The sequence below is a fragment of the Shivajiella indica genome (assembly GCF_042683085.1).
Taxonomy (GTDB): Bacteria; Bacteroidota; Bacteroidia; order Cytophagales; family Cyclobacteriaceae; genus Shivajiella; species Shivajiella indica.
In genome coordinates this window covers 1-57,671 of the sequence record NZ_JBHUIV010000012.1, presented here as the reverse complement: position 1 = coordinate 57,671, position 57,671 = coordinate 1, and the positions used below count along the sequence as shown (strand labels likewise).

The following is a 57,671-nucleotide window of genomic DNA, read 5'->3' as shown; positions in this document are numbered from 1 at the left end:
AGCATCATTATGGGCTTAATTTTCTGATTTTATCCGATGTCGAAGTCAAAAGAGCAATTCCATATATAGAAGGTAGAAAAGACCTGGTAATCATCCTGTATAGTGAAAATTCCCATAATATGGCTGCTCTTAGAAGGGCTTTTTTCACACTGATGGAAAATCACAGTTTGATACCTGTCGTTGTAAAAGTTGCATATCCCAAGCAAGATAACGACAAAACCATGCTTTATTCTGCCACTGATGTGGGAGGGCTATTAGTGGATGGATTGGGAGAAGGTATGATGATCAGTCTTGATGCCTATAAAAATGAGAGCAGAGAAATTATTTTGAACCAAATCAAGTTACATAATTCAGTAAGCTTTGGGGTGCTACAAGCTGCTAGAACCAGAATGTCCAAAACTGAATATATTTCCTGCCCTTCCTGTGGAAGAACCCTCTTTGATCTTCAGGAGACAACAGCGATGATAAGGAAAAGAACAGACCACCTTAAAGGTGTTAAAATCGGAATCATGGGCTGTATTGTTAACGGTCCAGGAGAAATGGCAGACGCTGATTTCGGGTATGTGGGTTCAGGAAAAGGTAAAATCACCTTATATAAAGGAAAAGAAGTGGTCAAAAAATCAGTTCCCTCTTCAAAAGCAGTTGACGAATTAATTGAGATCATTAAAAAAGATGGTATGTGGATTGATCCTGAGTGATTGAAAATTACCAATTAACAATTACCAATCATTAATTTCAAAAAAGAGAAAGAATCATAAAAAAACAAACCCATGGGAAACAGTAAAATCAAAGAATTTTTTCAACTGGGTGAAGTAGCAAATTATTTTATCAGAGTTTTTCAAAAACCTGATCCGACTAGGCCTTCCAATTTCAATCTCAGGATGATGCATGGCATCAACAAAATTTCAATCCTGATGTTTTTGGCAGCCATTGTCATTTGGTTCGCCAAGAGACTTCTATGATTTCTTTGAGGGGAGGTTTGTAGTCAGTGAATTGATTGTATATCTTAGGCTATGAACATTTCTTTCTTTCGTGATTATTGTCTGAACAAACCCGGTGCATCCGAAGACACCCCTTTTGATGAAGATACCCTATGTTTTAAGGTTGGAGGTAAGATTTTCGCTATCATAGATATAGTGGATTTTAAAAGTGTCAACCTGAAATGCGATCCAGAGTGGGCAATGGAATTGAGAGAGGAATTTGTAGGAATTATGCCGGGATATCATATGAATAAAAAACACTGGAATACTGTTCTTTTTGATGGATCCGTTTCGGATAAACTGATTTTGAATTTGGTAGATCATTCCTATGATCTGGTTTTAAATAGTATTCCAAAATCTAAAAGAGATAACCTATCCAATTCATGAGCTATCTTCAAATCAATGGCGTTCATAAGACCTACCAAGAGGATCTACCTGTTCTCAAGAATTTTTCCTTAGGTATAGAAAAGGGCCAGATTATTTCCTTGATTGGAGAAAGTGGATCAGGGAAAAGTACTTTGTTAAGAATAATTGCGGGTTTGGAAAACAGGACCCAAGGAGAAGTATTTTTAGACGGTATCCGTATCCAAAATCCCAAAGAAAAATTGGTTCCTGGCATTGATGAGATTCAGTTGGTTTACCAAGAATACCATTTGTATCCCAATTCCACAGTTGAAGAAAATATTTCGAGGCCACTATTACAATACGACAAAATTTATAAGGAGAAAAGAGTAGCAGATTTACTTAAATTGCTTGGGCTTGAACCTTTCAAGGATAAATTACCAAGACAACTTTCAGGAGGGCAACAACAAAAGGTCGCTATAGGTAGGGCATTAAGTTTAGAACCTCAGGTATTACTTTTGGATGAACCATTTTCCAGTTTAGATACGATCCAAAGAAGAGAAATAATTGAGGAGTTGAAGACAATGTTTGAAACCTTAGGGATCACAGTCCTTTTTGTTACCCATGATTTGGATGATGCTTTACAGATGACAGAAAACCTGGTTATTATCCAGAAGGGAAAATTAATTCAAAAAGGTCATCCAGAGCATATTTTTTCGAAACCCAAAAATCTTTATGCTGCAAAGCTCTTCAGTCATTTAAATCCTGTGCAAGGTAAAAACAAAGTTTTTATTCGTCCTTCGGATATTCAATTATATAAAAGTACAGGAATTTTGGGTAAGGTGATTCAGAGACAATATTTGGTTCATTATAATCTTCTAACCGTTCGCTTATCAAATGGGAGCATTTGGAAAGCAGAAGATAAAAAGAGAATATTTGAAGTGGCGGATAAAATTTTTCTGAAATGGGAGGAGGAGAAGGAAATTACCATTTCAAATCCCTATTAACTTTATTTTTCCCAATAAAAAATTAAACCCTTGAGGATTTTTCTTCCTCAAGGGTGATTTTTTTAATGTTGATGACCATGTTCGCCATGAACATGCCCATGATCCAATTCCTCAGGAGTTGCTTCCCTGACTTCAAATATTTCCCCTTCAAAATGAAGGTCAAACCCAACCAAGGGATGATTGAAATCCAAAAGAACCTCCTCACCCAAATCTTTTAGTACTTTAGCTTGCATTGGATACCCATTTTCATCAATCAATGGCAAGAAATTTCCTTCGTCCAACATACCGGGTTCAAATCCATTTTCTTTGGTAAATTGATTTTTTGGTAAAGCCATGATCAGCTCGTCATCTGCTTCACCATAGGCTTCTTCCGCTTTAATAATAAAGCCAAATGTGTCTTTTTCCTTTTTTCCAATCAACATTTCTTCAAATTTTTCAGGAAGGCCACTTTGACCGAATATAAAATAGAACGGGTCTTCTTCATCTCTGATTTCAACACTAAAAGGAACGGATTCGATTTCTCCTTCTTCTTTGCTTACTTTCAATTCATAGGTCAGGCCTACTACTGTGTTATTTGATATTTCCATGAGGTCAAAGGTAGAAAGATTATTTAATTGCCCCATTGATCATTACAGCCAAAATGCAAAGCATACTCATAACAAAGCAAAAAAACACTGCTTTCCACATTTTTTTGAGTGTAAAGAAAATGGATAGAGAAAATATCAATGAAAATGCGATGGCAAATACGAGTAGAACCCTCAGGTAAAGTTCTTCGGTGGAGTGAAAATAAGGAGCTTCCGGTTTTTCAGGTAAGAGTACCGCTGAACTATTCAGCCATTTGATTTGAATCCATTCCTTCCAATAGGAGTAAGAGAATATCCCTGAGGAGAAAATGGCGGCCAAGGAGAAGTAAAGGCGATTCATAGGAAACTTAAAAAAATCCGGGGGAAGACTCTAATCCTAAACCCCGGATTCTCTATTAGATGACTATATTTACAATTTTACCTGGTACCACAATTACTTTCTTTGGTGGTTTTCCTTCTGTCCATTTTTGTACTGTTGGATCTGAAAGGGCTGCCTTTTCCACATCTTCTTTACTAAGTGAAAGTGGAAGGGGTAATTTAGCTCTCAATTTCCCATTGATAGATACCGGATATTCATGGCTGTTTTCCACCAAAAATTCTTCCTTGAATTCTGGGAATTCGGCAAATATGATAGATTGAGGATGACCTAATTTAGCCCACAATTCCTCAGCGATGTGTGGGGCGTATGGCGAAACAATTATGGCCAAGCTTTCAAGAATCTCTCTCTTATTGCACTTTAATGCAGTCAATTCATTGACACAGATCATGAAAGAGGCCACAGAGGTATTGAAGGAATAGTTCTCCAGATCTTCCTGTGTCTTTTTGATGGTTTTGTGAAGAATCTTCAATTCTTCCTGACTTGGTTTTTCATCTGAAATGCTGAAATTTCCTTGATTGTCATGATAAAGTTTCCATAATTTTTTAAGGAATTTGGACACTCCGTCGATACCGTTGGTGTTCCATGGTTTAAACTGTTCCAAAGGTCCAAGGAACATTTCATATAACCTCAGGGTATCTGCACCATATCTTTCGATAATGTCATCCGGGTTGACCACATTGTATTTTGACTTGGACATTTTTTCCACTTCGGCTCCACAGATATACTTGCCATCTTCCAGAATAAATTCTGCATCTTCCAAGTCAGGTCTCCAAGCCTTGAATTTCTCAAGGTTTAACTGGTCGTTATGGACAATGTTGACGTCAACATGCATTTCCGACGTATCATATTGGTTTTTTAACCCATAGCTTACGAAGGTATTGGTTCCTTTTAATCTATACACAAAATTTGACCTTCCCTGTATCATCCCCTGATTGATCATTTTTTGGAAAGGTTCTTCAATACTCACCACTCCGATGTCATAAAGAAATTTTGTCCAAAACCGGGAGTATAGTAGGTGTCCGGTAGCATGTTCTGCGCCTCCGATATATAAATCTACTGCACCCCAGTATTTTTCAATTTCTGGTTCAACCAATCTTTCTTCATTTTTGGGATCCATATACCGGAAAAAATACCAGCTTGAACCTGCCCAACCGGGCATGGTACTTTTTTCAAGCGGAAACTCACCTTCTTCTGTTTTATAAATCCAGTTGGAAGCCCTTCCCAAAGGAGGTTCCCCATCTTCTGTGGGTAAGTATTTATCCACCTCAGGCAATACCAAAGGCAAGTCCTTTTCTTTGATCAAATAGGGCAGACCTTCCTTGAAGTAAACCGGTAGAGGTTCTCCCCAGTATCTTTGTCGCGTGAAAATAGCGTCCCGCATACGGTATTGGATTTTTCCTTTACCGATTTTCTTTTCTTCCAGGAATGAAATGGCTTTTTCCATGGCATCTTTCATCTCTAATTCTGAAATGAATCCCGAATTGATGATGGTTCCTCCTTTTCCGGGGAAGGATCCATTTTCCATACTTCCTTCTATGACCTGTCTTATTTCCAGTCCAAAATGTCTGGCAAAATTATAGTCCCTTTCATCATGGGCAGGAACTGCCATGACTGCACCTGTTCCATATCCTGCAAGGACATAATCTGCAATCCAAATCTGGATTTCTTCCCCATTAAAAGGGTTGATGGCATAGGACCCTGTGAAGGCTCCCGAAATAGTTTTAACATCTGACATTCGATCTCTCTCAGACCTGTTTTTGGCGACTTCAACATAGGCCAGAGCAGTTTCTTTTTGGTCTTCAGTAATCAGATCATGAACATAATCATGTTCCGGAGCCAATGCCAAATAAGTAACCCCGTAAATTGTATCTATCCGTGTAGTGAATACCTTAATCTGTTTGTCCTGTCCCTTAACCTGAAAAACCATTTCTGCACCAATGGACTTTCCGATCCAGTTACGCTGCATTTCTTTTATGGGCTCAGACCATTCCACTTGCTCAAGGCCGTTGAGCAGACGCTCTGCATAAGCGGTGATCCTCATGCTCCACTGCATCATTTTTTTCCTTTCAACAGGATGGCCACCTCTTTCTGAGAAACCGTCTTTGACCTCATCATTGGATAAAACGGTCCCTAATGCAGGGCACCAATTGACGGTAGTTTCAGCTAAAAATGTCAACCTATATTTTAAAAGAATTTCCTGTTGCTCTTTTTCGGAATAATTTTTCCAGTCTAAGGAAGTGAAAAATGGGACGTCTTCATCACAAACGGCATTAACACCAATATTTCCATTGCTTTCGAATTTCCCGATCAAAGAGGCAATGCTTTTTGCTTTATTTTCATCTTTATCATAGTAGCTGTTAAAAAGTTGCATGAAAATCCATTGGGTCCAACGATAGTAAGCAGGATCAGAAGTCCTCACCTCTTTATCCCAATCGAAAGCAAAACCAATGTTTTTTAACTGTTCTGTATATCTCTTTATATTTTGTTCAGTTGTAATGGCGGGATGTTGACCGGTTTGGATGGCATATTGCTCAGCGGGAAGTCCAAAAGAGTCATATCCCATTGGATGTAATACATTAAAACCTTTTAACCTTTTAAATCTGGTGATAATATCAGAGGCTATATATCCCAAGGGATGACCTACATGAAGACCTGATCCAGAAGGGTAAGGAAACATGTCCAATGAGTAGAATTTAGATTTTTTAGTATCAGCTTTAGCATTGAAAACCTGGTTTTTTTCCCAGTATGCCTGCCACTTTTTTTCTATTTCCTGAAAATTATAATCAGCCATTATTGAATAATTGCGTTGTATTTAGAGAATTGCTTGCAAAAATAGAAAAATTAACGGGAATCGGCTGATAAAAAAGTACTAAGCTTAATCCAGGTAGTTAAAGCTTAAGTTTTCGGAATGGAATGTAGGAGTGAATGGATCCGACGTTTGGGTTGAATTTCTTTTAATTACCAGAATCTATATCTTTTTTCTTTTAATCGGTTTCTCAAAATCCAGTTGTCCCAGATATCCTGAGACAAATAAAGTTCGACACCTATGTTTAAAGTGAGGTAACCGTCAAATCTTTCATCCAAACCGGATCCTCTTCTTACCCTTCCTCCGTTTCTTAAGATTTTATCAACATCCGGTTCTCCGTTTTCTCTATAAAAATCAAGATTTCTTATGGCTAATCTCAGCCTGTCCGGATTTGGTCCTTCTCCATTTGTGCCATAATCTTTAACAAGATCCTGGTAAAACTCACTCACATTATAAGCACTGATATCATCCATATAATCAGTTAATGTCCATCGGTAATTGAGTTCCAGGATAAAGTCCATCCACACATTTGCCTTGTACTTCATACCTATACCGGTTGGAAAGACGATAATATATTTTTCGTAGGGATTATTTTCCAATTGTAAGGGACGAAGGGCTACCCACTCACCTCTCAACTCTGCTTTTGGTTCGTTGGAAGAAACGCCAACTCCTGCAAAACCATAAAAATTTAAAAAATGTCTGGTGATATTGTATTGTCTTACCGGTTTGAGATAGAATTCCCCTATGGCGGATACTTCCCAGTTTCTCGCCATAAAATGAAGATTTCTTGGTTCCCTGTTACTTCTTGGATCTGCTGGGGGATCTTGTCCTGAAATCTGATAATAAGTGCCCTCAACTCTAGCTTTTATGTATGTTCCCAAAACCCTTCTTACTGCAAAATTTACGTTCCAATCAGGTTGAATTCCTTCATCATACTTCCATAAAGAATAAAGCTCGCCAAAATACTGTGTAGGGCCAATAGACGCTGAGAGGGACCAAGGCGCCTCAAACCTGTACCTGTAGAAGCTTTGTGAAGCCAAAAGGTGGGTTATCATTAAAAAAAACATTGACAAAATTAACCGCTTCATTTCCCTCTATACAAAAAGCATTTTTATAAATACGTCGAATTTTTTGTAAACTAGCTCGGTAAATAAATAAAAAAAACCTTAAATATTCAATTTTTCTTCACTGCTTTTTAGGTGAATATCTCTTTGAGGAAAAGGAATTTCTATGCTTTCTTCTTTAAATTTCCTAAAGATCTCATAATACAGTTGACTTTTTAAAACCTTAGGCTTGTTGACATATTCAGAAGTCCAAACCCTTACATTGAAATTTAAACTGCTATCTCCGAAGTCTTCAAATAATATATCAGGCTCTGGATTTTTCAATACGTTTGGATTATTTAGTGCCACTTCCATTAATACTGATTTCACTTTTTCCGGATTCTCTTTGTAAGATACGCCTACTGGGAAATTGAATCTTACTTTGTGTTCATTATGTGACCAATTAATTACCTGTCCATCAATGAATTGGGAGTTGGGAATAATAACTGAAATATTATCATTGGTGACCACAGTTGTTGATCTTGCTGAAATTTTGATAACATCACCCGTGATTTCCCCAACTTCAATTCTGTCCCCGATTTTTATGGGTTGTTCAAATAGAATAATCAAACCGCTGATAAAATTATTGGTGATATTCTGTAATCCGAAACCTATACCTACCCCTAAAGCACCTGCAAGAATTCCAAATGCGCTTAAATCAATCCCATTGGTCTGGAGAATGGAAAATAGACCTGCGATGATTAAGACATATTTTACTATAGCCCCTACAGATTGTCTGGTTCCCTTTTCCAGGTGGTACCTTTTTAAGAGTTTGTTTACCAGTAATTTATTTATCCATTCAGAAATAAAAAACAATAAAAATACAGAAATGATCAAGGTTATCAGAAGCCCTATGGTTAGGCTTGATTCCCCTATTGAAAATAACCTGATATTTAATAGATCATTGATAAACTCAAATAAATCCCCAATTTTATTCTTTTTGAATTCCATAATTTTATCAACCATAGCGAATAGAATTTACTCTTTGAGCATTAATTTACAGTATTAGTATTATTAAAATGGCTTTGGACGAAAAATTGTTTGGTTTAGAGTATTTAGATTTGTTTTTTCTGTCAGATCTATGGTATCTAAAATAAATGATTGAATTTTAGTTAATTTTGTCTTATGAGTAAGCATAAGGAAGAATTAGAACATCGGTTAAAATTAAGGAATATCAAATTGTCCGACTATGATGACATTAGAGAAATCATGGTCAGTATTTATAGGGATCAAGGAGGGGCTTGGACCAAACAGGAGCTTAAAAACCAGTTGAAGGCATTTCCAGAAGGGCAGATTTGTATCGAGGATAATGGAAAGGTAGTAGCAGCAGCTTTAAGTCTGATTGTTGATTATAGTAAATTTGGAGATAACCATACCTATGATCAGATCACAGGATACGGAAAGTTTGACACCCATGATGATGAAGGGGATACACTATATGGGACGGATGTATTTGTCCATAAGGACTACAGAGGAATGCGTCTTGGCAGAAGGCTTTATGATGCCAGGAAAGAGCTATGCGAAAATCTCAATTTGAGGTCTATTATTGCCGGGGGGAGGATACCTGGGTATTCGAAGTTTTATGATCAAATGACACCCAGAAAATATATTGACCTGGTAAAAAGCAAAGAAATTTTTGATCCTGTCCTTTCTTTTCAATTGGCGAATGAATTTCACGTCCGAAAAGTAATCACCAAATATTTGCCGGAAGATACAGATTCCAGGGCTTATGCTACCTTGCTGGAATGGATCAATATCTATTATGAAAAAGATGAAAAGCTCATTGGCAATAAAAAGTCCATTGTCCGTTTGGGCTTGGTACAGTGGAAGATGCGCCGATTCAACTCTGTGGATGATTTGATGCAACAGGTAGAATTTTTTGTCGATACGGTATCAGGATACAAGTCGGATTTTTGTTTACTTCCAGAGTTTTTCAATGCCCCACTTTTGGCTGAATTTAATGATATGGATGCATCAGAAGCCATTAGAAATCTTGCGGATTATACAGATGAGATCATTACAAGAATGAGTGATTTGGCACTTTCCTACAATGTAAATATCATTGCCGGGAGTATGCCTGAATATGATGGGAAAAAATTGAGGAATGTGAGCTATCTATGTAGGAGAGATGGAACTACAGATAAACAATATAAATTGCATATTACTCCCGATGAGGCTTCTTACTGGGGCTTACAGGGAGGGAATGGTATTAGGGTTTTTGATACAGATGCTGGAAAAATAGGTATTTTGATCTGTTATGATGTAGAATTTCCGGAATTGGGCAGAATTTTGGCGGAACAGGAAATGGACATTTTGTTTGTGCCTTTTTGGACAGACACTAAAAATGCCTTTCTGAGGGTAAATATTTGTGCCAAAGCCAGAGCCATAGAAAATGAATGTTATGTGGCCATCACGGGTTCTGTTGGCAATTTGCCCAGGGTGGAGAATATGGATATACAATTTTCACAATCTGCCATATATTCTCCGTCTGATTTTTCATTCCCACATGATGCGACAGTGGCCCAGGCATCTGAAAATGCCGAAACTACCATTGTAGCCGATGTGGATCTGGATTTATTGACAAAGCAAAGAAAAGCTGGGAGTGTTCGTAACCTTGAACAAAGAAGGCTAGACCTCTACTCAATTCATTGGAAGAAAAAGAAATAAACATGCCCAAATATTTTCCTGAACTAAGTGAAGCATTAGTAAAAAAAGCGGAACAAATTAAATTAATTATTACCGATGTTGATGGTGTGTTAACAGATGGAGGGATTATTTATGATGACAATGGACTTGAATATAAAAGATTCAATGTTAAAGATGGATTTATCATTGGCCATTTGAAGAAAAGTGGGATTTTGGTAGGAGCGCTTACTGCCAGAAATTCCAAAGTTGTGGAGTATAGGTGTGAGGAACTGAATTTTGATTTCCATTATCATGGAGTGAAGGATAAATTGAAAAAACTGGATGAAATTCTGGATGTTTTGGAAATTGATGCCTCTGAGGTTGCCTATATAGGAGATGATTTAATTGACATACCCTTGATGAAAAAAGTTGGTTTTTCCGCCAGTCCATCTGATGCCATACCCTATGTAAGCAACCAGGTAGATTTTGTTTCGAGGTATAGTGGAGGTCAGGGAGCCTTCAGGGAAATTTCGGATTTGATTCTTGACTCCAAAGGTTTATTGACTTCCATAATTGAAAAATATGTGCAGTAATTAGGTATATCAATAAAGAAAAGCAATCTTTTAGTTTTTGATTTCTGTTTTTATTGACTGGATCTATCTTTGACCTTAATTTTTCGTATAAATAATATAAATGAATAAAAACCATGAAAAATCTTTTTTTGGGTTTATTAATAGTCCTGGTAAGTTTTACCGTTTTAGGGCAGAACCTTCAGGATGAAAATGGTATGGATTTCCTCATTAGAAATCAACTTGAAGATGATGATCCAAATGAGAGAAAAACGGTGGGAGGAACACTACTTTTCAGCTCAATTATAATTCAAAAATTTTATCAGGAAAGGAATTTTCATCCAGCTTGGGTTATAGAAAAAAAAATAACTGAACGGGCTTATGAAATGAGGTATGAGATACAGCAAGCCAAGTTTGATGGACTAAATCCTGATGATTATCACCTAAATATTATCAATCAATATTTTGAAAAAGTAGAGGAAGATGCCAATGCTTTGACAAATTTTGATTTGGCTACCCTGGATTTATTGTTGACGGATGCTTATATCATGCTTTCTTCCCATTTGTATTTGGGCAAAGTAAATCCTGAAAATTTAAAGACTGCCTGGAATATTCAAAGATCGGCGCCGGAATTAAAGATTGATGAAAGGTTGGAAGATGCATTACAGGAAGAAAGCATAAGAAAGAGTTTGGAGGGCCTTTATCCGTCTTTTACAATTTATAAGAAAATGAGGGATGGCTTGAGAGAATTGTTCACTTTCTATGAAAAGGATCTCAACAATTCGGGATTAAGTTGGAAAGCGTTAAAATTAGATAAATCCATTAAACAGCAGGAAGTTCATAACCTAATACCCGAAATCAGAAAAAGACTGATTTTCTGGGATTTTCTGGAGCCTTATAATTTTGAAAATGAGAAGCTGTATGACTCCATCATGGAAGTAGGAGTTAAAAAAATCCAATTTAGACATGGTATGGTTCCTGACGGGGTAATTGGTCAAGGAACAGTCTTTGCATTAAACCAAAGTCCGGAAAACCTCATCAAGACAGCCTCTGTTAACCTTGAAAGATTACGATGGTTGCCGGATAAAATCAAAGATCTTGAATTGATATTGGTAAATACCGCAAATTTTCAATTGGATTATATTCAAAGAAGGGATACCCTTCTGAGTTCAAAAGTAATTGTTGGAAAGAGCTATCACTCCACCCCTCAATTTAATGCGGAAATGTCTTACATTGTTTTTAGTCCGACTTGGACTGTCCCCAATTCTATCACAAGAAACGAGATTATTCCATCCGTCAAAAAGAATTCCAATTATCTTGCAAGGAATAACATGAAAGTTTTGACAGCAAGTGGTTCAGAGGTTCCAGCCTCTTCAATAGATTGGGCTAAAGTGAATCCCAGAACATTTCCCTATATTATCCGTCAGGAACCAGGGGAAAACAATTCTTTGGGACTGGTTAAATTCATGTTTCCTAATAAACACAGTGTTTATATCCATGATACTCCAGCCAGAAGTCTTTTTGATAGAGAAGATAGGGCTTTGAGTCATGGTTGTATCCGTATTCAAAAACCATTTGAATTGGCTAAATTGCTTCTTTCTTTTGATCCTAGCTGGACAGATGATAAAATCAGAGAGGCCATGCATCTCCCAAAAGAAAAGATTGTCATGCTAGATAGAAAAATCCCTGTTGTTGTCTTTTATCTAACCTATTGGGCAAACAGCAAAGGGGATTATTTTTTCAGGAGGGATTTATATTCACGTGATAATGAAATCTACTCCTCTTTGAGAGAAAGTAGATTCCAAAGGTCAGGCGTTTAATAAGGCTGATTTGGTGAGATAATCTTCGTCTTGACCATAGATAAACAATAATGAATTTTCTTTGATCAGGTTGATGATATCACCGGCAATTTCCTCAGGAAGAGCTGGGCAACCTAAACTTCTTCCTAAACGGCCTGTTTGTTTAATGAAGCTTTCATTGGCATAATTTGCGCCATGAATGACTATCGCTCTTTCTCTGGCTTTATCATTGAAGCCTTTTTCCAAACCATCCAACCTTAAAGAATAGCCATGTTTCCCTTGGTAAGTTTCTCCTGTTAAGTAAAATCCCAAACTGCTCATATAGGACGAACTTACATTTGAAAACTTCTTAGCCATAAGATCACCAGAGTTTCTTCCATGGGAAACATACCCGAAATGAAGGATTTCCCCATTATTCATATCGATGATCCACATGCGTTTTTCAGAAGAGGGGAGTGTGAAATCAATGACCGTCAAAGGTTTGCCTTCAGGAAATTTTCCCTCAGATTTAAGTTTTAAATATCCTTTGATACCGTAAGTCAATACATCGCTTTGGGGAAGCGCTACTGCAGCATTGGAGCTATGGGTACTAACCATTTCCACGAAATGGTCTTCAAGTTTTAATTCCTCCATATCATAATAAGGAGAACTGTTTACGCTATAATTACTTGAAAAGGTACCGCTAAGAATGAGAGTGATAATCAGGGTGATTCTTCGCATTTACAAATAAGGGTGATTATAATTTTACACTAATATGTCAAATGGTTTTTAAACAAAAAAAGTTCCAAGTGTAATTTTTTGTTGATCAACAGTTTTAATAAATAAATATTTGTAAACGTCTTAATAAATTAATGGATTTTTATAGAATTGAAAGATTGGGAACTGTTTAGTTGATAAAATATGTTTAACCTCGGTAATCTTTTCTTTATTTGAAGTATTTTGCATAAATAAAAGACTGATTATCAAATAAATAATTTTTTTGTTTAAAGAAAAAATAAAAAAATTAAACAAAAATAATTAAATTCCTGTTTGTCTAGTAATGAAAGTAGCGGTATACAGAAAAGAACATTTTAATGCTGCCCATAGGTTACATAATCCTGAGTGGTCTGACGAAAAAAACAGAGAGGTATTTGGCAAGTGTAACAACTATCATTACCATGGACACAATTACGAGTTAATTGTTAAACTAGTGGGGGAAATTGATCCCCATACTGGTTATGTATATGACATGAAGCTATTAAGCGATCTCATAAAATCACACGTAACGGATAAATTTGACCATAAAAATTTAAATTTAGATACAGATGAATTTAAAAACCTTAACCCAACTGCGGAAAATATTGCTGTGGTTATTTGGCATATTTTAAGGAAAAAAATAGAAAACAAATACGATTTAACGATTCGATTATATGAAACAGAAAGAAACTTTGTTGAATACGATGGGAATTGATTTCTCAAACAGTATCGACGAGATCGGAGACGAGCATTTAGGCACCTCCGCAGAAACTCCTTTGAGAGAAGATGCCTTTGAAATGGATGATGAACTTAAAATGGAACTTATTGAAAAGCATTTTAGAGAAATCATGCATATCCTAGGTTTGGATTTAACAGACGACAGTCTAAAAGGAACTCCCAGGAGGGTTGCCAAAATGTATGTCAAGGAGATTTTCAGTGGGCTTAATCCTAAAAATATGCCTGACGCCAAACTCTTTGAAAATAAATATAAATACAACGAAATGTTGGTGGAAAAGGACATCACTTTTTACTCGAATTGTGAACACCATTTCGTTCCGATCCATGGCAAAGCCCATGTTGCCTATATATCTAATGGTCATGTAATCGGTCTGTCAAAGATCAATAGGATTGTTCAATATTTCGCCAAGAGGCCTCAAGTACAGGAGCGTTTGACAATGCAGATTGGAAATGCTTTTAAAGAAATCTTAGGAACAGAAGATGTGGCAGTGATCCTTGATGCCCATCATATGTGTGTTTCTTCAAGAGGAATTCAGGATGTCAACAGTTCTACGGTAACCTCTTTTTACAGTGGAAAATTCGAAAAAGACGAAAACACCCGAAAAGAGTTTATGAGTTATATCAATTTATAATTTGAATTTCTAAAACTAAACCAACTTAAAACCGGGCATGGTCCCGGTTTTTTTATTTACAGAAAATTCAAAACATTTTCTTTCCTATTGGATTAAATAAAAAAAGTAAAAATTTATGAAGAATAAGAATGTGGTGATCATTGGAGGCAACTCAGGTATTGGAAAATCTGTCGTTGAACAATTGAATAGCTTGGGGGCAAATATATTTTCTTATTCAAAAAGTGGAAGACTTGGAAAACAGTTGGATGTGACAAGGGATTTTGAAGCCATGGAGGGTCTGCCGGAGATTATAGATGGTGTGGTTTATTGCCCGGGAAGCATCAATCTTAAACCATTCCATCGCTTTTCGCTGGAAGATTTTCGTCAAGATTATGAAGTGAATGTTATGGGGGCTATAAAGGTATTGCAGGCTTGTTTGAAAGGTTTGAAAAAATCCAATTCTGCATCTGTAATCCTATACAGTACTGTTGCAGTAAGTGTTGGGTTAGGTTTTCATTCCTCGATCTCGAGTGCCAAAGGAGCTCTGGAAGGATTAGCTAAATCTTTGGCAGCAGAGTGGGCTCCTTTAAAAATCAGGGTGAATGTTATTGCACCATCATTGACAGATACTCCCTTAGCTTCCGGTTTATTAGGAAATGATGAAAAAAAGGAAGCGTCGAACAAAAGACATCCCCTGGGAAGATATGGTCAACCTGAAGACATTGCATCTTCTACAGTTTTTTTACTTTCTGATCAATCCAGTTGGATGACTGGGCAAGTTTTGCATCTGGATGGAGGACTTTCCTCCATAAAATCAATGTAATCTAAAAATCATTCAAACAATTCGGTTAGAAAAAGTGTAGTATTAACAGGGTATTATCCCTGGGATTAAAGTATAAGATTATGAAAACTCCACCGGAATCGTTTTTGATTTTCAAGGAAGAATTAGAAAAGGCCAGACTGGAGAAAGAAAGGCTCAAAAAAGAATATGAAGCCAAGTTGGCCAATATGAATATAGAATTATCAAGATTGAAAGAACAAATACAGTCTCAACAGGAGTTGATAAAATCTACCTTGGAATATGCCATCAGGCTGGAAGAAAATTTAGGGAACTTTAAAGCTGAAGTTACCAATGGTAATAATTTAAAAAACCGGTCATTTCATTAAACTCACTCGTACAGCATCATGAATACCACCATCAATATTATTGAAGATTACAATTTCAAACTGGAGTTTGAAATTCGGTATGCAAAGGTTTATGCTAATTCTGATAAAGGGATTTTAATTTGTGAACTATTGACAGATTACATACCGATTGATGATTTTATAAGCACTTTTAATCAAATCAGTGAAATTGTTGAAGCAGGTAAATTTGAGAAATTCATTTTTGATAAAAGGTCATTAAGAGCATTTCATCAACCGAGTATGGAGTGGTATTTCCTCAATTGGAAAAATAAAATGTTGGATCTAGGGCTGAGGAAGCACAGAAAAATCCTTCCTGAGGAGAAATGGTTTGAGAAAATGGTCATGATCGCAAAAGAACAGATCGTTAAAAACAATCCGGATAATATTATCCATTTGCTTGATATTAAATATTGTGACTCTATCGAAGAAGCTATATTGACATGATGAAGTTTTTTGATAAGTCTTCCATCTTGAAAGCAGAATCATTTTTTCGAAGAGACTTGGTCAATTCCATTTCTGGATATAAAAGTCTCAATCTTATAGGAACTCAGGACAGGGATGGTAGGACCAACCTTTCCCCCTTTTCCCAGGTATTCCATATCGGAGCCACTCCTCCTTTGGTTGGGGTTTTATTCCGACCGAATACCGTTGCGAGACATACACTTGAAAATATCCTGAACACTGGATATTTCACATTGAATCATGTGACAGAAGAATTTTTTAAACAAGCGCATCAAACTGCAGCCAGATATGAGGAGTCTGAATTTGAAGCCACTGGGATTGAAAAAGTGTATAATGAAGGGTTTTTTGCCCCATTTGTAGCAAAAAGCCCAGTACAGGTTGGGTGTAAATTAGTAGAATACCAAACCCTTCAAGTCAATGGAACCGTTTTGGTGATTGCCTCTATAGAATTACTTTGTGTAGATGAAAAAGGCTTGAGAGCTGATGGTTCTTTAGATCTCAATAAATTAGGTACAGTAACTGTTTCTGGTCTGGATGAGTATCATTTGGGGAAAAAATTAGCTAGATTGAGTTATCCTAAACCAGGAAAAGAATTAGAGGAAATCTGAAGGCTTATTTTCCATACAAAATCATAAAAAAGAGATTTGCCTAGCTCCAATATTTTAGAACTCACCGATTTTGGGCTTTACTGTCCTTTAGCCGACTTATTTATTGATCCCTGGAGACCGGTGGATAAGGCAATCATCACCCATGCCCATTCAGACCATGCACGGTGGGGAATGAAAAAGTATCTTGCCCACCATGATTCAGAGGAAATAATGAAGTTGAGACTAGGAAGTGATATTTCATTGCAGACTATTGGATACAATCAATGGATAGAAATTAACGGAGTAAGAATTTCTTTGCACCCTGCAGGTCATATTCCTGGTTCATCGCAAATCAGATTGGAACATAAAGGTAAAATTGTGGTAGTAAGCGGAGACTATAAAGTGGAGGATGATGGCTTATCCCAACCTTTTGAACCTGTCAAATGCCATGAATTTATCTCAGAATGTACTTTTGGATTACCCATCTATAAATGGAGGCCCCAAAAGGAAATATTTGCAGAGATTAATAACTGGTGGCAAAAAAATGCTTCCCAAGGAAGGAATTCTTTACTTTTTGCTTATTCCTTAGGAAAGGCCCAAAGAATCATCATGCATCTGGACCATTCCATTGGGCCGGTTTATGCCCATGGAGCCATCTGGAATACAAACCAAGCATTGATTTCAAACAAAGTTCCAGTAATAGATATCCCTAAAGTTCCCCAAAACTTTTCTAAAAATAAAGATTCAGGCAGTTTGATCATTGCTCCTCCATCAGCTATGGGTTCAGCTTGGGTTAAGAAATTCTCACCTTACCGAACGGGTATTTGTTCAGGGTGGATGAATGTAAGAGGGACCCGAAGGAGAAGAGCAGCTGACATAGGTTTTGTTTTGTCCGATCACGCTGATTGGGAAGGCTTGATTTCAGCGATCAAAGCTACAGGGGCTGAAAAAGTATTTTTGACACATGGAAATAAAGCGGTGTTTGGAAGATATCTGGAAGAAGTGGAGAAAATACATGCAGTGGAACTTGAGACCCTTTTTGAAGGGGAGAACGGTGACCTCGGTGATAACTGAAAATGATTCGCTTCGGTTGATTAATTTTTTTTAATTTTAAAGGAAAAGAATTTGGGTTATGTTCAATTATCTCTATTTAACACTTATATTCTTAGTATCCATTTCTTCATGTACCAGCAAAAATGAAGATACAGCCTATTCCATGACAGTTCAGGGGAAGGTCAATCCTGAACAATTGGGTTTAACCTTAATCCATGAACATATTTTGGTGGATTTCATTGGAGCTGATTCAACTGGATACCACCGATGGGATAAAGACTCGGTAATCCAAAGAGTATTGCCTTTTTTGGAGGATGTCAAATCCAAAGGAGTCAATACAATAGTGGAATGCACTCCTTCTTACTTGGGGAAAGATCCAATTTTATTGAAAAAGCTTAGTGAGTTAACAGGGATTCAGTTTATTACAAATACCGGTTATTATGGTGCGGTTGGTGGCAAATACCTGCCCGAGCATGCATATACTGAATCCCCGAGGGAGTTGGCAGAAAGATGGATTGATGAATTTCGCCATGGAATTGAAGGAACTGGAGTTTACCCGGGCTTTATTAAGATTTCTGTAAATGAAGGTTCAGAGCTTTTACCTATAGATAAAAAATTGGTTCAAGCTGCAGCAATCACCCATAAAGAAACAGGATTGCTTATTGTTTCCCATACCGGCCCATGGGCAACAGCCAAGGCTGAGATAGATGTATTGTTGCAAGAAGGAGTTGACCCTTCAAACTTTGTCTGGGTACATGCCCAAAATGAGAAAGACTTCAACAATTATATCAAAGCAGCGGAATATGGGACATGGATTAGTTTGGATGGAGTTGTTTGGGATGTGGAAGGGCATTTGAAAAGGGTGGTCTTTGCAAAGGAAAATAATCTTTTAGGAAATGTTCTATTGTCCCATGATGCAGGATGGTATAGTCCCGGTGAGCCTAAGGGTGGGGATTTCAAAGGTTTCAATGCACTTTTTGACGAGCTGATCCCTGCTATGATCAAAGAAGGTTTTACACAAAAGGAATTGGATTTGATCTTGGTGGATAACCCAAAAAAAGCATTCTCGATCAAAGCAAAATAATCTTCTGAATTTTTCTTCAAATCTTTTCTCCTTTTCTTTTGGCTACGTACCTTTGCGCATGGCTGAACAAATATTGATTCTTGATTTTGGTTCCCAGTACACGCAGCTCATCGCCAGAAGAGTGAGGGAACTCAATGTATATTGCGAAATCCACCCATTTAACAAAATCCCTGATATAACCTCTGATATTAAAGGGATTATTTTATCAGGAAGTCCATGCTCGGTTAGGGATGAGGGCTCACCGGATATAGACCTTGATAGCTTACGCGGGAAATTGCCGATTCTGGCAGTTTGCTATGGAGCACAGCTATTGGCTCATAAATATGGGGGGGAAGTATTACCCTCGGAAATCAGAGAATATGGAAGGGCCAATTTAGACCATATTGACTTACATTTTGATTTATTGAAGGAGATGACCCATGGTTCCCAGGTATGGATGTCCCATGGGGACACTATAAAGGAACTTCCTTCTGGTTTTGAAGTAATTGCAAGTACTTCTTCAGTCCGTGTTGCTGCATTCAAGGTGCAAGAAGAAGAAACATATGGCATCCAGTTTCATCCTGAGGTAACCCATTCATTAGAGGGGAAAAACCTTTTAAGGAATTTTGTAGTGGGAATTTGTGGGTGTTCCCAGGACTGGACTTCAGATATGTTTGTGGACACTACTGTTGCAGAATTAAAAGAAAGATTGGGCAATGATAAAGTAGTGATGGGTTTGTCAGGGGGAGTTGATTCTTCTGTGGCAGCTACGTTGATCCATAGAGCAATAGGAGATAACCTGACTTGCGTTTTTGTTGATAATGGTCTTCTCCGGAAAAATGAATTTGAAGAGGTATTGGAATCCTACAAAACCTTAGGATTGAACGTCATTGGAGTGGATGCAAAAGCCAGGTTTTATGATGCTTTGGCAGGTGTAAGCGACCCAGAGGCCAAAAGGAAGATCATTGGAAGGGTATTTATTGAAGTTTTTGATGATGAAGCCCATAAAATTGAAGGGGTAAAATGGCTTGGACAAGGTACGATTTATCCTGACGTTATAGAATCTGTATCTGTAAAAGGACCTTCAGCAACCATCAAATCCCACCATAATGTGGGAGGTTTGCCCGATTTTATGAAATTATCAGTTGTTGAACCCTTGAATACGCTTTTTAAGGATGAGGTGAGGGAAGTTGGCCGGACCCTAGAGATTCCAGAGGCAATTATTGGAAGGCATCCTTTCCCAGGTCCAGGATTAGCGATCAGGATTTTGGGTGATATTACAGCTGAAAAAGTCAAAACATTACAGGAGGTGGACAGAATCTTTATCCAGGGATTAAAAAACCATGGCTTATATGACCAGGTCTGGCAGGCAGGAGCTATTTTATTGCCTATACAATCAGTAGGAGTCATGGGAGACGAGAGAACTTACGAAAGGGTAGTAGCCTTAAGGGCAGTGGGTTCTGTGGATGGAATGACAGCTGATTGGATCCACTTGCCATATGAATTTCTTGGAAAAATGTCTAATGAAATCATCAATAGGGTAAAAGGTGTTAACCGTGTGGTCTATGATATTTCTTCCAAGCCGCCTGCAACAATAGAATGGGAGTAATAATACAATCCCTACCATTTCCCCTATACCTTGTGGGGATTTATAATTGTAAAGCCCTTAAGCAAATTTCAACTTAAGGGCTTTGTTTATTTTATTAATACTTTTTCTAATCTAAGTAGTTTGACTTAAGGTTTACTCACCTTGCGCCAGGGAATATCCTCTGACACCATCAAAAGCATAAAGGTGTTCAGTTTTGATAAAGTCAAAGCCCAACCCTTTAATCTGTTTGAGCAACTCTAATACATCATCATGACTAATAACTGATTCCTCAGCGGTTTTGAACCGGCATCTCCAGTGGTCAGTACAGAAGGTTTCCGGCATACCATCAGGGAAAACTTTCACCCCTCTGTTGGTAATCAGTTGAAGTTTTAAACCTTTGACATCGGCTTTTCTCAATTTTTCACCGATTACATTTGGGTTTCTGTTTTCCTCATCCCAATCTATGAATACATCCACACCGATCAATTCTTTTTTGGCTTTTGTTACAGGCTTTAACCTGATATTCAGAGGAGCTGTGGAAGATTTGTCAAATACAGCAGGAGTCATATTGGAAGGTTTTTGACCCAATCTTTCAATGACAGCTTGGGCAAATTCCTGGGTTCCTGATTTTTTGGATGAGATTCCCTCCTGGTAAATGTCTCCCGTATGAATCCCATCTTCCAAAGTTTTCATCCAGGCATTGGCTATTTTTTCTGCAATTTCTGGTTGTCCTATATGAACCAACATCATTATAGCTCCATTCAGTAAACCGGATGGGTTGGCAATATCCATTCCCGCAATATCAGGAGCAGAACCGTGAATAGCCTCAAACATGGCCACTTCCTGCCCTACATTTGCAGAACCGCCAAGTCCTACTGACCCGGTAACCTGTGCAGCAATATCTGAAATGATGTCACCATACAAGTTTAATGTAACAATAACATCAAAAATTTCAGGTCTTTCAGCGATCAAGGCAGACCCAATATCGATGATTTTATGGTCGGTTTGAATATCCGGGTATTCTTTGGCAATCTCATTAAAAGTTTTGTGGAATAGACCATCAGCAAGTTTCATGATGTTGTCTTTTGTCATGCATGTGACCTTTTTACGGCCATATTTTCTAGCATATTCAAAAGCATAACGGATGATTTTTTCGGAACCTGGTTGGGATATCAATTTCAAGGTTTGATAAACCTCTTGGGTCTGTCTGTGTTCGATTCCCGCATAAAGATCCTCTTCATTTTCCCGAATGATCACCATGTCGGTCTTGGGAAAATGGGTTTTGATAAAGGGAGAATAAGCCTTACAGGGCCTAACATTGGCAAAAAGACCAAAGGATTTTCTGGTTGTGACATTTAAACTTTTAAATCCTCCGCCTTGTGGAGTAGTAATAGGCGATTTCAAAAAAACTTTTGTTTCCCTTAAAGAATCAAAAGATTTCGGCTCCATTCCTGAACTTATTCCCTTCAAATACACCTGTTCGCCGATTTCTATGACATCATATTCCAACTGGGCACCCGAGGCTTCAAGGATTTTAAGAGTCGCGTCCATGATTTCAGGCCCTATTCCATCGCCATAGGCCACGGTAATTTTTCTTTTTGCCGACATATAAAATTGATTTAAATGATTATTCAATATGAGGCAAAAGTATAAAAAAATGGCTGATTAGACCGGGAAACCTATCTTAATTTAGCACTTTAATAGGTGAATATTAAAATAATTCAAATAGGCAAAGGATCAGTGATAAGTCCTGGATCTATTGTATTTTTCTAAGAAATCCTTTGGGAATGTGCTTCCTGCTTGTATATTTGATCTCTAACCTTCACCTATTTCTATGGCTGATAGCAAAAATATACTTTCTGAAGAAAAGGAAGGCATTCTCTATTTGACGGTGAACAGAGAGTCCAAATTGAATGCGCTTAATTTTGCAACCCTTGAAGAAATCAGAGATATTTTTAATGAAGTTGCTGATAACAAACATATCAAAGCGGTCATTATTACAGGATCCGGGGAAAAGGCATTTATTGCCGGGGCGGATATCAGTGAAATTGCGGAACTGAATGAATTGAATGCAAGGAAATTTGCAGAAAATGGTCAGGAAATTTTCAGTTTGATTGAAAATTGCCACAAACCGGTAATTGCAGTCATCAATGGCTTTGCTCTTGGAGGAGGCTGTGAACTGGCAATGGCATGCCACATGAGGGTAGCCACAGCAAATGCTAAATTTGGGCAACCTGAGGTAAATCTGGGCATCATCCCAGGATATGGAGGCACCCAAAGACTGACTTATTTGATCGGAAGAGGGAAAGCCAATGAACTCATGATGACAGGAGATATGATAGGAGCCCATGAAGCACTTTCTTTGGGCCTTGTCAATTATGTCTTGCCTTCAAAAGGAGAAGCCATGACCAAAGCAGAGGAAATCCTTCTTAAAATAATGAGCAAAGCGCCTTTGGCTATCGGAATGATTGTCGATTGTGTCAATGCAGTATTTATTTCCGATGAAAATGGATACCAAACAGAAGCTAACAGTTTTGCACGGTGCGTGAAATCTGGAGATTATAAGGAAGGTACTTCAGCCTTTTTGGAAAAAAGAAAACCAGTATTCAAAGGGGAGTAATTCCCCTTTTCATTTTTAAAATGAGCCAAATCAAAAAGCTTGCAGGCCAGACAGCCATATATGGCATCAGCAGTATACTTGGGAAAACCATTAATTTTTTGCTTTTACCTATTTATACGGCATATTTGGATAAGGAAGCATTGGGTTCATTTACTGCTATTTATGCTTTTATAGCTTTTTTGAATATCATTTTCACTTATGGCATGGAAACAACCTATTTCCGGTATGCTACCGGAAAAGGGCTGGATCCTCAGAAAGTATTTGACCAAATACAATCCCTTTTGATTACCTCCTCTCTCATTTTGGGAGCTTTGATTTATTTCAGTGCCGTTCCATTATCAGATTGGTTGGGTTATCCTGGTCAAGAGCATCTATTTAAATGGGCAGCATGGATTTTGGCGATAGATGCTGTGCTGGCATTGCCTTATGCCAAATTACGGAAGGAAAATAAAGCTTTACAGTTTGCAATGACCAAACTTTTAAATATCCTTTTGAATGTTGGCTTGAATGTATTTTTCATTGTTTTCTGTTTTCATGTTTGGACAGGGGATATTTTCCCATCTTTAAGGCCTTTGGTTGAAAGCTTTTATGTATCAGGTTGGGGAGTGGATTATATATTATTATCCAACTTGATAGCCAATGCTCTCATGCTTCCCGTATTATTCAAATTGTCTGGAAAATTTATCTTCCACATTGATAAAAACTTCCTAAAACCTATGTGGCATTATGCAGTCCCATTATTGTTTATGGGTTTGGCTGGAGTGACCAACGAAGTTTTTTCAAGGGGATTATTTGAATATGTATTACCTGAAAACTTCTATGAAGGCTTAAGCCAAAGAGAGGCAGGTGGTATTTTTGGTGCCAATTTCAAATTGGCTATATTCATGAATTTGGTTATTCAGGCCTTTAAATATGCAGCTGAACCATTCTTTTTCAATCAATCTTCTGACAAAAACAGTCCTGAACTTTTCGCCAGAGTAATGCATGCCTTTGTCATTTTCTGTACCACCCTAATGGTTGCCATTTCAGTAAATCTGGATTTGTTGGGGAAACTTTTCCTTCGGGGAGAAGGCTATGGTGAAGGGCTTTATATCGTTCCGGTTTTGCTATTTGGTTATCTCTTTTTGGGAATTTATTTCAATCTAAGTATTTGGTTCAAATTAACAGATCAAACTAAATATTCCTTTTATCTAACCCTGATGGGTGCCTTGATTACAGTTTTGGTTATTTTTCTTTTCGTTCCAATGTTGGGTTACCTTGGAGCGGCTTTGAGTACACTGGTCTGTTATTTTGTAATGTCAGTGGTCTGCTTTTTTTATGGGCAAAAATTTTTCCCTATTCCGTATAAGACCGGTAGAGATTTGTTTTATCTCTTTTTTGGCTTTGGATTAAGCTATTTGGGCTTTTATTTTAAATTTGACATTCCTATGCTTCAATTTATCTTGAAGAATGGTCTTGTGATTATTTTTGTTATTGTAGTTTTGTTTTTTGAAAAACAGGAGATAAACGAAACCTTACGCAAGATAAAAAGTATAAAATCATGAAAATTAAGGTAATCAACCAGTCCAAACATCCCTTACCTGAGTATCAGACGCCATTGGCCGCAGGATTGGATCTAAGGGCAAATCTTGAGGAGCCTGTTCTTCTCAATCCCTTGGAGAGAAAGCTGATCGGGACTGGCCTGTATATTGAGCTGCCGGCGGGATATGAGGCCCAGATCAGACCAAGAAGTGGCTTGGCCTATAAATACGGATTGTCAGTGCTGAATACCCCGGGGACCATTGATGCGGACTACAGAGGAGAAGTAAAAGTGTTATTGGTAAACCTTTCCAATGAGCCATTTAAGGTAGAAGATGGCGAGAGGATAGCCCAGATGGTTGTGACAAAACATGAGCAGATTCAATGGGAACTTTCCAATGAATTGTCAGAAACTGAAAGGGGGGCTGGGGGATATGGAAGTACCGGTAAATCCTAATCAGAAAATTAAATATTGTTAAAAGGCCTTATTGTTTGAGAAGGACATTTTGTCAAAGAGAACAAAAAGGCATTAAGTTTGTGTTTAGTTAAAAAACGGTCAACCTTTATCAGCTAAGTTTCAAAAAACCACAAAGTTTATCTAGATTTAGTCTGGCCAAAATAGTTTTGAATTAACGTACACTTCGTGAAGATCCATCTAAAAATTCTATTTTATTTCCTACTGATTTTTTCGCTGGGCATCCAGGCAATTGCACAGGAAAAGCTTTCCAAAAAAGAAAGAAAAAAGCAAATGGAGGAAGCTAGGGCGTCCAGGCTTTTCATTGACGGTCAAAGATTCCTGATGTTGGAAGATTTTGATAGGTCATATTTTTATTTCCAGAAAGCCCGTGAGATGAGCCCTAATTCTGCAGCCATCAATTTTAAAATTGCAGAATTATTGCTTCGTGCCAATAGGGTGGATGATGCGGTGGAATATGGAATGAGGGCGGTTCAGGAAGATCCGGATAACAAATATTACAATTTGGTAATGGCTGAAGTATATTCCAAACAAGGACAGCCTCAAAAAGCCGCAGAAATTTTAGAAAATTTAATGGCCAATTCAGAGGAAAATCAAAATTACATTCTTGATTTGGCCTCATTGTATTTAACAGCTGGTGATTTTGATCATGCGCTGAATGCCTTGGACCGTGCAGAGGATTATTATGGGGTTGCTGAACAATTGACTATTCAAAAGCAAAGGATTTATCTGAGGAAAAATGATTTACCAAGTGCGATTAAAGAAGGGGAAAAACTTATAGATGCCCATCCCGGGAATTCCCAATACGTACTTAACCTGGTCGAAATTTTATTTAACAACGGAAGGACTGACCAGGCCATTGACCTGATCAATAAGTCCCTGGACAGTTATCCCAATCAACCCGAACTCCAACTTGCTGCCTATGCGCTATTTAAGGAAAAAGGGGAAGTGGATAAATCAGAGGAGCTCATTCAGTTGGCCTTTTCTAATCCGGATTTGGAAGGAAGGGTGAAAGCCGAAGCTTTTTCAGGTATTCTTCAAGAAGTCAAAACTGTAAGAAGAGATGCTCTTCTTGATAATTTAGAGAAAGAATTATTGGAACTTCACCCAAATGATCCTGATGTTTTGACCATAGTTGGAGACCGGTTTTTATTTGAAAACAATAAAACAGCTGCTTTGGAACAATATAAAAAAGCGCTTTTAATAAGCCCATCAAATGAACAGGTACTTCAAGGGGTAATTACTTTGATGTTTGAATTAGGAATGGATTATGCCGAAATCGAAAGCTATACGAACATTGCAGTGGATGAATTTCCTGTTAGGGCTGATTTTTGGTTTTTTGATGGCACTTCAAAACTTGCACAAAAGAAAGGGGAAGAGGCAGAAGTGTCTTTTTTGACTGCTATGGAGGTAAATGAAGGAAAAAATAAACAGCTGGAATTGCTTATCAAAGCATCATTGGGGGATACCTATCATTTGAATGGAAAAAGTGAAGAGGCGTTTAAAGCTTATCAGGAGGTGTTGTCTGCAAGACCGGAAGATGAGCATGTACTCAACAACTATGCATATTATTTGTCGTTAAAAAAGCAGGACTTGGAAAAAGCCAAAGAAATGTCAGGTCTTTTGGTTAAGAAGTTTCCTAAAAATGCTACATACCTTGATACGTACGCCTGGGTTTTATTTCAATTAAAAGACTATGAAAATGCCAAGATATATATGGAAAGGGCTTTGGAAAATGAAGAAAAACCAAGTGGGGTAATGTTAGAACATTATGGAGATATTCTTTATCATTTGGGAAAAAGGAGTGAAGCCATAACATATTGGAAAAAAGCAGAGGGAGGGGAAGAAACTTCAGAATTTTTATATAAAAAGATTAAGGATCAAAGATATTATGATTAGGATATTTTTAGGGAGTATTTTATTATTGTTGGTAATGTTAGCGGGTTGTGCTAAAAAAACCAATCTCTATACTTCAGACGAGGTGATGCAGGAATTTGAGCCTAAATACCTTGAATTTGATTATTTATCTTCCAAAGGCAGAATAGTAATTGAGGAAGCAAGCGGGAAAACGACAAGAGGTACGATCAGTTTCAGAGCGAAAAAAGACTCTATCATTTGGTTTAGTATCACGCCCGGATTGGGATTGGAAGCATTCAGGGGTTCTATCACAAAAGATAAAGTCAGAATAAAAGATAGACTGAACGGTCAGGATATCAATATGAGTTTTCAGGAAATTGAAGACCGTTATGACCTTAAGCTTTCGTTGGATTTACTTCAGAATTTGGTCTATTCAAATATTCCCCATGAATTCAGTTATAGGGATAGATTGATCAGGATTGGGCAATATTTTGAACTTACACAAGTTAGAGATGGCGTAAGGTATCATTCCAGAGTGGGTACAAAACATGGAAAGGTAGAGGAGTTAAGCAGTACCTCCATGAAGGGAATGGGTTCTCTTTTGGCAAGTTACCCCACCTTTGAAGATGTGGGAAACCAGCCTTACCCCAATAAGATGTTATTGAAAATATCTTACAATACCCCGGAAGGAGATCAACAGGTAGCTATTATTAACTTAGAAATGAGTAGAATAGAATTACAGGAAACATCCTTATCTTTTCCCTTTCAATTTTAAACTATGAATGAGATCAGGATTTTAATAGTTTTGATATTGTTTTCGTGGATTTTTTCCGTACAGGAAGCTTATGCCCAAACAAAAAGAACAAGGGCTGAATTGGAAAAAGAAAAAGCAGAAATCCAAAAACGTTTGCTTGAATTTGATAAGATTTTAAAGAAGACAGCGGAATCCAAAAAAGTTTCTGTAGGTCAACTGAATGCAGTAAACAAACAGCTTCAAAACCGGATCAATTACATCAATGCCTTGAATAGGGAAATGAGGTTGTTGGATTTGGAAATCAGAGAAACCCAAACCAAAATCACATCTTTGGAAGAGGATCTGGAGAACTTAAAAGCAGAGTATTCAGACATGATTTATACTTCTGCAAAGTTAAATCAAGGTACAACCATGACAGCTTTTGTATTCAGTTCCGAAACTTTCAAGCAGTTTTATATGCGTTTGAAATATTTAAAACAATATTCCGATGCCCGTAAAAAACAAGTGGAACAAATTGGAATTGTAACTGCAGAACTGGATGAACAAAAGAAGGAGATAGAACAGAAGAGGGTGGAGATGCAGACAGTCATTAAACAGGAACAACAGCAAAAGCAACAACTCGATAAAGCTAAAGAAGAACAACAGGCCATAGTAAATGGGCTGAACCGCCAAGAACAGGAATTGAGAAAGGAGATTGCTGCGGCAAGACAACAGCAGGAAAACCTTAATAGGATGATCAAATCAATCATCGAAGAAGAAATAAGGAGGGCAGAAGCTGAGGCCAAAAAGGCCAATTCAACTGCCAGCAAAGCATCAGGTAGCAGCATCCCTTTAACCCCTGAAGCTGCAGCGCTTTCAAACTCATTTGCAGGAAACCGCGGAAAACTGCCATGGCCAGTGGAGAGTGGATTTATTTCAAGACCTTTTGGGACGCATCCCCATCCCACATTAAAGGGGATAACAGAAGACAACGATGGAGTGGATATTCAAACTACCCCCAATGCCACAGTAAGAGCTGTCTTTGATGGAGAGGTTACCAAAATCTTCACAGTTCCAGGGTATGGAGGCACCATTGTGATTAAACATGGGGAATATTACACCATGTACAGTAAATTAAAAGTTATCTCAGTTAAATCAGGAGATAAAGTAAGTGCAAAACAAGTACTTGGTCAGGTCTATACCAATAAGGATGGTGTAGCCGAAGTTCACTTTGAAACCTGGAAAGGATTACAGCCACAGAATCCTTCTATATGGCTGGCAGGTAGATGATGTAAATAATTCGTATATTTATAAAAAAACAAGGATATAGCTTTAGGTTTCCTTTGTGTAAGAGTATCACAAGTATATCTTTGTAATTAATTAATAACCTAAACAATACCAACATGACTACATTGGGTTTCTTTCAAAATATGGGTGGAGGATCAATCATTCTTATCATCCTTGTGATTCTCTTACTTTTTGGAGCTAAGAGGATCCCAGAACTGGCTAGGGGGCTTGGAAGAGGAATCAGAGAATTCAAAGATGCCACCAAAGAAATTCAGGAAGATCTAGAAGAAGGTCTGAAAGAAAAAAAGAAAAAAGAGTAAACGGAACCAAAGATAAAGAACTTGGAAAAATTCCTTTCATTTGACGATATAAGGAAGTCGCTGGAAAATAGGGAGACCAATTGTAAGGCGATTGTCAATTACTACCTAGACAATATTCAGACGAAGGCGCATCTCAACGCCTTCGTTGAAGTTTATAAGGAATCCGCTTTGGAACAGGCTGCTAAGGTGGATGAAAAAATTGCTTCAGGCAAAGCTGGAAAATTGGCAGGGATGGTGATTGGTATTAAAGACGTATTGGTGTATAAAGACCATGAAGCCAATTCTTCAAGCAAGATCCTTAAAGGATTTATTTCCCAATTTACAGCCAGTGCTGTTCAGAAATTGATCGATGAGGACGCGATTATTATAGGAAGGCTTAACTGTGATGAATTTGGGATGGGAAGCTCCAATGAAAATTCTGTGCATGGGAAAGTGTTGAATGCAGCTGACGAAACCAGGGTGCCAGGTGGGTCCTCCGGCGGTTCTGCTGTAGCAGTTCAGGCAAATTTATGTACGGTATCCTTGGGAACTGATACCGGTGGTTCGGTTAGGCAACCAGCGGCATTTACTGGAATTGTAGGGATTAAGCCTACTTATTCCAGAGTTTCCAGATGGGGTCTGATTGCATATGCTTCCTCTTTTGATACTATAGGTGTTTTTTCCAGAAATGTAAAAGACAATGCATTGGTATTGGAGACCATGGCAGGCCCTGATAATTTTGACAGTACTGTGTCCAAAAAGCCTGTCCCCCATTATTCTGAATTATTGCACTTTGGGAAAAGGGCAAAAGTGGCGTATCTGAAAGAAACCCTTGAATCACCTGCTTTGCAACAGGAAATCAAGGAGAATACTATAGCAGTGCTTGAAAAATTAAAACAGGAAGGGCATGAAGTAGAGGAAGTTAATTTTCCTCTTTTGAAATATGTTCTTCCAACTTATTATATATTAACTACTGCAGAGGCAAGTTCAAACCTTTCCAGATTCGATGGAGTAAAGTTTGGATACAGAAGTCCAAATGCCCATAATTTGGAAAGTATGTATAAAAAAACCAGATCTGAGGGTTTCGGTGAGGAAGTTAAAAGAAGAATAATGTTGGGAACTTTTGTGTTAAGTGCCAGCTATTATGATGCCTATTTCACAAAAGCCCAAAAGGTCAGAAGACTAATTAAAGAATTTACTGAGAATTTGTTAACAAAATATGATTATATTATTATGCCAACTACGCCATCTACAGCGTTTAAGTTTGGAGAACATAGTAATGACCCAGTAGCCATGTATTTGGAAGATTTGTTTACTGTTCAGGCATCTGTCTCTGGAGTTCCGGCAATTTCGCTTCCTAACGGAAAAGATAAAAAAGGACTTCCAATAGGGATTCAAGTGGTGGCAAATTCATTCAAGGAAGCTGAATTATATGCTTTTGCAAACTATCTAATGGGTCTTAATTCGAATTAAAACAGAATCTGATCATGGAAAAGCTTGTTAAAACCATCTCATGTATTTTATTTCCAATGTTATTGGTTCACCAACAATCCCATGGTCAGGAATTATTTGAATTAAATAATGCCTCTATTGATGAGGAGTTGATCATTCCCTCTTATCAGTTCGAATATATCCCAGACTTTACCTATGAGGAAGTAGCAAAGAGAGTAAGGGCTATGGATACAGGTATGTCATTTGAACTCAATGAAAGAATTTTTTCTTTTATCAATTATTTCACAGTCAGAAATAGGGAATATACAAAAATGGTATTAAGAAAAAAGGAAACCTATTTTCCTCTTTTTGAAGAAACCCTTGCTCAATATGATATGCCTGATGATATCAAATTTCTTTCCATTATTGAATCAGGATTAAATCCAAGAGCTAGATCGCGGGTGGGTGCTATGGGCTTATGGCAATTTATGCCGGCTACAGGAAGAATGTACAACCTTCATGTCAATTATGATATTGATGACCGAATGGATCCTGAGCTTTCAACAGAGGCAGCTGCAAAGTACCTTAAATCACTTTACAGAATGTTTGGTGACTGGGAACTGGCATTAGCGGCATATAATTGTGGGCCTGGAAATGTAAGGAAAGCAATAAGCCGATCCGGTGGAAGAAGGACTTTCTGGGAAATCTATAACTATCTTCCCAAAGAAACTAGAGGTTATGTGCCTCAGTTTCAGGCAATGATGTATGTGATCAGATATGCGGAAGAACATAATTTAATCCTGGAAACGCCTTCTTATCCTTTGGCTTTTGATAGGATTAAATTCAATCAAGCTTTGGATTTAGAGCAATTGGCTTCAATTAGCGGTATTTGTATTGAGGATTTAGAAGAACTTAATCCATCTCTTAAAAACAGGCTGTTGCCCAGTTCTCATCAACATTATGCTTTAAGGGTTCCTAAAGCCAAATCTGATTTCATTGTAGAGCACAAGGAGAAGTTTTCAGATGCTATTAAATTGACATCAGAAAGAACAGTGGAATTGAGATTGGCAAGCAATCAAACAACCAATAGATCTGTAGTTCAGGTGGGAGTGGGAGAAAGAATTGCCTATAAAGTAAAACCAGGGGATGCATTGGGTAAAATTGCCCAATTGCATGGCACTTCAGTGGAAAACATTAAAGCATGGAACAATCTTTCTTCGAATATGATCAAAGTTGGACAGACCCTTTATTTATATTCCGGAAAAACCAGTACTAGTAATTCAATTGCCCAAAATAATGTTTCTGCAAATCCTGTCACAGACGGAAAGTTTTATACTGTTCAACCTGGAGATTCTCTCTGGTTGATTTCAAAAAAATTGAATGGCCTGACTGTGGAGCAAATTAAGCGGATGAATAATCTCAATTCAAATCAAATAAAGCCAGGGCAAAAATTAATCATAGGATAACTATTTGTTTAGTAAAACTTTTTAATCCATTGATTAATTTTTAAATTGTTAAGGCTTAAAAAATCAAAAGTGTATGAATATCAGGAAAATAGGTTTTGTGATGGCCATAATCATTGCAGGTGTATTTCTTTGGGGATGTAGTACGGATGATGAAAGTTCCAAAACATCTAATAAACCAAAAGCAAGGGGAGCAATAGGGGAGATTATCCTGGCCATTGACTCCACCAAATGGGAAGGTAAGGTTGGTGAGGCTCTGAAAGAGATATTTCAAGAGGATGTCCATGGTCTCATCAGGGATGAAAGTATGTTCGATATCCGTAAGGTAGATCCCCGGGGTATGACTAGGATATTGAAGATGGCAACCAATATTGTCTATGTTACAACATTTGATGATAAAAAGGCAGCAAGTCAGAATATCAACGCCTTATTTACCAAAGAAGCAAAGGAAAAAGCAGCCAATGACCCTTCCCTATATTTTTTAAGAAGTGTGGATGAATTTGCTTTAGGCCAGGAAGTGGTCTATTTGTTTGGAAATAACGAAGAAGAACTGATTAACAATTTAAGGGCGAATAAGAATAGGCTTCAGAATCTTTTTCATGTTCGAGAAAGAGACAGATTGGAAAAGGTGCTATTAAACCGTAAAAGTTCTGCGGCAAAGGTGGCAGGAGAAAATCTAGGGTTGAATATCAATGTTCCCGCATCATACCAGGTCGCCAAAGCAGAAAATAATTTTTTATGGTTAAGGCAACCGACCCCCAGATCGGACAGACCGGATATCAGTTTGTTTTTTTATGAAACCAACTATACTTCAGAAGACCAGGTATTTCCTGAATCTGTTTTAGAATTAAGGGAGAAGATTACCAAACAGCATATTTATGGAAATCCGGCAAACAGGAATTCTTATCTTGTTACCGAGAGGGTAGATCCTAATCCTGTTATTAATAATTTCAAAATAAACGGTAATTTTGCGGTCGAAATCCGTGGAGGTTGGAAAACAAATAACCTCAGTATGGGTGGGTCTTTCCTCGCTTATGTTATTGTGGATGATAAAAATGGCAAACTTTATTATATGGAAGGTTTTGTCTATTATCCCAATGAGGCACACAGGGAATCCATTCGGGAGATTGAAACTATTTTATTGGCTACGGAAGTCCTTGCAAAAGAAGGATTATCCAGCTGATTTCATTTAATAATAAACCTATATGGCCATCAAAATCCGTAGAGAGGACGCTCTTAATTACCACGTCCAAGGGAAACCCGGAAAAATTGAAGTTGTACCTACAAAACCACTTTCAAGTCAATTAGATCTTGCATTAGCCTATTCTCCCGGCGTAGCAGAACCATGTAAAGAGATTGCTAACGATAAAGAGAATGTTTATAAATATACCGCAAAAGGGAATCTTGTTGCCGTTATTTCCAATGGAACAGCGGTTTTGGGATTAGGGGACATTGGCCCTGAAGCTTCCAAGCCTGTGATGGAAGGTAAGGGTGTTCTTTTTAAAAAATTTGCCGGAATTGATGTTTTTGACATTGAAATTGACGAGAAAGACCCCAAAAAATTAATCCAGATTATCAGATCCTTAGAGCCAACTTTTGGTGGGGTCAATCTTGAGGATATCAAAGCACCGGAATGTTTTGAAATAGAGCAGACATTGAAAAGGGACATGAATATCCCGGTGATGCATGATGACCAACATGGAACAGCCATCATTTCAGGAGCTGCCCTTTTGAATGCGCTTGAAATTGTTGGTAAAAAAATTGAAGAGATCAAGCTTGTTGTCAATGGAGCAGGGGCTTCTGCCGTTTCCTGTACCCGATTTTACATGACATTGGGAGTCAAGAAGGAAAACATTGTGATGTGTGACAGGGAAGGGGTAATCCGATCAGACAGGACAAATCTTGATGATATCAAGAAGGATTTCACAACGGATAGGGATTTACATACACTGACAGAATCTTTGGAAGGTGCGGATGTGTTTTTGGGGCTCTCGAAAGGGAATATAATGACACCAGATCAAGTTTTGAAAATGGCGGCAAATCCGATAATTTTTGCATTGGCCAACCCTGATCCGGAGATTGCCTATGATTTGGCAATGTCGGTAAGGGAAGATCTTATTATGGCTACCGGTAGATCGGATTATCCTAATCAGGTGAATAACGTTTTGGGATTTCCTTACATATTCAGGGGAGCATTGGATGTGAGGGCTACTTCAATCAATGAGGAAATGAAGTTGGCTGCGGCGAAAGCCATTGCTGCTTTGGCGAAAGAACCTGTCCCTGAAATAGTTAATAAAGCATATGGGGATGCAAAAATGTCATTTGGAAGATTTTATTTGATCCCCAAACCTTTGGATCCACGATTGATTACCACCATTGCACCGGCAGTAGCAAGAGCTGCAATGGAGTCTGGAATTGCAAAAGATGCCATCATTGATTGGGAGGCTTATAATCTGGAATTGCAGGAAAGAATAGGTATAGATCAAAGGTTGATGCTTAGGGTGGTTACCAGAGCCAAAAAGGATCCTAAGCGGGTGGTCTTTGCAGAAGCCGATAATGTGAAAATTCTTAAAGCAGTTCAGATTTTAAGAGATGAGAAAGTTGCTGTTCCAATTCTTTTGGGTAAAAAACACAAAATAGACGAAATTATCCAAGAAAATAACCTGGATCTATCAGGCGTGACCATAGTGGATCCCAATGAAGATGAAGATAGATTGAGGAATTATGGAAACCTTCTTTTTGAAAAAAGGAAAAGAAAAGGACTGACACCACAGGAGTGTTATAGATTGATGAAGGATAGGAACTATTTTGGGTCCATGATGGTGGAATTGGGAGAAGCTGATGCCTTGATTTCAGGTCTTACCAAGGATTATCCGAAGACCATACTACCTGCCCTGCATGTGATAGGGGTAAGGGAAGGCACTGACCGTGTGGCAGGGATGTACATTATGAATACCAACAGAGGTCCATTCTTTTTTTCAGATACAACTGTCAATGTTAATCCTACAGCCGAACAATTGGTGGAAATTATAGGCCTAACTGCGCAAGGGGTAAGGTTTTTCGATATTGAACCAAAAATAGCTGTCCTTTCCTATTCCAATTTTGGATCTGCAAAAGGAGAGGTTGCTACTAAAACTTCTAAAGCAACGGCTTTGGCCAAAGAGAAATTTCCGGAATTGGTGATTGAAGGAGAAATGCAGGCCAATGTTGCGCTGAATGAAGAAATCCAGCTTGGGAATTATCCATTTAGTGCTTTGATTGGAAATAAGGCAAATACCTTGATTTTCCCTGATTTAAGTTCAGGCAATATTGCCTACAAATTGCTGTCTGAGTTGGGACATGCAGAAGCAATTGGACCTGTACTTTTGGGAATGAATAAGCCCGTGCATATATTACAGCTTGGTAGCTCCATTAGGGAAATAATCAATATGGTTGCTATAGCTGTTGTTGATGCACAAACCAGTTCAAAAAAATGATCGCATATCTTAAAGGAAAGCTTGTATATAAAGATCCTACTTTTGTAATAATAGATATTTCAGGGGTGGGTTACCATGTAAAGGTCTCATTACAGACTTACTCGAAAATTAAAGATGAGGAGCATATTATGCTCCTCACTTATTTGCATATTAAGGAAGATGCCCATACTTTATATGGGTTTAAGGAAGAAAATGAAAAAAGGCTTTTTCTTCATTTAATTTCCATATCAGGTGTGGGTCCGAATACAGGATTAATGATTTTATCGTCATTGAGTTCAGAAGAATTGGAGAATGCCATTGCGCAGGAGGATTTTAGAACTATTCAAAATGTAAAAGGAGTTGGCGCCAAAACAGCCCAAAGAATCGTTCTGGAATTAAAGGATAAAGTAAAACGTGACAGTTTGGCCGAACTAGCACAGACACAATCAGGATTCATTAAAACCGACAATAAAATTAGAGAGGAAGCGTTAAAGGCCTTGATTACTCTTGGATTTCCGAAAGCTACAGCGGAAAAAAACATTGCGACTGTACTCAAAAAAACAGGTTCAGAAATTTCATTAGAAGAATTAATTAAAGCATCTTTAAAGACACCTTAATTAACCTTTAAATCTTTGGTCTTTTGTTTAGGCAACTTTTTTTTCTCAAAGACAACTCTCAGACTTTTGTAACAGTATTTATACTGTTGCTATTTGTTTTATTGTCTCCATATCTTGCTAAAGCTCAAGGTACAGAAAAGGATTCCCTTTACATAAATAGTTTAGATTCATTGAATAAAAGGAGACTGTCACCTTCTTTTTTGCTTTGGCCAAATCTAAAAACCAGTCCGCTTTTCCCTTCTCAAAATCCATATAGCACCCTTTATTCACCTTTTTATCCTACACCCTCCTTACAGCAAAAAGTTCGGGTTGAAATTGATTCAACGCTTCAATATAGGATCCAGGATCAATTGGATACCGCTACATCTACCCCCGGGGTTATTTATGATTTTGATGAATTTTCCAAAATTCAGGAATTTAAGGTCCGACAGGAATATTGGAGAAGTAGGTCCAGAGGTATGGATGGGGAGAGTCCTGTAACCGGAAGGGATATTACTTTGCCTTTTACCAGCACTCCTGGATTTGACAGGATTTTTGGGGGAGATGAAATAACTATCGTACCAACCGGATTTGTAAATCTGGATTTGGGAGCTATTTTCAGAAGAATTGACAATCCTGCAATTCCAATAAGACAGCAACAAAACGGTAATTTCAATTTTAACCAACAGATTCAAATGGCTGTGAATGGAAGTCTGGGGCAAAAAATGAGGTTATCAGCAAACTTTGATTCCAACAACTCCTTTGATTTCCAAAACCAGTTGAAAGTAGAATATAATGGGTTTAGGGAAGACATCATCAAATCCATTGAAATTGGAAATGTGAGTATGCCTGTTCAAAACAGTTTGATCCAAGGTGCGCAAAACTTATTTGGGGTCAAGACCCAAATGCAGTTTGGAAAAATGTTTGTGACAGCAGTCGCATCCACACAAAGGGGAAGGAGAGATGAATTGATTATAGAATCAGGGGGGCAAGGACGGCTATTTGAAATCCAAGGGTCCAATTATGATGAAAACAGGCACTTTTTTCTGGGACATTTTTTTAGGGATAATTATGAGCGCTGGTTAAGGGGATTGCCGCAAATTCTTTCAGGTGTCAATGTGACAAGGGTAGAAGTTTATATTATGAACAGGGCCAATAATACTGAAACCCTTAGGAATTTTGCAGCCTTTATTGATTTGGGTGAAGGAACTAGGATTTATAAACCCAATAATCCCGGTATTGGTCCTGGAACACCTGGTGCTCCGGCCTCAAATAATGCCAATTTGCTTTATCAAAACCTGATCTCCGATCCTGCATTCCGTCCTTTTGATACTGGAACAGGTGCCATAGAAGCCAGTTTACAATTGACAAAGGGACTGGATTTTGACCAGGTGAGCGGAGCAAGGAAACTTGCACCTAACGAATTTTTCTTCAATCGTGAGATGGGATATATTTCATTGTCAAGAAGGCTTCAAAACGATGAAGTTTTAGCTGTTTCCTATGAATATACTTACAACGGCCAAGTGTATAAAGTAGGTGAACTTTCCGAAGATTACCAGAACAGACCAGAAAGTGAGTTAATTTTTTTAAAAATGCTCCGTCCTGCCAGGATCAATATCAACATTCCAACTTGGGATTTGATGATGAAAAATATTTATAATCTGAATGCCAATCAGGTGATGCAGGATGGATTCCAACTGCAGGTTATTTATCGGGACGATAGGACAGGTTTGGACAATCCGACCTTGTTGGAAGGTGAAAACGTAAAAAACAGACCTTTGATCAGGTTGACAGGACTTGATAACCTTAACCCACAGAATGACCCTGCTCCGGACGGAAATTTTGATTTTGTCCCTGGCATTACCATATTTCCGGAAAGAGGTTTATTGGCTTTTCCTGTCCTTGAGCCATTTGGAAAAACCCTGAGGGATCAGTTTTTGCCAAATGAAAGGAATTTGGCGGATAAATATGTATTTGATACCCTCTATCGTACTACCCGGGCAGATGCAGAATTAGTTACCCGGTATGATAAGTATTTTATTAAAGGAAGACTTACAGCAGGATCTGCTTCTGAAATAATGCTTCCTGGCTTAAATATATCTCCCGGTTCAGTAATTGTAATGGCAGGAAATATTCCCTTGACAGAGGGGGTGGATTTTACAGTGGATTACAATATTGGCAGGGTAAATATTATCAATGAAGCGATACTTCAGTCAGGGAAAAGAATTGCCATAAGTTTTGAAAAGGCCGATTTGGTATCATTTCAAACGCGAAGTTTGCTAGGAACCCGATTAGATTATGCAGTAAATGATAAATTGAACCTTGGAGGTACCTTTTTGTACCTGAATGAAAGGCCCAATATTACCAGAATAGCCACAGGGAATGAGACCTTGAGGAACAGCATGTGGGGATTGGATGCCAATTTCAACGATGAATCCAGGTTTTTAACCAAGCTGACAGATGCATTACCTTTTACCAATACAAAGGAAAAATCAATTGTACAGTTCAGCGGTGAATTTGCCCAACTATTACCGGGAACTTCCAATACTGTTGCTGGAGACCCAACGGTGTATATTGATGATTTTGAAACGGCTATTACCCCTTATGGTTTAGGTAATGCTGCAGCACAGAGCTGGAAATTGGCTTCAACACCTAAAACCGATACCGATGCTTTTGATCTAAGTAGTTTAACAGAAGATAGGTTAGGGAATACCTATCGAAGGGCAAAGGTTTCCTGGTATAATATAGACAATGTTTTTTATAGAGAAAGCGGGCCTGGTGTTCCGTCAAATCTGACCAGTGAGGATAGACAGAACCATTATGTGAGAAGGGTAATTCCACAGGAAATTTTTCCATTTAGGGATAGGGACGTAATTATTGTTCCTGAACCCTTGTTCGAATTGGCTTACTACCCTAGTGAAAGGGGAATGTACAATTACAATCCCGCCTTAACTTCCGATGGTTTACTTCCTAACCCGCGTCAAAATTACGGAGGGGTTACAAGATCCATTACCACCGAAGTAGATTTTGACAGAACCAATGTGGAATATATTGAATTTTGGCTGCTTGATCCGTTTATTCAAGGTCCTAACGGAAGGGTATTGGATGGGGTTTTTAACCAAAACAATACTACAGGAGGTAAATTGAGGTTCAATCTGGGAGAAATTTCTGAGGATATAACCAAGGATGGGCGCCATGGATTTGAAAATGGGATGCCGGGTGATGGAGATGTGAGTCAGACTACCACTACAGAGTGGGGTAGAATCAGCAGACAGCAGTTTTTGATTCCGGCATTTGATAATTCTCCGGAAGCAAGGGCAAATCAAGATCTTGGCTTGGATGGTTTAAGATCAGGAGATGAAGCTGAATTTTTTAGAGATCGATATCTCAATAGGTTGAATGTTGCCCCCGATGTTTTTGAAGAAATTGTGAGTGATCCCTCAGCAGATGATTTCCAGTATTACCTTGACGAACAACTTGATCAGAATAATATCAAAATTTTGGAGCGTTATAAGAAGTTTAATGGGATGGAGGCCAATACCCCAATTACCTCAAATGTTAACCTTCCTTATACCCCTTCAGGTTCCAATCTTCCTGACAATGAAGACCTGAATAGTGACAATACTATCAATGAACTTGAGGCCTATTATGAATATGAAATTGATCTAAGACCCGGTGAAATTCAGGTAGGCCAGGGGTATGTTGTAGATAAAGTTACCTCTGTTCAAAGTGGAGATGAAATAAATTGGTACCTTTTCAGAATTCCGGTAAGGACCCCGGATAGGGTGCAGGGAGAGATTTCTGGATTTAAGTCCATCAGGTTTATGAGAACCTACCTTACCGATTTTGAACAGCCTGTAGTTTTGAGAATGGCCAACTTCAGATTGGTGGCGAGCCAATGGAGGGTTTTCCAGGAGTCTTTGTTTGAGAGGGGATTTTTTGAAATTCCTGAACCTGACAATTCCAACTTTACTGTGGGGGTGGTGAATATTGAAGAAAACAGTCAAGGTAGTGCGACCCAGAGTCCTTATGTATTGCCTCCTGGGATTACAAGGGATAGAGACAACTTAGCTGCGGTAGAAAGGCAACTAAATGAGCAATCTATCAGGTTATGTGTAGACGACCTTCAGGCAAGGGATGCCCGTGCGGTATTTAAAAACACCAGTTCTCTTGATTTGGTACAATATGAAAGGATCAAAATGTTTTTGCATGCCGATTCAGAAGATGCCCAAGACGGTGAGCTTACGGCTTTTATCAGAATGGGGACTGACTACACAGACAACTATTATGAAATAGAAGTGCCGCTTTGGATTACTCCAAAAGGGACTAGGGATCCCAGACAAATTTGGCCTTTAGAAAATGAACTTGACATCGCCATTAAAGAAATTGTGGGGGTAAAAGTTGATAGAGATAATGAAAGAGTTCCATTAAACTTAGCTTATAGCAAAGAGATCCGACAATACAAAGTTACAGTGGTAGGAAGGCCGGAATTAAGTCTGGTCCAAGGTATGATGATCGGAATTAGAAACCCTGGATCAACGGGTGGTGCATCAAAGTCTATTTGTATTTGGGCGAATGAATTGAGGGTGACTGGATTTATCCAATCAGCAGGTTGGGCAGCCAATGGTATATTGAATATGCAATTGGCTGATGTAGCCACAATTTCCACCTCCATTAGGCATAATTCAGTTGGTTTTGGTGGACTGGAAACCAGGTTATCGCAAAGATCTCTGGAGTCTGCAACCCAATATGACATTTCAACCAATGTGAATGTTGAAAAATTACTTCCTGAAGGGTTGAACATGACCATTCCAATGTATGCCAGTTTTGAAAATATCACCGTTAGGCCTCAGTTTGATCCCTTGAATCCGGATGTGCCTTTAAGTTTGGCATTAGATAAATTTCAGACCAAAAGTGAGAGAGACTTGTATAAAAGCCAAGTATTGGACCAGTCGAGAAGGAGAAATATTGGATTTTCCAATGTCCGGAAAAACAGGAATCCGGAGAAGCAGAAAAATAATTTTTATGACCTGAGTAATTTTTCCTTTTCTTATGCATTTGGATCAGTTAGACAAAGCAATATCAATACCGAGAGTTATGAATTTGAAACCCGGGTTGGTAATATAGCTTATATTTATCAACCCAAACCTTTGTTATTAGAGCCCTTTAAAAATTCAGAATGGGCAGGAGGGCAAAATTTCAGACTACTTAGAGACTTTAATTTAAATTTTGTGCCTACTACCATTTCTGCTCGGTTAGATATGGACCGAAGGTTTATGAGAAGTCAATTTAGAAATGACCAGTTGACCACTGATGGTGTAGACCCTTTTTATCAGAAGAGCTATTTCTTAAACCGGAATTTTAATATCAACTGGGATTTGACGAAAAATTTGAGGGTTGATTTTGTGAGCAGGACTTTGGCTGTAATTGATGAACCTGAAGGTGCGAGAGATACACAGGAAGCACGTGATTCAGTGAGGGTTAACCTTAGAAATTTTGGAAGAGCAACCAATTATAACCATCAGCTTCTGTTGAATTACAAGGTTCCTTTGGATAAAGTTAAAGCATTGGACTGGATTGGTGTTGATTACCGCTATGCTGCCAATTACACTTGGATGACAGGTGCCATTGGCCAAAAGGATACATTGGGAAATATGATCCAAAACACAAGAGATCAGGCACTGAATGGGAGAATAGATTTGGTGAAACTTTATAATAAGAATGCCAAACTTAAAGCTTTATATACTCCGAAACGGCCAAGTATTCCCGGTAGACAGGTGGTCAATGCAGAAGATACAATTGGAACACCATTCACAAATGGACTGATTAAGTTCGTTACCATGTTTAAAGATATCAATTTCAGGTATTCTGTCGTGGAAGGTACTTTTCTACCAGGTTATATGGAAAATACAGGATTATTGGGTTTGGACCGAAGCTTCATGAACCCTGGATTTGGTTTTGTATTTGGTAGCCAAGACCCCAACATAAGATTCGGTTTGGCCAATCAAGGTTTGATAGCGCCAAGTACTGAATTGACACAGACCTTTAGGCAGAACAGTGTAATTAATTTAAATGTTAATGCACTAGCCGAACCTTTTAAAGACTTCAGGATAACCTTTGAAGCAAGAAAACGGGAAATCGGAGATTACAGTGAGATTTTTAGGAATTCTGCGGACAATCCTGGAGATTATGTTTCTTTAAGCCCGAATAGGTCAGCGGGTTATAGTATAACCTATTCTATTATTAGAACAACATTTAAAGGTGATGACAGGAATAATATATCACCGGTTTTCACCACTTTTGAAAATAACAGGTCAATCATCCAATCCAGGTTGAATGCCCAGAACCCAGGAGGGGAATATGCCTTAAATGGGCAAGATGTTTTAACTTTATCCTTTTTGTCAGCTTATTCAGGAAGAGATGCAGAGAGTATTGATTTGAATCCTTTTCCGAAGATACCAATTCCAAACTGGAGGGTGGACTACAAAGGATTGTCCCAAATACCAGCCTTAAGGGAGTATTTCTCATCCATTAATCTAACCCATGGTTATGCCTCTACCTATGAAGTGAGCAATTTCTCTAACTCACTGCTCTATACCCAAGGATTGGAATTGTATAACCGCATCAATCAAATTCCGGGGGCTTCGATTACAGATGAGTTCGGTCAATATATTCCTGTTTTTATTCTTAATCAGGTGATCTTGACAGAACGTTTTGCTCCCTTAATCGGTGTTAGTCTATTGACCAAAGACCGGTTGAACATTACCATGGAATACAATGTGGAAAGAAATCTTGGTCTGAATTTTTCAAATGCCCAGGTTACTGAACAAAACAGCCGGGATTTTGGATTTGATTTGGGATATACTAAAGCAGGGGTGAAGGTTCCCTTTAAAATTCAGGGAAGGCAGGAAGTATTAAAGAATGATCTTCAGATAAGGTTAAGTACCAGAGTAGTTGATACCAGAACAGTTCAAAGAAAAATAGAAGAGGTAAGTACCATAACAAACGGAAATCTTAATCTTCAGATACGGCCAACTATTGGTTATATCATCAATCAAAGTTTAAATATTCAATTATATTTTGACCGTACCATCAATGATCCTAGAGTGACCACAGCCTTCCGTAGGAGTTCAACTGCCTTTGGTGGACAATTAAGATTTAATTTGTCACAATAGGTTTTTTGATTTGATGAATCCTTGTATTTTTGACGACCTTAAAAAAACTCAAATATGAATTTGCCAGAAGAATTAAAGTACACCAAAGACCATGAATGGGTAAGGTTAGAAAATGGGATCGCTACTGTAGGTATTACTGAGTTTGCACAAAGAGAGCTGGGTGATATTGTATATGTTGAGGTTGAAACTGTTGGAGAAACCATTGCTTCGGGAGAAGTATTTGGTACTGTAGAGGCGGTGAAGACCGTTTCTGACCTTTTTATGCCTATTGAAGGGGAGATTATAGAATTTAATGAAGAACTGGAATCATCTCCTGAATTGGTCAATGATTCTCCTTATGGGGATGGATGGATGATTAAGGTGAAAATTTCAGGAGATTTACCTTCAGATCTTTTGACTGCAGCAGAATATGCAGAATTAATTGGGGCATAAATTCCTTTGAAAGACAAAAGATTAATTCCAGCTGTTTTGTGGCTAGTCATTGTGACAGTCGCAGTATTGACACCAGGGAATAGTCTTCCAAAAGTGCCTCTATTCCCATTTGCAGATAAGCTGATCCATTTTGGATTATTTGCTTTGTTGACATTCCTATGGGTTAGGGTTGGTACGCTTACACAGGAAAGGAAGTTAAAATGGAAAAATTTATCTACTAAATTATTAGTATTTACAATTTTATTTCCTATATTTATAGAGTATTTGCAAATGTTTGTACCTAATCGTTCTTTTGAATTTGAGGACATATTGGCAAATCTTATTGGAGGGGTAATCGGTTTTACCGGTTTTATTATTTTATACAAGGCTGGAAGCAGGCTTGTATAAGTAAAAATAATTGGTTAGAATTGTTATCTCTTAGACTGTAAAATTTATTAACCTTTATAAAAAGTACAACCATGGAAGCTAAAAAGACGCCAAGTGCGGATTTGACCAAAAAATCAGGAATGTTCCTGAACCTTGGTCTCCTCATCAGCGTCGGTCTGGTCCTATTTGCTTTTGAATACAAGTCGTTCGACGATCGTAATCTTAAGGATTTGGGTCAGGTAGCCGATGATTTTGAGGAATTATTGGATATTCCGATTACGGAACAGCCACCACCACCACCACCACCGGTAGAGCAGCCGATTATTCAGGAGATTCCTGATGAAGTTGAAATCGAGGAGAAAATCGAGGTTAACTTTGACCTTGACGTGAAAGAAGAAACTGTGATCAAAGAGGTTGTTATCGCTGATGCTCCTGTAGTAGAAAAGGCGGACGAAATTTTTGACGTGGTTGAAAACTCTCCGGAATTTCCAGGTGGAATGGAAGCTTGGAATGAGTATTTGAGAAAAAATCTTAAATATCCAACCCAAGCGAGAAGGATGGGTGTTGAAGGTACTGTATATGTGGTCTTCGTTGTAAACACCGACGGATCAGTTCAGGACGTTGAAATCCTGAGAGGTATCGGTGGGGGTTGTGATGAAGAAGCATTAAGGGTTGTAAGCAACGCCCCCAAATGGACACCGGGTAAGCAAAGGGGACGTCCTGTAAGGGTAAGGATGAGACTTCCGATCCGATTCAAACTAGGATAATATTTCTTATTTCATATAAAAGCCCATTTCTGATTTCAGAAATGGGCTTTTTTTTAGGGATTATTTAGAATCTATTTTATTACCTTTAATTCTTTCCCGACTTCAATAAACGCCTGTATTGCTTGGTCTAAATGATGTTTTTCATGACCGGCAGAAATCTGAACCCTGATTCTTGCTTCACCTTTTGGTACTACTGGATAATAGAATCCGATCACATAAATTCCTTTTTCAAGGAGTTTTTCAGCCATTTTTTGGGAAAGGACGGCATCATACAACATAATCGGAACTATTGCATGTTCTCCAGGTTTAATGTCAAATCCTGCTTCCGTCATTTTTGCCCTGAAATATTTAGTGTTTTCTTCCAGTCTATCTCTCAATTCGGTGGTTTCTGAAAGTAAATCAAAGACAGCAATGGATGCACCGGTAATAGAAGGAGCTAATGTATTTGAGAATAAATAAGGTCTTGACCGTTGTCGAAGCATTTCAATTATTTCTTTTCTGCCTGAAGTAAATCCTCCTGATGCACCACCCAATGCTTTACCTAATGTTCCGGTAATGATGTCGATTTTGCCCATCACATTTCTGTATTCATGTACTCCTCTTCCTGTTTTCCCCATAAATCCGGTGGAATGACATTCATCAGACATGACCAATGCCTGATATTTTTCTGCCAATGCTACAATTTTGTCCAATTGGGCAATTGTACCATCCATTGAAAACACCCCATCTGTAACAATGATTTTTTGCTGAGCACCTTTTGCTACTGCATCTTTCAATTGAATTTCCAGATCCTCAATATCATTATGCTTGTACCTGAATCGCATTGCTTTACAAAGCCTTACCCCGTCAATAATAGAAGCGTGATTGAGGGCATCAGAAATAATTGCATCTTCTTGGCCAAAAAGTGGTTCAAATACACCTCCATTCGCGTCAAATGCGGCTGCATACAAGATGGTATCTTCAGTGCCAAGGAATTTGGAGATCTTTGCTTCAAGTTCTTTATGAATATCCTGTGTACCACAGATGAATCTTACAGAGGACATTCCAAAACCATGGGTATCTATAGCCTCTTTTGCCGCTTCAATTACTTTTGGATGAGAAGAAAGTCCCAAATAATTGTTTGCACAAAAATTCAACACCTTCTTTCCTCCAGAAATGGTGATTTCAGCAGATTGTGGAGAAGTGATCACTCTTTCTCTTTTAAAGAGTCCAGCCTCTTCAATTTCTTTTAACTCTTTTTCTAGTTTGGGTTTTAAAGTATCGTACATAAATTTTTATTTGTAAAGTATCTGAAAACACTCTTTGAACAATTGTGAGATTCATCAATTGAAATCACTATTTTTACGCCATTCAATCCCAAATATAATCAAAAAACATCAAGGGTTCGGTTGAACTATAAGATGTGATATTTTAAAATGGAAAGAGTTTTAATCATTGGCGCAGCCGGACAACTAGGATCAGAACTAACGCAAGCGCTTGCAAACATGTATGGTGGCGACCAGGTCATAGCCACAGATATCAATCCCCGATCTTTGGAGAAGTTTGACTATTGTAAATCACAGGTTCTGGATGTAATGGATCAATCCTCTTTAAAAAAATTGGTACAAAAAGAAAATGTAAAACATATTTACCATTTGGCTGCTGTACTTTCAGCGACGGGGGAAAAAAATCCTCTTTTTGCCTGGGGTTTGAATATGGATAGTCTTCTTTTTGTATTGGAATTGGCAAAAGAAGAAAAGCTGGACAAAATATACTGGCCTTCTTCCATTGCAGTCTTTGGTCCCAATACACCAAAAATTAACACCCCACAATTCTGTGTCAAGGAACCGAACACAGTTTATGGCATATCCAAACAAGCAGGAGAGAGATGGTGTGAATATTATTTTCAAAAATTTGGTGTTGATGTAAGAAGTTTAAGGTATCCGGGGTTAATCGGCTATAAATCTCTTCCTGGCGGAGGAACCACAGATTATGCTGTCGACATCTACCACAAAGCCATTGCGGGTAAGCATTTTGTCTCATTTTTGAAAGAAGATACTTTGTTGCCCATGATGTATATGCCAGATGCCATTAAAGCAACTTTGGATCTGATGCATGCGCCAAAAGAACAGGTAAAAATCCGATCGAGTTATAATCTGGCAGCAATGAGTTTTTCTCCAAAAGAGATTTTTGAAAGTATTAAAGCACATTATCCAAATTTCACTATCAGTTATGAACCGGATTTCCGACAAGCGATTGCTGACAGTTGGCCTGACAGTATCGATGACAGCAGGGCAAGGGAAGATTGGGGATGGAACCATCAATATGATTTGCAAAAAATGACTGTTGATATTTTAGAGCATTTACCAACGTATTCTTTTTAAGGTTTCTTGGATTTTCTTGAAATTGTCAGCCTGGTTCAATTTTTTTTGATCCAGGCTAATTTTTTGGTATAATTTCGGCGCCAAAATTCTGAGGCATTGATTTTTAGCTAAAATTAATTAATTTGGTTCATCTGCCTTTAGATTATGTCCATACGAAAACTTCCTGTAGTTGTAACCGCTTTACTTTTTCTCTTGGTTGTCCTTGTATGGGTTTTGAATAAGGATCAGGAAGTTGATTTTAGTGCTGATATCAAACCGATTCTGAACAAACATTGCATTTCCTGTCATGGGGGAGTTAAAAAGAATGGGGGCTTCAGTGTACTTTTTGAGGAAGAGGCTTTTGCAGTTACCGAATCTGGAGAACCTGCAATTATTCCAGGTTATCCCCGAAAAAGTGAACTTATCAAGAGATTATATGAGGAGGATCCTGAAATGAGGATGCCCTATCATCGCCCACCTTTGACTCAGGAAGAAATCAAAAAACTAGAAAATTGGATCAAGCAGGGAGCAAAATGGGGAGAGCATTGGGCCTATAGGAAAGTAGTAGAGGTTAAACTACCCAAATCCGATATTGGCTTTTCCAAAGTTTTAGGGGAGTCTAAAAGCAATAAGATTGATTTGTTTGTTTTTCAAAAACTAAAAGAACGCAATCTTTCCCCTTCTCCTCAAGAGGAAAAAATGAGGTTGCTCCGTAGACTTTCACTGGATATTACAGGGCTTCCCCCTGCTGGAGAATTGGTAGAAAAATGGAAGAATAATAAAATATCTTATGAAGAAGTAGTTGATGAATTATTATCAAGCCCAGCATTTGGAGAAAATATGGCTTCCTGGTGGCTTGATTTAGCAAGGTATTCGGATACAAAAGGTTATGAAAGAGATGTGTCCAGAACTATGTGGCCATATAGGGATTGGGTGATTAGGGCATTTAACGATGACATGCCATTTGACAGATTCACCATTGAACAGTTAGCAGGGGATTTATTGCCTGAACCAAGTCAGGACCAGTTGATAGCGACTTCTTTTCATAGGAATACCATGAACAATGACGAAGGGGGGACAGAGGATGAAGAATTTAGGGTGGCGGCTGTTTTGGATCGAGTGAATACTACTTATGAAGTATGGCAAAGTACTACAATGGCTTGTGTGCAGTGCCATAGTCATCCTTATGATCCCATCAGACATGAGGAATATTTTCAGTCCCTTGCTTTTTTCAATAATTCAAGAGACGAGGATACACACGATGAAGATCCCAAACTCCGGATGTATGACTTCGGAGACAAGGAGAAAATAGAACAATTGAAAAATTGGCTGGTACAAAATGCGACAGAAGAAAAAGTAAAATTTTATAACAACTTTCTTCATTATCAAGAGCCCAAATACCATGCTCATCTTTGTCAGGATTTTACCAATGGCGAATTAATAGATACTAAATGGCTTGGCTTATGGCACAATGGATCAGCCTACCTGAAGGGAGTTTATACAAATAACTCAGACCGCCTTTTGCTTAACTATTGGGCAGATTTGGACGGGACCCGAATAACAATCCGACAGGGGGATAAAGATGGAGATATTTTATCAGAGTTTAGAATTGATAAAACAAAGGGTAGGGTGACAAGATCTATTCCGTTTAGGAAAATAGACCATGAAATAGACCTATACATATCCGCATTCAACCCAAATGCAAAGCCACAACAATCCACATCGGCCATCGTATGGTTTGCATTTGTTCCTTCTCTTCCCGGAGAAAAAGACAAGCAGCATGCAGAAATGGAGGAAACATTTATCCAACTCCTCAATAAGAACCCGCTTTCCCTGCCCATTATGATTGAGAACCCTGATTTCATGTTTAGGAAAACCCGGGTTTATGAAAGGGGCAACTGGCTTTTGCAAGGGCAAGAAGTCCAGCCATCCACCCCTCAGGTGTTTAATTCCTGGCAGAAGGAATGGCCAGAAAACAGATTAGGCTTCGCTTACTGGCTGACATCAAAAGAAAATCCCTTGACTGCAAGAACCGTGGTGAATAGAATATGGGACCAATTCTTTGGAAGAGGATTGGTAAACTCCCTTGAGGATATGGGAAGTCAATCAGACCCTCCATCTCATCCTGAATTGTTGGATTACCTTTCTTACGAGTTGATGTATGAATATAATTGGAGTATTAAACGTTTGATTAAAGAGATTGTATTGTCCCATACTTATAGACAGAGTTCTGTTTTGACTGCCGAACTTTACCAAATTGATCCTGAAAACAAATGGTATGCTAGAGGGCCAAGGTTTAGGTTATCTGCAGAAAAGGTCAGGGATCATACCCTGGCAGTAAGTGGTCTCTTAAGTAAAAAAATGTATGGAAAGAGTGTGATGCCACCTCAACCCGAAGGAATTTGGCAAACCGTGTACAATGGAGAAAATTGGGTGACAAGCGAAGGAGAAGACAGGTATAGGAGATCTTTGTACACATTTTTAAAAAGGACCAGTCCTTATCCATCATTTATCAGTTTTGATGCCGGCAGCAGGGAGGTATGCTTGAGCAAGAGGATTGTAACCAATACACCATTGCAGGCTTTGGTTACCTTGAATGATCCTGTCTATTTTGAAGCTGCTATAATGCTGGGCAAAATGATGGCCCAAAGGGAGGGAGATGGTCCAAAAGAAATTATTGCCAGGACATATGAGGAAATTATGCTTGTCCCCATTTCTGAAAGTAAAACGGACGCCCTATTCAAATTATATCAGGCAGCGTTGGAAGATAATGAGATAAACCAAATTACTTTTGAACTGGTATCAGAAACAGAAGTAAGGAGAAAGGAATGGGCTGCATTTACGATTGTAGCCAATGCCTTATTGAACATGGACGAGTTTTTAACTAAACCTTAAAATGAAAAGCTTCAATAAAATATTATCTGAACTGGAACATACAAGGTTGGAAAAGCTTACCAGAAGACATTTTTTACTGGATTGTGTAAGCAAAGTTGGGGGCTTGGCTTTATTGCCAATGCTGTATTCATGTAACTTTGGCAGCAAGCAAGAGAAAGGTAACCTTAATTTAAGTGAAAGGGATTTAAATCCACTTTCCCCATTGCCTCCTCCATTTATTCCCAAGGCAAAATCTGTGATTTATCTTCATATGGCAGGTGCACCATCCCAGTTGGAGCTTTTTGATTACAAACCGGAGTTGGTGAAATACCATAATCAACCCTGCCCGGAATCATTGATTGAAGGGAGAAAATTCGCATTTATCAGAGGGGTTCCTAACCTTTTAGGGCCTCAGTCAAATTTCCAACAACATGGTCAATCGGGGGCTTGGGTCTCTGATTATTTGCCCCATTTTTCAAAGGTGGTTGATGAAGTGGCCTTTTTGAAGGCGGTTCATACAGATCAATTTAACCATGGACCGGCCCAGTTATTTATGCAGACGGGAAGTCCGAGATTAGGCAGGCCAAGTCTGGGGAGTTGGGTGACTTATGGATTGGGAACTGAAAACCAAAACTTACCTGGATTTGTGGTATTGACTTCGGGGGGCAAAACACCTGATGCAGGGAAAAGTGTCTGGGGAAGTGGCTTTTTGCCATCAGTCTATCAAGGTGTCCAATGTAGATCCAAAGGCGATCCTGTTCTTTACCTAAAGGATCCGGAAGGAGTATCCAGAGATTTGAAAAGAAAAATAATTTCGACAATTAATACCATAAATGAAGAGGAGTTTGGGAGATTTGGTGATCCTGAGATTTTGGCCAGAATCAACCAATATGAAATGGCCTACAGGATGCAGATTGAGGTTCCGGAAGTCATGAACATCAATGATGAACCCGATTACATACATGAACTTTATGGCACAAAACCTGGCCAAGAAGCATTCTCAAACAATTGCCTGCTGGCTAGAAAACTGGTTGAAAAGGGAGTAAGGTTTGTTCAACTTTATGATTGGGGATGGGATAGTCATGGTACAGACCATTCCACTGCTTTGGATTTGGGTTTTAGGAATAAGTGTACTGAAATAGACAGGCCTATAGCTGCATTGATTTTAGATCTGAAGCAGAGAGGTTTATTGGAGGATACTTTGGTGGTTTGGGGAGGAGAGTTTGGCAGGACGCCTATGCAGGAAAACAGGGAAGGAAAAACAATGGGTTTTAAAGGCAGGGATCATCATGTAGATGCCTTTACCATGTGGATGGCGGGAGGAGGAATACAAAAGGGGAGTACCTTTGGTCAAACAGATGAACTAGGCTTTTCAGGAGTGGAGGGGAGAGTTTCTGTTCATGATATACATGCCACCATTTTACATATTTTGGGTTTTGACCATGAAAAATTCACCTATGACTTTCAGGGAAGGCCCTTTAGATTGACCGATGTTGAAGGAGAAATAATTAAAGAAATACTGGCATAATATGGACTTTATTTTCTCTCTTCTTGGCAGGTTCCACCCCTTGTTGGTCCATTTGCCAATTGGATTTTTACTTATCGGTTTTTTGTTTTTGTTTCATCCAAAAAAACAAAATGAATCGCTTTTCCCAGCTGTTAAACTGGCATTCCTCTGGGGTAATATGGCTGCAGTGTTATCAGTGTTAAGTGGGGTGATGTTGTATAATCAGGAGGGTTATACTTTTGAATCCGTGAGATGGCACTTAATATTTGGTGGTCTGACAACGGTCAGTTCCATTGGTTTTTATTTTTACCTGAAAGACCATGAAATTTTAGAATCATCCAAGACTAAATTGCTGGGTACTGTTTTGATGCTTTTATTAATTCTCACAGGGCATTTTGGTGGGAGTTTGACCCATGGAGAAACATACCTTACTGAAGTACTTCCTAAAGGAATTCAAAGTTTAATAGGATACCAAGATAAAACCAATGAGGAGGGATTATCTCTCAAAAGGGAAAATTGGGAGGAGTCTTTATTGTATAAAGATGTAGTTCACCCAATCCTCGCGCAAAATTGCAATAGTTGTCATAATGACAAAAACAAAAAAGGAGGTTTAATTCTTTCCTCTTTTGAAAGTATTTTGGTGGGGGGTAAAAATGGGCCAATCATTCATCCAGAAGAATTGTCGGAAAGCCCTATAATTCAAAGGTTGCTTTTGCCAAAGGAAGATAAGGAACATATGCCCCCTAAAGACAAAAGGCAACCATCCAAAGAGGAAATAAAGCTATTAAAGAAATGGGTTGAATTGGGAGCACCTTTTGAAATCTCACTGCTCGAGGCAGGGATTGAGGAGAGTATTTTGGAACCTTTCTTTAAGGGAGAAGATGTGAGTGATTTTCCCCAGGTCGATCTTCCAAGATTGTCCCAACCCCAATTACAAGCTATTAAAGAAAGAGGGATTTTGGTGGAGGAACTGAGTTTGAATTCTAGTTTATTAAAAGTCAGTAGTGTTAATGTACCTGATTTTTCGGATGAGGACTGGAATTTATTAGTGCCTGTAAAAAATTATATTGCAGTCTTGGATTTGAGTGACACCCAAATCAGTGATGATTTATTAGCAAAAATCAGGGAATGTGATGTTCTTACTGTTTTAAAGCTCAACAGGACATCAATTCAAGGGGTAAACTTATCCTCTCTTATGGAATGTAAAAACCTGAAAAAGCTACATCTTAATTCTTCTCAAGTAACTTATGACATGCTTCTAAAGCTTTCAGGTCATCCTTTGCTGGAAATCATTTATGCATTTGATACACCCGCATCCCGGCAAAATACTCCTGAAAGGGAAGCTCACAGCCCGAAAATAGAATTTGGATTCTACGATCTTCCTTCCCTTCCAAGTGATAGTAAAATATATTAGCTGATTTTATCCAAAATTTTTTCCGGCTCAAATCCCAAAATTAAATCCCCATTAGGGAATTCAATGATTGGTCTTTTGATCATGCTGTTTTGAGAGGAAAGTATTGATAAAGCGGAATTTTCTGTTTCCATTTTTTTCTTATCATCCTCACTGAGTTTTTTATACGTTGTACCCTTTTTATTGATAAGGGATTCAAAGCCTTCACTTTTTGCAAATTTTTCCAAAAGGCTGATTTCAGGAGTTTGTTTTTTGTAATCTATAAATTGATAAGGTATTTTATTCTCCTCTAAAAAATCAAAGGTTTTTTTCATGGTATTGCAGTTTTTAATACCATATATTTTCAATTCAATCATCTTATAGAATTTTAATTGAGTTATTTATACTAAAGAATCTCTTTTAAGGATTCTTCATTGGCCTGAATGATTTTAGCAATAAGGTCATCAGTTAAGGCAATGGAAAGGAAAAGGCTTTCAAATTGGGAAGGGGCAAGATAAATGCCTCTTTTTAACATGGCTTGGAAATATTTTCCAAAAAGGGATGTATCAGAATTTTTCGCTGAGGTGAAATCAAATACCTCTTTGTCTGTAAAAAACAGGCTGTACATACTGCCGATATGGTTTATAGTATATTTTAATCCAAGTTTTGAAAGGCTATTACTTATTCCGGTGATTAATTTGCTGCCAATTTGATTTAGTTCCAAATAGGTTTCAGGATGGCTGTTCAGATACTGAAGCATGGTAAGACCGGCAGCCATGGCAATTGGATTGCCTGAAAGGGTTCCGGCTTGATAAACCGGTCCAGCTGGTGAAACATGTTCCATTATTTCTTTTTTGCCCCCATAAGCACCGACCGGGAGTCCGCCACCAATGATTTTTCCTAAAGTGGTCATGTCAGGGGTTACGCCGAACAATTCCTGAGCTCCCCCTTTTGCCAATCTGAAACCTGTCATTACTTCGTCAAAAATCAACACTATACCTTCCCTGTCACATATTTTCCTTAATCCTTCCAGGTATCTTTCTTTGGGAAGAACCAATCCCATATTCCCTGGTACGGGTTCTAAGATTATTGCTGCAATTTCATTTTTATTGGCTGCCACAAGGTTTTCAATGGCTTGCAAATCGTTATATGGTGCTAAAAGGGTGTCTTTTGCCGTCCCTTTAGTGACACCAGGTGAGTCGGGTGCACCCATGGTAATAGCTCCGGATCCTGCTGAAATCAAAAAAGAATCACCATGGCCATGATAATGACCTTCCATCTTGATAAACTTATCTTTTCCGGTAAAGCCACGGGCAACCCTGATGGCCGACATGGTAGCCTCGGTTCCTGAATTCACCATTCTGATTTTTTCCACAGAAGGGACCATATTGGTGATCAGTTCAGCGATTTCAATTTCTCTAGCAGTTGGCGCACCAAATGAAGTCCCATTTTCCATTGCTTTGATGACCGCTTCCTTGATCATAGGATGGTTATGCCCTAAAATCATTGGGCCCCAGCTATTGATCAATTCAATGAATTCATTATCATCTTCATCATAGATAAATGCGCCATCTGCTTTTTTAATAAATATAGGGTCACCTCCAACTGCTCTGAATGCACGAACGGGTGAATTTACCCCTCCAGGAATAAAATTTTTGGCTTTCTCGAATAGAGATTTACTTCGGGTAATATGCATGTCTGGTTTAATTGATTTCAAAATACCCTTCTCCTATTTTGAAAATCGGAACATAGGTATTGTTATTACTGTCAAGGAAATTGAATCCGTAAGTGATTTTACCCACAGTGAAGGCGTTTTGGTCAAGATTTCTTCTAAAATCAAACCCTTTGTTGGGGTTAATGGTTTGAGAGATCCAATTCATTAATTCATATCCCAAGTGTGAATTAAAAGAAGGGTAATTGATATTTTCCAAATTGAATTTTTCTCTAAAGTCCAAAAGATTTTGGCTTCCAAAATCTATAGGGTTATTTCCGATAAAGTAAAAATTTTGATTCTCCAGCATTTCATAGTTGGCGAAATTAAAATACAACCAACTATCCATTACAAGAACTGGCGTATTGATATTTTGTGATTCCATAAAACCCAATGTAATAGAGGCAGTGTTGGGGTCGTCTGTTAATACAATCACAAAATCAGCCAAAACTGTTTCCGGGTTTTTCAGGTTAACTTTTTCGAAAAAATCAAGAATTTCCCTGCCCACAACTTTTTGATTCCTTGCAATGGAATACCCAAATTTTCCTGCTTGCTGGACAAGTAAATTCGCTAATTGTTCATCCCTTGTTCCACTGGAATAGGCAATGGCCATTCTCTTTCCGGTTAGATTTTTAAAGGAAAATTCCAAGATGCTATCAGCTATAGAGTTAACCGAAGGCCGGAATAAATAGCTATAGGCCGTACCTTGAAGTTTATCATTGATATTGGACAAAGGATTAATAAAAGGAATTGAATTCCTTTCAGCAAAAGCCATGACCATTTCTGATTCATCAGGATAGATAGGTCCAATAATTATATCTGATTTCAGGATAAAGGGATCCGCTAAAATATTTCTAACTTTATTTAAATCCCTTTCCGTATCAAAAGTTTTAATATTGAGGTTTAATCCTGACTCCTTTAATTCTTTTGCCGCGAATCTGATCCCTTGATACAATTCAAACACAAAATTATTGGCCTCCAGATTTTTCACTCCTTTGCCACCTGAATAATTGAGCGGTAAAATCAAAGCGATATCGAGGGATTCCAAATTTTTGGATGGACTATTATTTTGCTTATCTGACGCAATGCTAAAATCTTTGATCTGATTATAAACTACCCTTTCATCATTTGACATCACGGATAATCTTTCCATCTGCTCTTTCAGGGCAAGGACATATCCTTTATTTTCATTAAACTGCCTTAGGTTTGCTGCCAAAAAACTTACTGAAGTTTGTTTTAAAAAATTGTAGGTTGCATTTTCTGCTTGCGATTTGACCTTTGGGGAATTGATTTTGGAAATTTCTTGCAGTGCCTCAAAATTTCTTCCCTCTTGAAATAATGTCAAAGCAAGCAAATACCTGGATTCATCCTGTTTGGGCCATGTGCTATTATTGGCCAGATCAGTAATAATAGATTGAGAAAGCTTGTAAGAACCTTTTTGGTATGCAGCCTGGGCAAAATGATAGGACGCGTAGTAGGAAAGATTTCCGAATTGGCTGGCATCCATATAAGGCCTTAAGAGTTCCATGGCGTCATCATAATTGCCATAGCTGATCAAAGTTTTGGCCCTTTTGTAGGTAGCCAATTCATCTTGGGCAATGCTTGGATTAAAAAATATTGAAATAACAAATATTAGGAGGATTATAATTCTCATATACTGTCTTTTTCGGGTTTTTGGGCAAATTTCATTCCCATTTTCACGGGTCACGAAGTTAATCCATTTTTACCCAAAAGAAAAGTAAATTAGATTCTCCAAACCATTCAATGAGTATGGTGAGGGAATCTGAAACAATATGTGCCTTAGAATAAATTTCAAAAATGGATTGATCTTTACCCCAAATTTTATTTGTCCATATCTTGAAATTTCATTAAAACCCTCTCTGCAAGATCCACCATATTTTCCTCTTCCGGTTTATTTCGGTTGGTCAGGATAATGATGCTTAACTTTTTGGAAGGAATCCTGTAGAAAATATTACGGAAAGAGGTAGTGCTTCCTGTGTGATAAACCACCTTTTCTCCTTCATATTCCTTGAGATGCCAGCCCAATCCATAGAGGATTTCATGGCCATTATTAAGTTTGGATTTGGAAAAAGTTCTTTCGATGGTTTCTCGTGGAAGGATTTTTCCCTCATGTAAGGCTCGATCCCAAAGGAAAAGGTCTGGAACATTGGAGTAAATCCCACCATCACCCAAGACTGCAGAAGTGCTGCTTTGGTCTTTTTTGATCCATTCTCCCTTTTCTTGACTGTAACCAAAGGCCCTGTTTAGAACTTCATTGTAGCCAGGAACGAATGCAACAGAATTTTTCATTTCCAAAGGATCGAAAATTTCATTTTTCAAAAAATCCTGAAATTTCTGACCCGAGTATTTTTCTACGATAAGGGCAAGTAATGCGTAAGCGGAATTACTATATCGAAATTGGGAACCAGCTTCAAAATAAACATGTGGTTGGTTTTTGATTATTTCCAACACATCAGCATCACTTACTTGAGGTCCGTTATCAGGCACAAAATCCTCATAATCCCAAATACCTGAAGTGTGGTTTAGCAGATGTTGAATCTGCATGGTATTGCCATATTCCGGGAAATTATCGAATAGTTTATCTAAGGTCCAGTCCAGTTTTAGAAGATTCTTTTTTTCCAAAATCAGAATGGCTGTTGCGGTAAACTGTTTACTGATAGAAGGCAATCTGAAATTAGTGGTTGATTGGACGGACAGTTGTTTTTCTCTATCCGCCATTCCAAAAGATTCATGATAAATGATATTACTGTCATGGATAATTGCCACTGCTGCTCCAGGATTTTCACCATGGTAGTCTAGGAAGATTGAAGCAATTTGATCAGTATTTTGGGAGCAAGCAGGCAAGGTGAATAGTATTAGGCAAAATATAAGAGCAGTTTTCATTCTAAAATTTAAAGAAAATAATCCCATAAAACTGTAATGAGGCCGGCTTAGGTCAAAAAAAGACCCCAAAGGGTTTGAAAACCTTCGGGGTCATCTTTGTTCATTGTCCTTGGTACAAATTTACGCCTCTCCTGACTTCGACAGTCGTCAGTCCCATTTGATTATAAGTAATTGATATTTAATATTTTGTAATTTTCGGGTTGCTGATTTGGGTGTCCCAGATATGTTTTTTATTATTTTTAGACATGTTTGT

The 57,671-nt window shown here is 38.2% G+C and carries 48 protein-coding genes (1 of these 48 running past the window's edge); 36 read left to right on the top strand and 12 right to left on the bottom strand.

Annotated elements, in window-relative coordinates; genetic code table 11:
• The 4 genes from ispG to ACFSKV_RS08400 all read left to right on the top strand — a co-directional run.
• On the top strand, positions 1-698 hold the end of the coding sequence (gene ispG / locus ACFSKV_RS08415; protein ID WP_380801515.1) for a (E)-4-hydroxy-3-methylbut-2-enyl-diphosphate synthase. Its footprint begins 1,279 nt before the window's first position; 698 of the gene's 1,977 nt are visible here — the last part of the coding sequence; the start codon falls outside the window, past its left edge; the stop codon is at positions 696-698.
• A gap of 72 nt (positions 699-770) precedes the next feature.
• The gene (locus ACFSKV_RS08410; protein WP_380801514.1) at positions 771-962 is read left to right on the top strand and encodes a DUF6728 family protein; all 192 of its coding nucleotides are present in this window, start codon (positions 771-773) and stop codon (positions 960-962) included.
• Between the two features lie 51 nt (positions 963-1,013).
• Positions 1,014-1,367 carry an MmcQ/YjbR family DNA-binding protein gene (locus ACFSKV_RS08405; protein WP_380801513.1) on the top strand — a complete coding sequence of 118 codons (354 nt, stop codon included), beginning with the start codon at positions 1,014-1,016 and terminating at the stop codon, positions 1,365-1,367.
• A complete protein-coding gene (locus tag ACFSKV_RS08400) occupies positions 1,364-2,329 on the top strand; it encodes an ABC transporter ATP-binding protein (RefSeq protein WP_380801512.1) in 966 nt (321 codons plus the stop codon). The genes ACFSKV_RS08405 and ACFSKV_RS08400 overlap by 4 nt, the downstream gene beginning before the upstream one ends.
• A gap of 62 nt (positions 2,330-2,391) precedes the next feature.
• On the opposite strand, the gene ACFSKV_RS08395 is transcribed toward ACFSKV_RS08400, so the two are convergent.
• The 5 genes from ACFSKV_RS08395 to ACFSKV_RS08375 all read right to left on the bottom strand — a co-directional run bounded on the left by ACFSKV_RS08395 (position 2,392) and on the right by ACFSKV_RS08375 (position 8,167).
• Positions 2,392-2,916: an FKBP-type peptidyl-prolyl cis-trans isomerase gene (locus ACFSKV_RS08395; protein WP_380801511.1), complete on the bottom strand. Its 525-nt coding sequence runs from the start codon at positions 2,914-2,916 to the stop codon at positions 2,392-2,394.
• Between the two features lie 19 nt (positions 2,917-2,935).
• The gene (locus ACFSKV_RS08390; RefSeq protein WP_380801510.1) at positions 2,936-3,253 is read right to left on the bottom strand and encodes a hypothetical protein; all 318 of its coding nucleotides are present in this window, start codon (positions 3,251-3,253) and stop codon (positions 2,936-2,938) included.
• 55 nt (positions 3,254-3,308) lie between these two features.
• Positions 3,309-6,083, bottom strand: a complete 2,775-nt coding sequence (leuS, locus tag ACFSKV_RS08385) for a leucine--tRNA ligase (protein ID WP_380801509.1) — start codon at positions 6,081-6,083, stop codon at positions 3,309-3,311.
• A 167-nt stretch (positions 6,084-6,250) separates the two neighbouring features.
• Positions 6,251-7,186 (bottom strand): hypothetical protein, encoded by a 936-nt coding sequence (locus tag ACFSKV_RS08380; protein WP_380801508.1) that lies wholly within the window; start codon positions 7,184-7,186, stop codon positions 6,251-6,253.
• Between the two features lie 78 nt (positions 7,187-7,264).
• Positions 7,265-8,167: a mechanosensitive ion channel family protein gene (locus ACFSKV_RS08375; protein ID WP_380801507.1), complete on the bottom strand. Its 903-nt coding sequence runs from the start codon at positions 8,165-8,167 to the stop codon at positions 7,265-7,267.
• A 159-nt stretch (positions 8,168-8,326) separates the two neighbouring features.
• Between ACFSKV_RS08375 and ACFSKV_RS08370 the strand changes: the two genes are divergently transcribed.
• From ACFSKV_RS08370 to ACFSKV_RS08360, 3 genes are all read left to right on the top strand, one after another.
• Positions 8,327-9,868, top strand: coding sequence for a GNAT family N-acetyltransferase (locus ACFSKV_RS08370; protein WP_380801506.1), 1,542 nt, complete (start codon positions 8,327-8,329; stop codon positions 9,866-9,868).
• A gap of 2 nt (positions 9,869-9,870) precedes the next feature.
• On the top strand, positions 9,871-10,419 hold the full coding sequence (locus tag ACFSKV_RS08365) for a KdsC family phosphatase (RefSeq protein ID WP_380801505.1): 549 nt from the start codon (positions 9,871-9,873) through the stop codon (positions 10,417-10,419).
• A 113-nt stretch (positions 10,420-10,532) separates the two neighbouring features.
• Positions 10,533-12,215 (top strand): L,D-transpeptidase family protein, encoded by a 1,683-nt coding sequence (locus ACFSKV_RS08360; protein WP_380801504.1) that lies wholly within the window; start codon positions 10,533-10,535, stop codon positions 12,213-12,215.
• Here the strand turns inward: ACFSKV_RS08360 and ACFSKV_RS08355 are convergent.
• Positions 12,204-12,914, bottom strand: a complete 711-nt coding sequence (locus ACFSKV_RS08355; protein WP_380801503.1) for a murein L,D-transpeptidase catalytic domain family protein — start codon at positions 12,912-12,914, stop codon at positions 12,204-12,206. The genes ACFSKV_RS08360 and ACFSKV_RS08355 overlap by 12 nt on opposite strands.
• Positions 12,915-13,233: 319 nt before the next feature.
• Between ACFSKV_RS08355 and ACFSKV_RS08350 the strand changes: the two genes are divergently transcribed.
• The 9 genes from ACFSKV_RS08350 (at position 13,234) to guaA (ending at position 20,237) form a co-directional block, all read left to right on the top strand.
• On the top strand, positions 13,234-13,644 hold the full coding sequence (locus tag ACFSKV_RS08350; RefSeq protein ID WP_380801502.1) for a 6-pyruvoyl trahydropterin synthase family protein: 411 nt from the start codon (positions 13,234-13,236) through the stop codon (positions 13,642-13,644).
• Complete coding sequence (folE, locus tag ACFSKV_RS08345; RefSeq protein ID WP_380801501.1) at positions 13,604-14,299, top strand: GTP cyclohydrolase I FolE; 696 nt, start codon at positions 13,604-13,606, stop codon at positions 14,297-14,299. Before ACFSKV_RS08350 ends, folE begins: the two co-directional genes overlap by 41 nt.
• Positions 14,300-14,414: 115 nt before the next feature.
• Positions 14,415-15,101: an SDR family NAD(P)-dependent oxidoreductase gene (locus ACFSKV_RS08340; RefSeq protein WP_380801500.1), complete on the top strand. Its 687-nt coding sequence runs from the start codon at positions 14,415-14,417 to the stop codon at positions 15,099-15,101.
• A gap of 80 nt (positions 15,102-15,181) precedes the next feature.
• Complete coding sequence (locus ACFSKV_RS08335) at positions 15,182-15,445, top strand: hypothetical protein (protein WP_380801499.1); 264 nt, start codon at positions 15,182-15,184, stop codon at positions 15,443-15,445.
• Between the two features lie 18 nt (positions 15,446-15,463).
• Positions 15,464-15,907 carry a hypothetical protein gene (locus ACFSKV_RS08330; protein WP_380801498.1) on the top strand — a complete coding sequence of 148 codons (444 nt, stop codon included), beginning with the start codon at positions 15,464-15,466 and terminating at the stop codon, positions 15,905-15,907.
• Positions 15,904-16,533, top strand: coding sequence for a flavin reductase family protein (locus ACFSKV_RS08325; protein WP_380801497.1), 630 nt, complete (start codon positions 15,904-15,906; stop codon positions 16,531-16,533). The genes ACFSKV_RS08330 and ACFSKV_RS08325 overlap by 4 nt, the downstream gene beginning before the upstream one ends.
• A 36-nt stretch (positions 16,534-16,569) precedes the next feature.
• Entirely contained in the window at positions 16,570-17,586 is a 1,017-nt protein-coding gene (locus ACFSKV_RS08320; protein ID WP_380801496.1) for a ligase-associated DNA damage response exonuclease, read from the top strand.
• Between the two features lie 58 nt (positions 17,587-17,644).
• Positions 17,645-18,649 carry a phosphotriesterase family protein gene (locus tag ACFSKV_RS08315; RefSeq protein WP_380801495.1) on the top strand — a complete coding sequence of 335 codons (1,005 nt, stop codon included), beginning with the start codon at positions 17,645-17,647 and terminating at the stop codon, positions 18,647-18,649.
• A 58-nt stretch (positions 18,650-18,707) separates the two neighbouring features.
• Positions 18,708-20,237 carry a glutamine-hydrolyzing GMP synthase gene (guaA, locus tag ACFSKV_RS08310; RefSeq protein ID WP_380801494.1) on the top strand — a complete coding sequence of 510 codons (1,530 nt, stop codon included), beginning with the start codon at positions 18,708-18,710 and terminating at the stop codon, positions 20,235-20,237.
• A 132-nt stretch (positions 20,238-20,369) separates the two neighbouring features.
• On the opposite strand, the gene ACFSKV_RS08305 is transcribed toward guaA, so the two are convergent.
• A complete protein-coding gene (locus tag ACFSKV_RS08305) occupies positions 20,370-21,824 on the bottom strand; it encodes an NADP-dependent isocitrate dehydrogenase (RefSeq protein WP_380801493.1) in 1,455 nt (484 codons plus the stop codon).
• Between the two features lie 226 nt (positions 21,825-22,050).
• Here ACFSKV_RS08305 and ACFSKV_RS08300 point away from each other — a divergent pair, with 226 nt between their 5' ends.
• The 16 genes from ACFSKV_RS08300 to ACFSKV_RS08225 all read left to right on the top strand — a co-directional run bounded on the left by ACFSKV_RS08300 (position 22,051) and on the right by ACFSKV_RS08225 (position 44,690).
• Positions 22,051-22,836, top strand: a complete 786-nt coding sequence (locus tag ACFSKV_RS08300) for an enoyl-CoA hydratase/isomerase family protein (protein ID WP_380801492.1) — start codon at positions 22,051-22,053, stop codon at positions 22,834-22,836.
• A gap of 20 nt (positions 22,837-22,856) precedes the next feature.
• Entirely contained in the window at positions 22,857-24,380 is a 1,524-nt protein-coding gene (locus tag ACFSKV_RS08295) for a lipopolysaccharide biosynthesis protein (protein WP_380801491.1), read from the top strand.
• Positions 24,377-24,811, top strand: coding sequence for a dUTP diphosphatase (gene dut / locus ACFSKV_RS08290; RefSeq protein ID WP_380801490.1), 435 nt, complete (start codon positions 24,377-24,379; stop codon positions 24,809-24,811). Before ACFSKV_RS08295 ends, dut begins: the two co-directional genes overlap by 4 nt.
• A gap of 186 nt (positions 24,812-24,997) precedes the next feature.
• Positions 24,998-26,728 carry a tetratricopeptide repeat protein gene (locus ACFSKV_RS08285; RefSeq protein WP_380801489.1) on the top strand — a complete coding sequence of 577 codons (1,731 nt, stop codon included), beginning with the start codon at positions 24,998-25,000 and terminating at the stop codon, positions 26,726-26,728.
• Positions 26,721-27,461 carry a lipoprotein insertase outer membrane protein LolB1 gene (gene lolB1, locus ACFSKV_RS08280; RefSeq protein ID WP_380801488.1) on the top strand — a complete coding sequence of 247 codons (741 nt, stop codon included), beginning with the start codon at positions 26,721-26,723 and terminating at the stop codon, positions 27,459-27,461. Before ACFSKV_RS08285 ends, lolB1 begins: the two co-directional genes overlap by 8 nt.
• 3 nt (positions 27,462-27,464) lie before the next feature.
• Positions 27,465-28,709 carry a murein hydrolase activator EnvC family protein gene (locus ACFSKV_RS08275; protein WP_380801487.1) on the top strand — a complete coding sequence of 415 codons (1,245 nt, stop codon included), beginning with the start codon at positions 27,465-27,467 and terminating at the stop codon, positions 28,707-28,709.
• 113 nt (positions 28,710-28,822) lie between these two features.
• Positions 28,823-29,026, top strand: coding sequence for a twin-arginine translocase TatA/TatE family subunit (tatA, locus tag ACFSKV_RS08270; RefSeq protein ID WP_130275151.1), 204 nt, complete (start codon positions 28,823-28,825; stop codon positions 29,024-29,026).
• A 21-nt stretch (positions 29,027-29,047) separates the two neighbouring features.
• The gene (gene gatA, locus ACFSKV_RS08265; RefSeq protein WP_380801486.1) at positions 29,048-30,478 is read left to right on the top strand and encodes an Asp-tRNA(Asn)/Glu-tRNA(Gln) amidotransferase subunit GatA; all 1,431 of its coding nucleotides are present in this window, start codon (positions 29,048-29,050) and stop codon (positions 30,476-30,478) included.
• A 14-nt stretch (positions 30,479-30,492) separates the two neighbouring features.
• On the top strand, positions 30,493-31,902 hold the full coding sequence (locus ACFSKV_RS08260; RefSeq protein ID WP_380801485.1) for a lytic transglycosylase domain-containing protein: 1,410 nt from the start codon (positions 30,493-30,495) through the stop codon (positions 31,900-31,902).
• A gap of 73 nt (positions 31,903-31,975) precedes the next feature.
• Positions 31,976-33,082 carry a DUF4837 family protein gene (locus ACFSKV_RS08255; RefSeq protein ID WP_380801484.1) on the top strand — a complete coding sequence of 369 codons (1,107 nt, stop codon included), beginning with the start codon at positions 31,976-31,978 and terminating at the stop codon, positions 33,080-33,082.
• A 22-nt stretch (positions 33,083-33,104) separates the two neighbouring features.
• Positions 33,105-35,375 (top strand): NADP-dependent malic enzyme, encoded by a 2,271-nt coding sequence (locus ACFSKV_RS08250; RefSeq protein ID WP_380801483.1) that lies wholly within the window; start codon positions 33,105-33,107, stop codon positions 35,373-35,375.
• Complete coding sequence (gene ruvA / locus ACFSKV_RS08245) at positions 35,372-35,971, top strand: Holliday junction branch migration protein RuvA (protein ID WP_380801482.1); 600 nt, start codon at positions 35,372-35,374, stop codon at positions 35,969-35,971. The genes ACFSKV_RS08250 and ruvA overlap by 4 nt, the downstream gene beginning before the upstream one ends.
• Before the next feature lie 23 nt (positions 35,972-35,994).
• Positions 35,995-43,125 (top strand): T9SS outer membrane translocon Sov/SprA, encoded by a 7,131-nt coding sequence (gene sov / locus ACFSKV_RS08240; RefSeq protein ID WP_380801481.1) that lies wholly within the window; start codon positions 35,995-35,997, stop codon positions 43,123-43,125.
• A gap of 54 nt (positions 43,126-43,179) precedes the next feature.
• Positions 43,180-43,557 (top strand): glycine cleavage system protein GcvH, encoded by a 378-nt coding sequence (gene gcvH / locus ACFSKV_RS08235; RefSeq protein WP_380801480.1) that lies wholly within the window; start codon positions 43,180-43,182, stop codon positions 43,555-43,557.
• Between the two features lie 6 nt (positions 43,558-43,563).
• Positions 43,564-43,944 carry a VanZ family protein gene (locus ACFSKV_RS08230; RefSeq protein WP_380801479.1) on the top strand — a complete coding sequence of 127 codons (381 nt, stop codon included), beginning with the start codon at positions 43,564-43,566 and terminating at the stop codon, positions 43,942-43,944.
• Positions 43,945-44,015: 71 nt separating this feature from the next.
• The gene (locus ACFSKV_RS08225) at positions 44,016-44,690 is read left to right on the top strand and encodes an energy transducer TonB (protein WP_380801478.1); all 675 of its coding nucleotides are present in this window, start codon (positions 44,016-44,018) and stop codon (positions 44,688-44,690) included.
• Positions 44,691-44,761: 71 nt separating this feature from the next.
• Here ACFSKV_RS08225 and kbl read toward each other — a convergent pair whose 3' ends face one another.
• Entirely contained in the window at positions 44,762-45,958 is a 1,197-nt protein-coding gene (gene kbl, locus ACFSKV_RS08220) for a glycine C-acetyltransferase (RefSeq protein WP_380801477.1), read from the bottom strand.
• Positions 45,959-46,105: 147 nt separating this feature from the next.
• On the opposite strand from kbl, the gene ACFSKV_RS08215 reads away from it, so the two are divergent.
• The 4 genes from ACFSKV_RS08215 (at position 46,106) to ACFSKV_RS08200 (ending at position 52,827) form a co-directional block, all read left to right on the top strand.
• On the top strand, positions 46,106-47,053 hold the full coding sequence (locus ACFSKV_RS08215; protein ID WP_380801476.1) for an NAD-dependent epimerase/dehydratase family protein: 948 nt from the start codon (positions 46,106-46,108) through the stop codon (positions 47,051-47,053).
• 144 nt (positions 47,054-47,197) lie between these two features.
• Positions 47,198-49,927, top strand: coding sequence for a PSD1 and planctomycete cytochrome C domain-containing protein (locus ACFSKV_RS08210; RefSeq protein WP_380801475.1), 2,730 nt, complete (start codon positions 47,198-47,200; stop codon positions 49,925-49,927).
• A gap of 1 nt (position 49,928) precedes the next feature.
• Complete coding sequence (locus ACFSKV_RS08205; RefSeq protein WP_380801474.1) at positions 49,929-51,434, top strand: DUF1501 domain-containing protein; 1,506 nt, start codon at positions 49,929-49,931, stop codon at positions 51,432-51,434.
• Between the two features lies 1 nt (position 51,435).
• Positions 51,436-52,827: a c-type cytochrome domain-containing protein gene (locus ACFSKV_RS08200; protein ID WP_380801473.1), complete on the top strand. Its 1,392-nt coding sequence runs from the start codon at positions 51,436-51,438 to the stop codon at positions 52,825-52,827.
• Here ACFSKV_RS08200 and ACFSKV_RS08195 read toward each other — a convergent pair.
• The 4 genes from ACFSKV_RS08195 to ACFSKV_RS08180 all read right to left on the bottom strand — a co-directional run bounded on the left by ACFSKV_RS08195 (position 52,824) and on the right by ACFSKV_RS08180 (position 57,418).
• Entirely contained in the window at positions 52,824-53,180 is a 357-nt protein-coding gene (locus ACFSKV_RS08195) for a Spx/MgsR family RNA polymerase-binding regulatory protein (RefSeq protein WP_380801472.1), read from the bottom strand. The genes ACFSKV_RS08200 and ACFSKV_RS08195 overlap by 4 nt on opposite strands.
• A 29-nt stretch (positions 53,181-53,209) precedes the next feature.
• The gene (hemL, locus tag ACFSKV_RS08190; protein ID WP_380801518.1) at positions 53,210-54,499 is read right to left on the bottom strand and encodes a glutamate-1-semialdehyde 2,1-aminomutase; all 1,290 of its coding nucleotides are present in this window, start codon (positions 54,497-54,499) and stop codon (positions 53,210-53,212) included.
• Between the two features lie 7 nt (positions 54,500-54,506).
• On the bottom strand, positions 54,507-56,168 hold the full coding sequence (locus ACFSKV_RS08185) for an ABC transporter substrate-binding protein (RefSeq protein WP_380801471.1): 1,662 nt from the start codon (positions 56,166-56,168) through the stop codon (positions 54,507-54,509).
• Between the two features lie 188 nt (positions 56,169-56,356).
• Positions 56,357-57,418: a serine hydrolase domain-containing protein gene (locus ACFSKV_RS08180; protein ID WP_380801470.1), complete on the bottom strand. Its 1,062-nt coding sequence runs from the start codon at positions 57,416-57,418 to the stop codon at positions 56,357-56,359.
• Between the last annotated feature and the right edge of the window lie 253 nt (positions 57,419-57,671).

Excerpts from the sequence above, each read along its gene's own strand:
- ACFSKV_RS08410 (WP_380801514.1), top strand. The coding sequence starts at position 771 with ATGGGAAACAGTAAAATCAAAGAATTTTTTCAACTGGGTGAAGTAGCA.
- ACFSKV_RS08405 (WP_380801513.1), top strand. The coding sequence starts at position 1,014 with ATGAACATTTCTTTCTTTCGTGATTATTGTCTGAACAAACCCGGTGCA.
- ACFSKV_RS08400 (WP_380801512.1), top strand. The coding sequence starts at position 1,364 with ATGAGCTATCTTCAAATCAATGGCGTTCATAAGACCTACCAAGAGGAT.
- ACFSKV_RS08395 (WP_380801511.1), bottom strand. The coding sequence starts at position 2,916 with ATGGAAATATCAAATAACACAGTAGTAGGCCTGACCTATGAATTGAAA.
- ACFSKV_RS08390 (WP_380801510.1), bottom strand. The coding sequence starts at position 3,253 with ATGAATCGCCTTTACTTCTCCTTGGCCGCCATTTTCTCCTCAGGGATA.
- leuS (WP_380801509.1), bottom strand. The coding sequence starts at position 6,083 with ATGGCTGATTATAATTTTCAGGAAATAGAAAAAAAGTGGCAGGCATAC.
- ACFSKV_RS08380 (WP_380801508.1), bottom strand. The coding sequence starts at position 7,186 with ATGAAGCGGTTAATTTTGTCAATGTTTTTTTTAATGATAACCCACCTT.
- ACFSKV_RS08375 (WP_380801507.1), bottom strand. The coding sequence starts at position 8,167 with ATGGTTGATAAAATTATGGAATTCAAAAAGAATAAAATTGGGGATTTA.
- ACFSKV_RS08370 (WP_380801506.1), top strand. The coding sequence starts at position 8,327 with ATGAGTAAGCATAAGGAAGAATTAGAACATCGGTTAAAATTAAGGAAT.
- ACFSKV_RS08365 (WP_380801505.1), top strand. The coding sequence starts at position 9,871 with ATGCCCAAATATTTTCCTGAACTAAGTGAAGCATTAGTAAAAAAAGCG.
- ACFSKV_RS08360 (WP_380801504.1), top strand. The coding sequence starts at position 10,533 with ATGAAAAATCTTTTTTTGGGTTTATTAATAGTCCTGGTAAGTTTTACC.
- ACFSKV_RS08355 (WP_380801503.1), bottom strand. The coding sequence starts at position 12,914 with ATGCGAAGAATCACCCTGATTATCACTCTCATTCTTAGCGGTACCTTT.
- ACFSKV_RS08350 (WP_380801502.1), top strand. The coding sequence starts at position 13,234 with ATGAAAGTAGCGGTATACAGAAAAGAACATTTTAATGCTGCCCATAGG.
- folE (WP_380801501.1), top strand. The coding sequence starts at position 13,604 with ATGAAACAGAAAGAAACTTTGTTGAATACGATGGGAATTGATTTCTCA.
- ACFSKV_RS08340 (WP_380801500.1), top strand. The coding sequence starts at position 14,415 with ATGAAGAATAAGAATGTGGTGATCATTGGAGGCAACTCAGGTATTGGA.
- ACFSKV_RS08335 (WP_380801499.1), top strand. The coding sequence starts at position 15,182 with ATGAAAACTCCACCGGAATCGTTTTTGATTTTCAAGGAAGAATTAGAA.
- ACFSKV_RS08330 (WP_380801498.1), top strand. The coding sequence starts at position 15,464 with ATGAATACCACCATCAATATTATTGAAGATTACAATTTCAAACTGGAG.
- ACFSKV_RS08325 (WP_380801497.1), top strand. The coding sequence starts at position 15,904 with ATGATGAAGTTTTTTGATAAGTCTTCCATCTTGAAAGCAGAATCATTT.
- ACFSKV_RS08315 (WP_380801495.1), top strand. The coding sequence starts at position 17,645 with ATGTTCAATTATCTCTATTTAACACTTATATTCTTAGTATCCATTTCT.
- guaA (WP_380801494.1), top strand. The coding sequence starts at position 18,708 with ATGGCTGAACAAATATTGATTCTTGATTTTGGTTCCCAGTACACGCAG.
- ACFSKV_RS08305 (WP_380801493.1), bottom strand. The coding sequence starts at position 21,824 with ATGTCGGCAAAAAGAAAAATTACCGTGGCCTATGGCGATGGAATAGGG.
- ACFSKV_RS08300 (WP_380801492.1), top strand. The coding sequence starts at position 22,051 with ATGGCTGATAGCAAAAATATACTTTCTGAAGAAAAGGAAGGCATTCTC.
- ACFSKV_RS08295 (WP_380801491.1), top strand. The coding sequence starts at position 22,857 with ATGAGCCAAATCAAAAAGCTTGCAGGCCAGACAGCCATATATGGCATC.
- dut (WP_380801490.1), top strand. The coding sequence starts at position 24,377 with ATGAAAATTAAGGTAATCAACCAGTCCAAACATCCCTTACCTGAGTAT.
- lolB1 (WP_380801488.1), top strand. The coding sequence starts at position 26,721 with ATGATTAGGATATTTTTAGGGAGTATTTTATTATTGTTGGTAATGTTA.
- ACFSKV_RS08275 (WP_380801487.1), top strand. The coding sequence starts at position 27,465 with ATGAATGAGATCAGGATTTTAATAGTTTTGATATTGTTTTCGTGGATT.
- tatA (WP_130275151.1), top strand. The coding sequence starts at position 28,823 with ATGACTACATTGGGTTTCTTTCAAAATATGGGTGGAGGATCAATCATT.
- ACFSKV_RS08260 (WP_380801485.1), top strand. The coding sequence starts at position 30,493 with ATGGAAAAGCTTGTTAAAACCATCTCATGTATTTTATTTCCAATGTTA.
- ACFSKV_RS08255 (WP_380801484.1), top strand. The coding sequence starts at position 31,976 with ATGAATATCAGGAAAATAGGTTTTGTGATGGCCATAATCATTGCAGGT.
- ACFSKV_RS08250 (WP_380801483.1), top strand. The coding sequence starts at position 33,105 with ATGGCCATCAAAATCCGTAGAGAGGACGCTCTTAATTACCACGTCCAA.
- ruvA (WP_380801482.1), top strand. The coding sequence starts at position 35,372 with ATGATCGCATATCTTAAAGGAAAGCTTGTATATAAAGATCCTACTTTT.
- gcvH (WP_380801480.1), top strand. The coding sequence starts at position 43,180 with ATGAATTTGCCAGAAGAATTAAAGTACACCAAAGACCATGAATGGGTA.
- ACFSKV_RS08225 (WP_380801478.1), top strand. The coding sequence starts at position 44,016 with ATGGAAGCTAAAAAGACGCCAAGTGCGGATTTGACCAAAAAATCAGGA.
- kbl (WP_380801477.1), bottom strand. The coding sequence starts at position 45,958 with ATGTACGATACTTTAAAACCCAAACTAGAAAAAGAGTTAAAAGAAATT.
- ACFSKV_RS08215 (WP_380801476.1), top strand. The coding sequence starts at position 46,106 with ATGGAAAGAGTTTTAATCATTGGCGCAGCCGGACAACTAGGATCAGAA.
- ACFSKV_RS08210 (WP_380801475.1), top strand. The coding sequence starts at position 47,198 with ATGTCCATACGAAAACTTCCTGTAGTTGTAACCGCTTTACTTTTTCTC.
- ACFSKV_RS08205 (WP_380801474.1), top strand. The coding sequence starts at position 49,929 with ATGAAAAGCTTCAATAAAATATTATCTGAACTGGAACATACAAGGTTG.
- ACFSKV_RS08200 (WP_380801473.1), top strand. The coding sequence starts at position 51,436 with ATGGACTTTATTTTCTCTCTTCTTGGCAGGTTCCACCCCTTGTTGGTC.
- ACFSKV_RS08195 (WP_380801472.1), bottom strand. The coding sequence starts at position 53,180 with ATGATTGAATTGAAAATATATGGTATTAAAAACTGCAATACCATGAAA.
- hemL (WP_380801518.1), bottom strand. The coding sequence starts at position 54,499 with ATGCATATTACCCGAAGTAAATCTCTATTCGAGAAAGCCAAAAATTTT.
- ACFSKV_RS08185 (WP_380801471.1), bottom strand. The coding sequence starts at position 56,168 with ATGAGAATTATAATCCTCCTAATATTTGTTATTTCAATATTTTTTAAT.
- ACFSKV_RS08180 (WP_380801470.1), bottom strand. The coding sequence starts at position 57,418 with ATGAAAACTGCTCTTATATTTTGCCTAATACTATTCACCTTGCCTGCT.